This is a genomic window from Shewanella abyssi (genome assembly GCF_023284025.1).
In the GTDB taxonomy this organism is placed as follows: Bacteria; Pseudomonadota; Gammaproteobacteria; order Enterobacterales; family Shewanellaceae; genus Shewanella; species Shewanella abyssi.
Map to the genome: position 1 here is coordinate 57,672 of NZ_JAKIKR010000004.1, position 57,671 is coordinate 115,342.

At 45.4% G+C, this 57,671-nt stretch carries 55 protein-coding genes and 1 pseudogene (2 of these 56 cut by a window edge); 29 read left to right on the forward strand and 27 right to left on the reverse strand.

Translation table 11 applies throughout. The features are described 5' to 3' along the window. Positions 1-155, reverse strand: partial view of a hypothetical protein gene (locus L2755_RS03205; RefSeq protein WP_248979316.1) — the 5' end (the start) only. 469 nt of this gene lie to the left of the window's left edge; 155 of the gene's 624 nt are visible here — the first part of the coding sequence; the start codon lies at positions 153-155; its stop codon lies beyond the left edge, outside the window. A gap of 58 nt (positions 156-213) precedes the next feature. Continuing rightward, positions 214-1,269 carry a GGDEF domain-containing protein gene (locus tag L2755_RS03210; protein WP_248979317.1) on the reverse strand — a complete coding sequence of 352 codons (1,056 nt, stop codon included), beginning with the start codon at positions 1,267-1,269 and terminating at the stop codon, positions 214-216. Between the two features lie 691 nt (positions 1,270-1,960). Here L2755_RS03210 and L2755_RS03215 point away from each other — a divergent pair. Continuing rightward, the gene (locus L2755_RS03215) at positions 1,961-2,932 is read left to right on the forward strand and encodes a transposase (RefSeq protein ID WP_248979318.1); all 972 of its coding nucleotides are present in this window, start codon (positions 1,961-1,963) and stop codon (positions 2,930-2,932) included. A 221-nt stretch (positions 2,933-3,153) separates the two neighbouring features. Next, positions 3,154-3,279: pseudogene (locus tag L2755_RS03220) on the forward strand (transposase); the annotation flags it as partial. 452 nt (positions 3,280-3,731) lie between these two features. Here the strand turns inward: L2755_RS03220 and L2755_RS03225 are convergent. Together L2755_RS03225 and L2755_RS03230 are read right to left on the reverse strand one after the other, a co-directional pair. After that, positions 3,732-4,106, reverse strand: coding sequence for a DP-EP family protein (locus L2755_RS03225; protein WP_248979319.1), 375 nt, complete (start codon positions 4,104-4,106; stop codon positions 3,732-3,734). A 78-nt stretch (positions 4,107-4,184) separates the two neighbouring features. Next, entirely contained in the window at positions 4,185-7,448 is a 3,264-nt protein-coding gene (locus tag L2755_RS03230; RefSeq protein WP_248979320.1) for an nSTAND1 domain-containing NTPase, read from the reverse strand. A gap of 384 nt (positions 7,449-7,832) precedes the next feature. Here L2755_RS03230 and L2755_RS03235 point away from each other — a divergent pair, with 384 nt between their 5' ends. Beyond that, a complete protein-coding gene (locus L2755_RS03235) occupies positions 7,833-8,156 on the forward strand; it encodes a hypothetical protein (RefSeq protein WP_248979321.1) in 324 nt (107 codons plus the stop codon). A gap of 72 nt (positions 8,157-8,228) precedes the next feature. On the opposite strand, the gene L2755_RS03240 is transcribed toward L2755_RS03235, so the two are convergent. The 5 genes from L2755_RS03240 to L2755_RS03260 all read right to left on the reverse strand — a co-directional run bounded on the left by L2755_RS03240 (position 8,229) and on the right by L2755_RS03260 (position 15,968). Continuing rightward, the gene (locus L2755_RS03240; RefSeq protein WP_248979322.1) at positions 8,229-9,332 is read right to left on the reverse strand and encodes an FAD-dependent monooxygenase; all 1,104 of its coding nucleotides are present in this window, start codon (positions 9,330-9,332) and stop codon (positions 8,229-8,231) included. Positions 9,333-9,335: 3 nt separating this feature from the next. Then, positions 9,336-11,459 (reverse strand): LodA/GoxA family CTQ-dependent oxidase, encoded by a 2,124-nt coding sequence (locus tag L2755_RS03245; RefSeq protein ID WP_248979323.1) that lies wholly within the window; start codon positions 11,457-11,459, stop codon positions 9,336-9,338. A gap of 2 nt (positions 11,460-11,461) precedes the next feature. Beyond that, complete coding sequence (locus tag L2755_RS03250) at positions 11,462-12,607, reverse strand: ferritin-like protein (protein WP_248979324.1); 1,146 nt, start codon at positions 12,605-12,607, stop codon at positions 11,462-11,464. Positions 12,608-12,620: 13 nt separating this feature from the next. Next, positions 12,621-14,519, reverse strand: coding sequence for a di-heme oxidoredictase family protein (locus L2755_RS03255; RefSeq protein ID WP_248979325.1), 1,899 nt, complete (start codon positions 14,517-14,519; stop codon positions 12,621-12,623). 441 nt (positions 14,520-14,960) lie between these two features. Then, positions 14,961-15,968, reverse strand: a complete 1,008-nt coding sequence (locus tag L2755_RS03260; RefSeq protein ID WP_248979390.1) for a class I SAM-dependent rRNA methyltransferase — start codon at positions 15,966-15,968, stop codon at positions 14,961-14,963. Positions 15,969-16,252: 284 nt separating this feature from the next. Between L2755_RS03260 and L2755_RS03265 the strand changes: the two genes are divergently transcribed. Further along, positions 16,253-16,831 (forward strand): esterase/lipase family protein, encoded by a 579-nt coding sequence (locus L2755_RS03265; RefSeq protein ID WP_248979326.1) that lies wholly within the window; start codon positions 16,253-16,255, stop codon positions 16,829-16,831. 37 nt (positions 16,832-16,868) lie between these two features. On the opposite strand, the gene L2755_RS03270 is transcribed toward L2755_RS03265, so the two are convergent. The 3 genes from L2755_RS03270 to L2755_RS03280 form a co-directional block, all read right to left on the reverse strand. After that, positions 16,869-17,465, reverse strand: coding sequence for a GAF domain-containing protein (locus L2755_RS03270; protein ID WP_248979327.1), 597 nt, complete (start codon positions 17,463-17,465; stop codon positions 16,869-16,871). 167 nt (positions 17,466-17,632) lie between these two features. Next, positions 17,633-18,979, reverse strand: a complete 1,347-nt coding sequence (locus L2755_RS03275) for a sensor histidine kinase (protein WP_248979328.1) — start codon at positions 18,977-18,979, stop codon at positions 17,633-17,635. After that, positions 18,973-19,662, reverse strand: coding sequence for a response regulator transcription factor (locus L2755_RS03280; protein WP_248979391.1), 690 nt, complete (start codon positions 19,660-19,662; stop codon positions 18,973-18,975). The genes L2755_RS03275 and L2755_RS03280 overlap by 7 nt, the downstream gene beginning before the upstream one ends. Before the next feature lie 128 nt (positions 19,663-19,790). On the opposite strand from L2755_RS03280, the gene L2755_RS03285 reads away from it, so the two are divergent. From L2755_RS03285 to L2755_RS03310, 6 genes are all read left to right on the forward strand, one after another. After that, positions 19,791-20,843 (forward strand): glycosyltransferase family 2 protein, encoded by a 1,053-nt coding sequence (locus L2755_RS03285; RefSeq protein WP_248979329.1) that lies wholly within the window; start codon positions 19,791-19,793, stop codon positions 20,841-20,843. Beyond that, entirely contained in the window at positions 20,843-22,252 is a 1,410-nt protein-coding gene (locus tag L2755_RS03290; RefSeq protein WP_248979330.1) for an ArnT family glycosyltransferase, read from the forward strand. The genes L2755_RS03285 and L2755_RS03290 overlap by 1 nt, the downstream gene beginning before the upstream one ends. A gap of 5 nt (positions 22,253-22,257) precedes the next feature. Next, on the forward strand, positions 22,258-22,674 hold the full coding sequence (locus L2755_RS03295) for a GtrA family protein (protein WP_248979331.1): 417 nt from the start codon (positions 22,258-22,260) through the stop codon (positions 22,672-22,674). A 114-nt stretch (positions 22,675-22,788) separates the two neighbouring features. Then, positions 22,789-24,312, forward strand: a complete 1,524-nt coding sequence (locus L2755_RS03300) for an FG-GAP repeat domain-containing protein (RefSeq protein WP_248979332.1) — start codon at positions 22,789-22,791, stop codon at positions 24,310-24,312. A gap of 228 nt (positions 24,313-24,540) precedes the next feature. Next, positions 24,541-25,905, forward strand: a complete 1,365-nt coding sequence (locus tag L2755_RS03305) for a hypothetical protein (protein WP_248979333.1) — start codon at positions 24,541-24,543, stop codon at positions 25,903-25,905. Between the two features lie 356 nt (positions 25,906-26,261). Then, on the forward strand, positions 26,262-26,930 hold the full coding sequence (locus tag L2755_RS03310; protein ID WP_248979334.1) for a YiaD family glycine zipper/OmpA-like lipoprotein: 669 nt from the start codon (positions 26,262-26,264) through the stop codon (positions 26,928-26,930). Between the two features lie 67 nt (positions 26,931-26,997). On the opposite strand, the gene mgtE is transcribed toward L2755_RS03310, so the two are convergent. From mgtE to L2755_RS03370, 12 genes are all read right to left on the reverse strand, one after another. Beyond that, positions 26,998-28,362 (reverse strand): magnesium transporter, encoded by a 1,365-nt coding sequence (gene mgtE, locus L2755_RS03315; RefSeq protein WP_248979335.1) that lies wholly within the window; start codon positions 28,360-28,362, stop codon positions 26,998-27,000. A gap of 86 nt (positions 28,363-28,448) precedes the next feature. Continuing rightward, on the reverse strand, positions 28,449-28,724 hold the full coding sequence (locus L2755_RS03320) for an HPr family phosphocarrier protein (protein ID WP_248979336.1): 276 nt from the start codon (positions 28,722-28,724) through the stop codon (positions 28,449-28,451). Beyond that, positions 28,711-29,565 carry an RNase adapter RapZ gene (gene rapZ, locus L2755_RS03325; protein WP_248979337.1) on the reverse strand — a complete coding sequence of 285 codons (855 nt, stop codon included), beginning with the start codon at positions 29,563-29,565 and terminating at the stop codon, positions 28,711-28,713. Before rapZ ends, L2755_RS03320 begins: the two co-directional genes overlap by 14 nt. A gap of 197 nt (positions 29,566-29,762) precedes the next feature. Continuing rightward, a complete protein-coding gene (gene ptsN, locus L2755_RS03330) occupies positions 29,763-30,206 on the reverse strand; it encodes a PTS IIA-like nitrogen regulatory protein PtsN (RefSeq protein WP_202286501.1) in 444 nt (147 codons plus the stop codon). A 2-nt stretch (positions 30,207-30,208) separates the two neighbouring features. Continuing rightward, positions 30,209-30,496, reverse strand: coding sequence for a ribosome hibernation promoting factor (gene hpf / locus L2755_RS03335; protein WP_248979338.1), 288 nt, complete (start codon positions 30,494-30,496; stop codon positions 30,209-30,211). Positions 30,497-30,526: 30 nt separating this feature from the next. Further along, positions 30,527-32,038: an RNA polymerase factor sigma-54 gene (locus L2755_RS03340; RefSeq protein WP_248979339.1), complete on the reverse strand. Its 1,512-nt coding sequence runs from the start codon at positions 32,036-32,038 to the stop codon at positions 30,527-30,529. Positions 32,039-32,175: 137 nt separating this feature from the next. After that, positions 32,176-32,907, reverse strand: a complete 732-nt coding sequence (gene lptB, locus L2755_RS03345; RefSeq protein ID WP_248979340.1) for an LPS export ABC transporter ATP-binding protein — start codon at positions 32,905-32,907, stop codon at positions 32,176-32,178. Continuing rightward, positions 32,904-33,452 (reverse strand): lipopolysaccharide transport periplasmic protein LptA, encoded by a 549-nt coding sequence (gene lptA, locus L2755_RS03350; protein ID WP_248979341.1) that lies wholly within the window; start codon positions 33,450-33,452, stop codon positions 32,904-32,906. The genes lptB and lptA overlap by 4 nt, the downstream gene beginning before the upstream one ends. 58 nt (positions 33,453-33,510) lie before the next feature. Next, entirely contained in the window at positions 33,511-34,068 is a 558-nt protein-coding gene (gene lptC, locus L2755_RS03355) for an LPS export ABC transporter periplasmic protein LptC (RefSeq protein ID WP_248979342.1), read from the reverse strand. Next, on the reverse strand, positions 34,065-34,616 hold the full coding sequence (kdsC, locus tag L2755_RS03360; RefSeq protein ID WP_248979343.1) for a 3-deoxy-manno-octulosonate-8-phosphatase KdsC: 552 nt from the start codon (positions 34,614-34,616) through the stop codon (positions 34,065-34,067). The genes lptC and kdsC overlap by 4 nt, the downstream gene beginning before the upstream one ends. 1 nt (position 34,617) lies before the next feature. Continuing rightward, entirely contained in the window at positions 34,618-35,595 is a 978-nt protein-coding gene (locus L2755_RS03365) for a KpsF/GutQ family sugar-phosphate isomerase (protein WP_248979344.1), read from the reverse strand. A 44-nt stretch (positions 35,596-35,639) separates the two neighbouring features. Further along, positions 35,640-36,599 carry a calcium/sodium antiporter gene (locus tag L2755_RS03370; RefSeq protein WP_248979345.1) on the reverse strand — a complete coding sequence of 320 codons (960 nt, stop codon included), beginning with the start codon at positions 36,597-36,599 and terminating at the stop codon, positions 35,640-35,642. A 175-nt stretch (positions 36,600-36,774) separates the two neighbouring features. Here L2755_RS03370 and mlaF point away from each other — a divergent pair, with 175 nt between their 5' ends. From mlaF to L2755_RS03425, 11 genes are all read left to right on the forward strand, one after another. Continuing rightward, positions 36,775-37,587, forward strand: coding sequence for a phospholipid ABC transporter ATP-binding protein MlaF (gene mlaF / locus L2755_RS03375; RefSeq protein ID WP_248979346.1), 813 nt, complete (start codon positions 36,775-36,777; stop codon positions 37,585-37,587). After that, the gene (gene mlaE, locus L2755_RS03380; RefSeq protein WP_248979347.1) at positions 37,574-38,359 is read left to right on the forward strand and encodes a lipid asymmetry maintenance ABC transporter permease subunit MlaE; all 786 of its coding nucleotides are present in this window, start codon (positions 37,574-37,576) and stop codon (positions 38,357-38,359) included. Before mlaF ends, mlaE begins: the two co-directional genes overlap by 14 nt. A 71-nt stretch (positions 38,360-38,430) precedes the next feature. Further along, complete coding sequence (gene mlaD, locus L2755_RS03385) at positions 38,431-38,901, forward strand: outer membrane lipid asymmetry maintenance protein MlaD (RefSeq protein ID WP_248979348.1); 471 nt, start codon at positions 38,431-38,433, stop codon at positions 38,899-38,901. A gap of 17 nt (positions 38,902-38,918) precedes the next feature. Then, positions 38,919-39,596 (forward strand): MlaC/ttg2D family ABC transporter substrate-binding protein, encoded by a 678-nt coding sequence (locus L2755_RS03390; protein WP_248979349.1) that lies wholly within the window; start codon positions 38,919-38,921, stop codon positions 39,594-39,596. Beyond that, positions 39,596-39,889: an STAS domain-containing protein gene (locus L2755_RS03395; protein ID WP_248979392.1), complete on the forward strand. Its 294-nt coding sequence runs from the start codon at positions 39,596-39,598 to the stop codon at positions 39,887-39,889. Before L2755_RS03390 ends, L2755_RS03395 begins: the two co-directional genes overlap by 1 nt. A 13-nt stretch (positions 39,890-39,902) precedes the next feature. After that, the gene (locus L2755_RS03400; protein ID WP_202286488.1) at positions 39,903-40,154 is read left to right on the forward strand and encodes a BolA family protein; all 252 of its coding nucleotides are present in this window, start codon (positions 39,903-39,905) and stop codon (positions 40,152-40,154) included. Positions 40,155-40,175: 21 nt separating this feature from the next. After that, on the forward strand, positions 40,176-41,435 hold the full coding sequence (gene murA / locus L2755_RS03405; RefSeq protein ID WP_248979350.1) for a UDP-N-acetylglucosamine 1-carboxyvinyltransferase: 1,260 nt from the start codon (positions 40,176-40,178) through the stop codon (positions 41,433-41,435). A gap of 283 nt (positions 41,436-41,718) precedes the next feature. Then, a complete protein-coding gene (locus L2755_RS03410) occupies positions 41,719-42,981 on the forward strand; it encodes a sensor histidine kinase (protein ID WP_248979351.1) in 1,263 nt (420 codons plus the stop codon). Then, entirely contained in the window at positions 42,981-43,619 is a 639-nt protein-coding gene (locus L2755_RS03415) for a response regulator (RefSeq protein WP_248979352.1), read from the forward strand. Before L2755_RS03410 ends, L2755_RS03415 begins: the two co-directional genes overlap by 1 nt. A 192-nt stretch (positions 43,620-43,811) precedes the next feature. Further along, complete coding sequence (locus L2755_RS03420) at positions 43,812-45,434, forward strand: Ig-like domain-containing protein (RefSeq protein ID WP_248979353.1); 1,623 nt, start codon at positions 43,812-43,814, stop codon at positions 45,432-45,434. A gap of 226 nt (positions 45,435-45,660) precedes the next feature. After that, a complete protein-coding gene (locus L2755_RS03425) occupies positions 45,661-45,849 on the forward strand; it encodes a hypothetical protein (protein ID WP_248979354.1) in 189 nt (62 codons plus the stop codon). Positions 45,850-46,103: 254 nt separating this feature from the next. Here the strand turns inward: L2755_RS03425 and degS are convergent, their stop codons facing one another. From degS to L2755_RS03440, 3 genes are all read right to left on the reverse strand, one after another. Next, complete coding sequence (gene degS / locus L2755_RS03430; protein ID WP_248979355.1) at positions 46,104-47,186, reverse strand: outer membrane-stress sensor serine endopeptidase DegS; 1,083 nt, start codon at positions 47,184-47,186, stop codon at positions 46,104-46,106. A 126-nt stretch (positions 47,187-47,312) separates the two neighbouring features. Beyond that, positions 47,313-48,668, reverse strand: a complete 1,356-nt coding sequence (locus tag L2755_RS03435; protein ID WP_248979356.1) for a DegQ family serine endoprotease — start codon at positions 48,666-48,668, stop codon at positions 47,313-47,315. Between the two features lie 243 nt (positions 48,669-48,911). Beyond that, a complete protein-coding gene (locus L2755_RS03440) occupies positions 48,912-49,262 on the reverse strand; it encodes a ZapG family protein (RefSeq protein WP_248979357.1) in 351 nt (116 codons plus the stop codon). Positions 49,263-49,424: 162 nt separating this feature from the next. Between L2755_RS03440 and zapE the strand changes: the two genes are divergently transcribed. The 8 genes from zapE to rlmB form a co-directional block, all read left to right on the forward strand. Continuing rightward, complete coding sequence (gene zapE / locus L2755_RS03445; RefSeq protein ID WP_248979358.1) at positions 49,425-50,534, forward strand: cell division protein ZapE; 1,110 nt, start codon at positions 49,425-49,427, stop codon at positions 50,532-50,534. A gap of 326 nt (positions 50,535-50,860) precedes the next feature. Then, entirely contained in the window at positions 50,861-51,292 is a 432-nt protein-coding gene (rplM, locus tag L2755_RS03450) for a 50S ribosomal protein L13 (RefSeq protein WP_101092593.1), read from the forward strand. A gap of 14 nt (positions 51,293-51,306) precedes the next feature. Then, positions 51,307-51,699, forward strand: coding sequence for a 30S ribosomal protein S9 (gene rpsI, locus L2755_RS03455; RefSeq protein ID WP_248979359.1), 393 nt, complete (start codon positions 51,307-51,309; stop codon positions 51,697-51,699). A gap of 479 nt (positions 51,700-52,178) precedes the next feature. Then, positions 52,179-52,367 (forward strand): DUF2065 domain-containing protein, encoded by a 189-nt coding sequence (locus tag L2755_RS03460; RefSeq protein ID WP_202286476.1) that lies wholly within the window; start codon positions 52,179-52,181, stop codon positions 52,365-52,367. Between the two features lie 66 nt (positions 52,368-52,433). Beyond that, complete coding sequence (locus tag L2755_RS03465; protein WP_248979360.1) at positions 52,434-53,729, forward strand: adenylosuccinate synthase; 1,296 nt, start codon at positions 52,434-52,436, stop codon at positions 53,727-53,729. A gap of 199 nt (positions 53,730-53,928) precedes the next feature. Further along, a complete protein-coding gene (locus L2755_RS03470; protein WP_248979361.1) occupies positions 53,929-54,552 on the forward strand; it encodes a tetratricopeptide repeat protein in 624 nt (207 codons plus the stop codon). Between the two features lie 40 nt (positions 54,553-54,592). Next, positions 54,593-57,016: a ribonuclease R gene (gene rnr / locus L2755_RS03475; protein ID WP_248979362.1), complete on the forward strand. Its 2,424-nt coding sequence runs from the start codon at positions 54,593-54,595 to the stop codon at positions 57,014-57,016. After that, on the forward strand, positions 57,017-57,671 hold the 5' portion of the coding sequence (gene rlmB, locus L2755_RS03480) for a 23S rRNA (guanosine(2251)-2'-O)-methyltransferase RlmB (RefSeq protein ID WP_248979363.1). Its footprint extends 89 nt past the window's final position; 655 of the gene's 744 nt are visible here — the first part of the coding sequence; it begins with the start codon at positions 57,017-57,019; the stop codon falls past the right edge of the window.

Here is a 57,671-nt window from a genome sequence, read left to right on the forward strand (position 1 = left end):
AGTGGTTCCTTGCTATCTTTTTCGATGAGAGTGACTTTAGGAAGTCGCTGACCCAATATTAATTCATTAATCGCCAACATGGGGTTAATGGTTCGAAATAGCAATAATGGGCTCGGAAGCTGTAGGATCTGATACTTACTTTTGTCATATTGCATCTAAACTCCCTGTCAATCTGAGTTATCAGGATCTCGTTATCGGTCTCGCGTGCATTTATTACACACAAGCATTAATACGGTTACGACCATCGGCTTTGGCGCGATAAAGTGCGGTATCTGCAGCGCATAGTAAGGCAGTACTGGTTCTGAACTGACCATTAATTTCACTAGCGTGTCCTTGGCTCACACTGACCGAAACAGACGCATCTAAACCTATATCCATATAGCTTAAGTCGTTAATGTTCTTTTGGATCAGTCGTGCAGTTTGCGCTACCTGGCTAGCATTGCTGTTAGGCAGAATAATGGCAAACTCTTCACCACCATAACGCGCGGCAGTACAATCAAGATCAGGCAGCGAACTTTCGATAGCTTTGGCAATTTTTTGTAAACAGTAGTCACCAAGAATATGGCCGTATTTGTCGTTAAAAGATTTAAAGTGGTCAATATCGATGATCAATACGCTGACGGGGCGATTTTTATCGGTACAGCTTTGCCAATGGTTTTGTAGCTCAGCATCAAACACGCGACGGTTGGCCAATTTGGTTAAGCAGTCGGTGGATGCCCATTGATGCAGTTGCTTATATTCGGCGCGATATTTAGTCAAATCTCTAATCACAATGGCAAATAGCGGCGTGCTCAAGGCAAAATGTGTTATCGATACCTCGACATCTTTGCTGGCATCGTTTGCTAGTCGCAGTGTGGTCTCTGCGGGGGCGTGGTTTAACGGACGGGCGCCGGTACGTGATTCAATAATCATTTTTTGGTAAAGGGTTTTTTGTGGTTCCATTAAATAGGTTTGCCACTGCTGGCCAATCAATGTCGGTGACGTTGTTGGCTCATCAGCTTCCAGAGCATCAGCGAGTAAGAGATCGATAGCATGTTCGTTGATGAGTTGAATCGTACCGTGTTCATCAACGACCACTACCGCTTCCATTAATAAGCTAACTAACATCTTAAGCGGTTGCAGCTCAGCGCTCGGCAGTTGATGAGTGGTTTTTAGCGGACTAGAAGACACTGTTTTGCTAGCTGTCTTACTGGTGGTATTAATAGCATTAGCAGATGATGCTGAGTTTAAAGCCCTATTAGAAACAGTATCAGTTGGAGTCAGCAACATAGCAAATATCCCTTTAATGAATTTAACGCTAAGCTCGCGTTTATTATGGAGTTACTTTAGCTAAAGGGATTAAATTTAACCTTTCGGTAATCTTCTTGTTTAAGTTGTTGTTACTATTTGCTTTTATTTTTATTGGTGATAGATCCAAGTCATTCGAAAGTACTGGTAATGGTCGCCATCATGTACAAAGGTATTAGTTTGTCGCTAGTTGGGATGATTGGTTAGGCGTTAAATGCTAGGTGCTAGGTGCTAGGTGCTAGGTGCTAGGTGTTAGATGCTAGGTGTTAGATGCTAGGTGCTAGGTGCTAGGTGCTAGGTGCTAGGTGCTAGGTGTTAGGTGCGGTAAAAATATGGCGGAGGAAATAGACTAAGAAATATAGCCTGCCAATGTTAATCAGCACCGAGTTCGGACTGCTTTCTCATGCTCCCGTTGGCACATTAGCAAGAGCTAAGCCTTTACTGTGAACACCTGCGACGCACTTTTCGATGAGTTGCCAGCACTTTAAAAACTAGTTAATGGAATTTCTGGGCTAGGGGTGTAATGCATGGCTATAGGATTTCCCCTTACACCACTTGCCGCCTTGATGCTGCCTTTTAAACTCACAGGCCAAAAATATGGCCAGCCATTGTTAATCGCACATTTTCAGACAACCGACTAAACTTGAGTCATGAGTTTATGTAAGAGGTAGGTATGGCACGTCCACGAAGTACGCAAGTTAGCCTTGAAGACACCCCTTTTTACCACTGTTGTAGCCGGGTGGTTCGGCAAGCATTTCTCTGTGGTGACGATAAATACACTGGTAAAAACTATGACCACCGACGCGGCTGGGTTGAAACGCAAATACTCAAGCTGACAGAGGTATTTGCCATCGATGTAGCGGCTTACGCAGTGATGAGTAATCACCTTCATGTTGTGCTCTATATTGATATTGAAACGGTTAATAGATGGTCAGATAGAGAAGTCGTAGAGCAGTGGCATAAATGCTTTAATGGAACACCGTTGACGCAAAAATTTGTTAAAGGAGAGGTGATTGACGACTACTTAGTTGCTCAACTAAAACACTCTATCGCAACTTATCGCTCAAGGCTTTGTGATATCAGCTGGTTTATGCGTTGCCTCAATGAGCCAATCGCACGTCAAGCTAACTTTGAAGACAACTGCACTGGGCATTTTTGGGAAGGGCGATTCAAAAGCCAAGCGCTACTAGATGAAGCCGCGGTACTGGCCTGCATGACCTATGTAGAGCTCAATCCCATTAGGGCCAAAATGGCGACCACGCCTGAAGAGTCAGATTATACCAGTCTGCAACTGCGTGTTAAGGCGGCATTAAACGGTGAGCAACCAACAAACTTACTGCCATTTATTGGTAACGAGCATAAACATCAACCTAAAGGTGTCGCATTCAGCCTGAATGATTATCTTGAATTGGTTGACGAAACAGGGCGAATTATTCGCGCTGATAAGAGAGGGGCAATATCAGCTAATGCACAAAAAATATTGCATCGACTGAATATTCCTACTGCCAACTGGCTGAAAATAACCACCGAGTTTGGGAGTCTTTTTCACGGTCCCGTTGGAACATTGCAGGAGTTAAGCACATACTGCGAACACTTAAATAAAAGGCGACGGCACTTTTCGAGTAGTTGTCAGTACCTTCAATAAGGTTAGGTTCTACCTCAATACTCCAAGGCAACTTTCTCTGTAAATAAACAGAGCTGAAATCCCGCATCTGTAAATCAACATTTTCCCAGTAAATCAATCATTTCTTACTCTTAGCGCAAGTTATAGCCGCCTTCAAAGCCTCAACATCATAGTTGAAAGATTCAGAGTCTTAGTATTTTGCCATTCGCTTCGTATGTTATTGATTAACAATGGGTGGCTATATTTATTCCGAGTTTGGGAGTCTTTTTCACGGTCCCGTTGGAACATTGCAGGAGTTAAGCACATACTGCGAACACTTAAATAAAAGGCGACGGCACTTTTCGAGTAGTTGTCAGTACCTTCAATAAGGTTAGGTTCTACCTCAATACTCCAAGGCCACTTTCTCTGTAAATAAACAGAGCTGAAATCCCGCATCTGTAAATCAACATTTTCCCGGTAAATCAATCATTTCTTACCCTTAGCGCAAGTTATAGCCGCCTTCAAAGCCTCAACATCATAGTTGAAATATTCAGAGTCTTAGTATTTTGCTATTCGCTTCGTATGTTATTGATTAACAGTGGGTGGCTATATTTATTTTTTGTTGCTATTCGCTTCGTATGTTATTGATTAACAGTGGGTGGCTATATTTATTTTGATGTAAAGTCCTTTTTAAACGGATCTGGGTAATTTATCAATGCAAAAAAGATGAGGCAGAGGTGCCTCATCTTTTGGGGTTAACTATGGGGGCCATGGTTATTGTTTTGCCATGGTTAATTGGTTATTTAAAGATATGGCTGTCCCATCTTTTAGTTAATCTTGCTTAAGTCTGTCCACGGCTAATTATTACTGGATCAGGGCTTAATAGCATTAGACTATTTTGGCTGTTTGATAATACGAAGCGAAAACTCGCCTTGCCGACAATCTTATCTAGATCGAGCAGGTTTATCTGCTGGCCATTACCTTGAAGCCAAACATCATCAATGACCTTATTGAACGGTCTTTCAAAGGCGGCGCCGACAAATTTCAATCCTCTATCGGTATTATCTATTAGCTTATATGTGATGGTTTGCTCTTGCGTAACAATAAAATCACCAGTAACTGGTTGATTGTTTATATCAGTGTAATTAAATTCCGGTACGTTGTTGGCCAAGGTTACTATCAGGTTAAACTCTACGATGTTGGATGTATCAGACATTTCATCTTCCTTTGATTTAGTGGGGGAGTTGGTTATTCAAAAACATGTTTCGATTTAATTGATCCTATCGGCTAGTCATCAAAATTTATCAACTTTAATACCATTACTTTTTAGTCTACTACTTAATTCTGATTGACTGTCTAATTCACCAAGGCAGGCTAAAGCCCTTGCGTAGACGATAGCAAATCTAGGACTTTGGTTTATTTTTACGATATTCTTCATTCGTTGTTTTGCTTGATAGCATTTCTGCATACTTATGGGAGAGATGATTGTGTTTTTAGCGATCTGAACTTGCAACAGTTCACTGGCGGATAACTTATTAAGGTAAAGCCTATTCGCTGGTTGCCTTTCCACAATAATTTCAAAAAAGTGCGTCGACTTCGCTGCGTGTAATGCGCTTTGTTTATAATCCTTATTTTTAAGGTAAAAAGTCGCTGCAGCAAAATGATATTTTGCCCAAACAATGTCAACTTGTATAGATTTTTTAAATGATTGATCAGCTTCGAGCATTGCAGCAATCTGTATTGGTCGATACTCTTTAGGCAAGCTTTGAGAGTCATCGATAAATATTTGCATAATAAAAAAGGTGTTATATTGCTGTAGCCGCCAGAGTTTATTTTCAGGGTCATGTTTTAATGCCTCTGTTATAGCTTGATAGCTCAATTGAGCCTGATTATAAGCATCTTTATCACGGCCAAGATAATGAAATAAAGTTGCAAGTAGGTGATGACTTCCTGCTAATCTTTCTAAGGTATAAGGGTCATTAATATTACTAGTGTTTAATTGCTGTTGGATTTTCCGGTGTATTTTTATAGCTGCATGAATATCGCCCTGTGCCAGCACTGCTCGAGCCAGCCACGAACGTGTATTGGCAACATCTGCAATTAGTTGAGAGTTGGTTGTATCTTTAGTTAGCGCTTGTAGATTTAATTCTAACGAAGCCTCAAATCCCTTACGCGCATTAGCAAAGTCCTGTAGCTCCATCGACACCGACCCTAGCGTACTCTGCGCATAGGACAACTCCATCAAGGCATCATTATCCTCTGGCGCGATATCAAACATGCTCTGGCTGTAGGCGAGATATTTTTCAAACCACACTCTTGCCGCGTCCCAGTCGCTTTTATCGTAATCGAGCTGGCCTATCCAAAAGGCATTGGCGCCTAAGGTTTTAAGCAGCTCTAAATTGTGTGGCTGCTGATTTAATAACGCGGTTAACTTGCTGCGGGCGGCATGAAAGGCGCTGCTGGCCTCATCGAGTTTATTACGTGAATAGGCTACTTCGCCCATGGCCTCTAAGGTTTGCGCATGTTGGAAGTTAGCGTCAAAGCCAAGGTTGTTATCGTAGCTTTTTTTACCGGCGAGGTTGGCGTCGGTAAAGTATTCTAACGCTTTATTGCTGATGCCATCGAGCAGATCCATACGGCCGATGCCGCGCATCTTGTCGGCGAAATCCCCCACCATAAAGCCGAGCAGGTTCTCTGCCGCCAAGCGCTTTTGCTGGGCGACCTTTTCCGCTTGGTTACTCTTGATACTCATCATTAGCGACAGCACAGACAAAATGCACAGCGTTGCTATGGTGAGGCGTTTACGCCAGCGCTTTAGCTGCTGTTGTTGGGCTGAGGCGGCAATGAGCTCGCGCTCTTGGGGCTCGATGGCAAACAGGGGGTTTTGCTGCAGGGTTTGCGCCTCTTTGAGCGGTTTGCCGCCCGCGAGCAGATAGGCACTGTTTTTGTGCTCTTTGCGCCAGCGTTTGGCAAGGTGATATAAACGGCTTTTTATCTGCAAGTCACTGAGATGCGCCTCTATCCAGCTGGTGGCACGGGGCCAGCGGCGTAATAGCGCTTCGTGGGCGATGCTAAAGCAGGGTTCTCCATTTTGCAGGTGGGAGACAAACAGTCGGCTGTCGACCATGGCTTGCACCAGGGCATGTGCTGACTCGGTCTGTAGCTGTGACCAGCGGGCGGTGCGGCTGGTGATGGATATTTCGTCTTCCCTTAAGGTGATCAGCAGGGACAGTACCTGTGGCAGGCAGGCTTTTTGCTCAGCGGTTAAGCTATTAACCGCGTCTTCGGCGTTTTTACCGATGGCGCCCTCGATGCCGCCGAGCTCTTTATAGACTGACACTTGCAGTTGATTATCGGCGCTGCGCTTTAGATATAATGCCTGCAACATATATTGCAGCATCGGCAGCGCATCTGGGTTGCTGGCGGCCTCGCTGCAAAGCAGTTGGTCTAGCGGCATGGCAGTGTCGGGGTCGTTGTCCCAGCTTAGGTTGGCGGCAATGGCAGGCAGACGGATCATCTGCAACAGCTCGCTGCGAGAGGGCGGCGCTAAATCGAAATGAGCGCCGCGGCTTTTGCCCGCCATTAAGGTGGGGAAGTTCACCAGCAGCGGGTAAAACTCATTGCGGCAAGCACTGAGTATCAATACGGTGCCCGAGGTGGCCAAGTGCTCGATAAGCTCGACAAATTGATGGCGTTCATCATCGTTAAACAAGGGGGACGACAGTAAAATTTCTAGTCTGTCGATAAACAGCGAGAAATGGGTAAAGCCCTCGGTTTGTGCTTTTAGTGCTTGCTGGCATAGCTTAATGACGGCATTGGGCTTATTGATCAAGCTGGTGGCCAGTGTGTCGGCACTATAACCATCAAACACCGGCAGCTCGTTTATCTCCCAGTCGAGCATGGCACTGGCCAGCTCAATAAACAGCTGTGAACCGCTAACATCGGCAAAATCGAGCTCGCTATAGGAGGCGACTTTGACACTGTTGTAACCGGCGGTGGTCATTAAATTAGGCATTACGCCGGCATTGATGAGCGATGACTTACCGCTGCCGCTAGGGCCAAGGGTCAGGCAAAAGGCTCTGCCGTATTTAATTTGCTGGCTTATTCTATCCAGCAAGACGCTGATCTGTTTACCGCGGCCAAAGAAGACGTCGGCATAGTCGGCACCATAGGCTTGTAGGCCGGGAAAGGGTGAACCACTTTGCCAACTCTGATGGTCGGCGACTTTTTCTTGGCCAATGGGAAAGCGTACTTCAGCTAAGGTGCGATAACCGCGTTTACGAATGGTTTCAATGAATATGGGGGAGGTTGCGCTGTCGCCGAGTGCGCGGCGTATTTGATTGATGATTTTATGTAGCGGGTTGTCACCCACATCGGTGTTGGGCCAGCAATGGTTAACAATGTCATCGCTACTTAATACTTCACCTGCGCGTTGGCACAGTAGTGTTAGCACATCCATGGCTTTGGGTTCTAGCTGCTTGACCTGTTTACCGGCGCGCAAGCTATTAGCGCTGGGATCAATTTGCCATTCACCGAAGAAAAAAGTGGTATCACTCATAGTTTCATTCCATTGGTTCTATAGGGCGATGCATAACCGCTTAGCACTCAATCAGTCCTATTGGGTTTAGCCTGAAGCTAATAAAAATGAATTCTGAAATCAGGCATTTAAAGACTAAAGCGTCAATGATTATGTCACCGTTTAGGATGTAATAGAAGAGTGTGGCTTGTTATTTTAATGTTTATTTTGTCGGCGTTATTAAGATGTGTTGAAGATGACTTTTATAGGGCGTTAAATCGATCCTACGGCTACAAAATTAACGCGTATTTTTATTGAGGAGCTAGCACTAACAGGGCTTTTGAAGTTAGTGGGTCTTTACTTTTATCTCGAAGTGTTCGATATTTAAAGCGCTATAGAATTAATCCGTCGTCAATGGAGGACGTTATGTCAGTATTAACAATCGGTTTTTTGCTGCTGCTTTTAGGGATCGCCTTTATGGGAATGCCCGATCTTAACCGTACGCTTAAGCAACACGACAGGGAGCAGTGGAATACTTTGCTAGGTTATCAAGGCGCATTTATGGCGCCTTTCGATAGGTTGACATTGTTTAGCTGGACCTTGAGTCGTCGCTTTGAGGGATCTGACAATATCGATATTCAGTACGCTGGTTACCAAGCTTTTAAGCAGGCGACTCGGGTTAAATACACCCTGTTAGTTGGCATTTCGCTGATTATTATTGGGTCTATTACCTCTTTGTTAGGCTATTAATCGGCAGCATTAACGACGCTAGGCAACACCTTGCGCTGCTTAGTCTTATTGGTTTGATTTAATTTGCCGCTGCTATGGTGGCGGCTGTTGTCTTTTTTGCCAAAATGCACTCTGTGGCCAGCGTTGCTCCTCATTATAGAAATAGGCTTTCTGGCCTAAGTATTGGATGAAGTTACTGGCCACGCTATTGCGATATTGATTGATGGTTTGCGCATCATCATTGAGCCAATCGGTAATCGCGGCGGCGGCATCAATGCCATTGTTAAGCGCTTTATAAATTCCTTGTGAACTGATGGGGTCAAAGCTAGATGCGGCATCGCCCACGGCGAGCCAATGTTCGGCTGCCGGTGGATCCATAATGGCGGATTGAGCGACCCAGGTATGCAGGCGACTTGGTGCAGCTTGATTGATAATCGGCTTGATGTGTAGCGTCTGCTGCATTGCTTGTTGCCAGTGAACACTACTTTTGAGCTGTTTCTGTTGAATCGTTGCGGGATCGGTGGCGACGGTAACGATCACCTGTTTGTTGGGCAGGTGGGCTAGATACCACCAGCCATAATCGACCGCTTCAAGCAGTGTCATTTGCCGATAACTGTTGGCCGAACTAATGTTGCTGGCGTCAAAGTATGCACTGACCGCCACTAGCTGATCTTCAATATTTGCTTTGGCGTCAAACTGGCGTGCCACTTTGGCACTGCGGCCGCTGGCATCAACAATGAAGCGGCACCTTAGCTCAGCATTGTTACGCAATGTAACCTTTATCGGGTAGGCGTGCTTATCACGGATCAGGCTTGCAAAATGGGTGTTTTTCAGCAGTGCCCCGCCTCTTTTTTGCAGTTGCAGCGCTAAAAACTTATCGAAAGAGGCTCGGTTTAAATGCCAGCCATGGCCCTGTGGATTAAAGAGGTAGTCGTTAAACCCTAACTGATCACTACCCCAACTTGAATAACTGCCTAAACAGGGAGCATGTTTTTGCGCAGTGAATGCGTCCCAGATCCCTAGTTTTTCTAACAGTTGACGGCTATCGGGTGGAATGCTCTCGCCAATACGCGGCGCAGTGTAATCACTGGCCTCGATGACAAGAGTATTGCTAACCCCTAGGTTGTGCAACGCAATTGCCGTTGCACAACCTGCGGGCCCCCCTCCGACGATAATGACGTCATAGAGTGGTTGCATCGATTACCTCGTCTTTTTGATGGCAGTCTTGTCTCCTGCCACCATTGGCCATGGCGCTGGCGCTTTTAGATTTGGCGTAGCCCCGGAGAGTCGACTCTCAACCTCCAGATAGACGTTGTCGGGGTAGCTTGCGCCGTCATCGATGGTGGTGGCTTGCACTATCACGCCGATGTCGTTCCACTTTTCTAGCATTTCACGGTACTCCCAGAATCGCCCGGCGTTAGCCAGATTGCCGCTATCCTCTGGGCTATTTTCTCTTGGAACTGTGCCGCTGCCTCTGACGGAGTAGCGTTGTGGTGGCAGGCCGTGGCGGTCTTTCTCTATCTGTTGATCTTGATAGTCTTGCGCTGTGTAGACGGTGACCGGGCGCTGTGCAGGCCAAGACCAATACAGGGTTTGCGAATCTTGGGTGTTAGGTGATGTTTGGTGAATGGCACAGGAGTTATAGTCTGCATGCCAGGGCAGCGCCATAAATTTGGTGGCATCGCCGGGTTCTAGCCCTAAATATTCGACATCTTCATGACGGGGGATCCAGCCAAGCGTGAGTAACGGGGTGCCATAACTGAGGCTGTTATCGATTACCGAGGTGTAGTCGAGGCTTTTGTGGTGGATCCTGAAGGGACCCGCACCCTGCTGCCAGTTGCTGACATACATGCTCGGCTCGCGGATCACCCAAGTCATGTCGATACCTGGGCTAAAGCGGCCGCCTAGGCAGTTTTGCAGTGTGGCACGATCAAGGTATTCGCCTGCGCCTAGCGGGTTATCGTTGGTCTTTTTGTATTGATGATTCGACCAGCAGTGCAGGGCGTGATATTGGGTGACAGTTGGGCTGAGGAAGGGCTTGCCGCCAGCGGGGCTAGAATCGCCTAATGATAATGGCATTAGCGGCGCGCCGACATCGATAGACTGCGAGCGCCAGCTTGCTTGCTTACCTGCATTAGGTTGGCGAATATAAGCCAGACCCGCCAAGATGGTTTCATCGGGGTTATCGTCGGCGGTAATGCTGTCGACACTGTTGTGGGCGTCAATAGCAAAGCCGGGGAGGTAGGCGTTCCACAGTTGCTGGGCGGTGGCTCTGAATATCGGCTTGATATGATCGTCAAAAGCGGGTTGGTAGTCGGGGTTAAACTTGCCCTGATGATATACCGCGGGCTCTAGCGCCAACTCTCGCAGGAAGAGGTCGTAGGCTTCGTCGAAAAGTGACACCACATTGAGGGTTTGCGGGGCATAGCTTGGATCGGTTACCACGACCCAGCCGCCAAATACCGCTTCTGTGGTGCCGTCGTCAAACAACACCGTCGCATTCACTGGGCCGTCGGAGGTGTCGTCAAACCATTGATCGTTGTTGACGGGGTTATTGATTTTAACCTTGTCCTCTGCGTCGAGCTTCCACGCATTACTCTTGCCATATCCGCCGGCGACAATGAGGCGACCACTGCTGTCGGTTTCCATTTCACCTAAGCTGTCGATGCGACCCTGAGGGGTGTCGAGTTGCTCAAAATGCATATAGGGAAATGATTGCGGGTAGTCAGGCAGACTGATGATCTCGCCATCTTTCTCTATGCTCGCCTGCTCGGCTGGACAGAAGCTGGCTTTGCTGTCGCAGCCCTTTAGTGCACGAGGTCCGGCGTCAATGATCAGTTTTTTCAGTCTCGCGCTATTGTATGGATCTAGCCCTTCGCGCAGATTCCTTAACGTCGGGGTGCCGCCATTGTCGTAGGCGACGGCGCCGTGGTCATCGTCATTGGCAAACCAACTGCATTTCTTATTGGCTAGATGCACGCTCCATACAATATCGACCACTTTCTTGCCGTTGATACTACTGCCAATTTTTATCTCGGCGCCGTTGTTGGCGGGGTACTGGTCAACATCTTCTGTGGGGTAGGCAAAAATACGAAAGCGTGCCGCTTGGCGTTTAAAGGCGCCACAACTGTCGCGAAATTCAGAGCTGCTGATGATGGTGTCTTCTGTGCCGGGGCGGATCGGTAGCCCGCCTGTCGTTGGGTCGCCAGGTTTACCGGGTTGTGGCATCGCTGCAATGGACTCTGGTGCGAGGTAGTACTCACTGCTGTTGCCGACACGAGCAATACCAATGGCGGGATGAATTTTAAAAATAGACTGAGTCATGATTATTGCTCCTGTTGGCTTGCTGAAGTAGAGAATGCGGGGACAACGCCGTTTTCCCAGCAGGCGGCAATGGCTGCACCTACCTTGTACATGGTGTTACCAAACTCGGCGCCAGCCATTTGTTGCACTGCCGCAACGCTAATGTCGTTACTATTGGCCAGTTGCTGTTGGTAGATTGGGTTAAACACGATATTCATTAGCTGCAGGAAATGGCCAAAATGGTTGATGAGGATCTGCTGGTTTTTACGCCCTCGTGGACTGCCGAAGCCTAAGGGGAAGGTTTCTGGCAGCGTCTGCTTGCGTAAGTAGGTAAACTTTTGGAAGTGATCCCAATAGGGCTGAATATCATCGACATGATTTTGATATTCAGGCGGTAGCTGCTCCTGTTGGTAATCTTCATAGCGTTGCTCAATGGTGGCATCTGGGGAGATATTGTCATTGGGCCAAGCTGCGCCTTCACCCTGATCGACAATCAGATCTATCAGGCCATTAACTTGCACCAGCCCTTCACAGCAGTCTTCACTGATTATTAGCGAGCTTACATCTGGGTAGGTGGAGGTAAAATGGGCGACCTGATTATTATTGGGGATGATACATTCACTGAGCATGGCAGCTCCTTCGCGAATAGCTTGATAGATCTCGCCGATGGAACTGTACTCTGCGGTATTGGGGTCTAAAGTTGCACTGCTAAACTCACCAGGGCACTCAATAATGCACATGGCGTTGATACGCAGCACATCCATCGGACCTATTTGTGTGCTGTAAGGACTGAAGATCTTGGTGGGTTGATTTGGATTAGCTTCAAAGTCTAGATGGGGTACCTCGCCGCCATAGTGGGGGGCGGTGATGTGTAGATCGCAGCCATAGGCGTTGGCAATATTGGCCGCACATTGCATATGCAGCATCTCTTGGTTGACTACCGAGCGTACTAGGCGCCTGGCTTCTGACGCTTGGTCAATGACCGAATACATGGCCGACATGTAAAACGGAATAGTATAGAGCTCTACGTCGACCGCCCATTGCAGGTGCTCTCTAAGGGCTTCAATGGTCCAAGGGTTTTGGCTGGTTATCTTTTTAGGGTGCTTTAATGTACGGCTGTTTAGTAAGTCTTGCTGCGTTCTCGTCCCGAGAAATTGAGAAATGCTCATCAGGTAATTCCTTTTAGTTCGCTGCATATTCTGGTGCGGTGACACCATCTGCTATAGGGAGTTTTTGGCTGTGTAAAAACTGTAATATTTGCTGCTGCTCTGTAGGGGTTAACTTTTCAAACTCGTTAGCGGCAGGCGCGGCCTCACTGCCATCAGCGCCATGTAGTAGCACCGCCTCTTTGATCGTTCTTGCGCGGCCATCATGCATATAGGGTGCGGTGTTGCTGACGCCCCAAAGTGCACGTGTTACATAGACACCAGGTTGTGCGGCGTAACCTGGGGCATCGGTTGGTTGAGGGTAATTGTCGGCTAACGCATCTCCCATAAAGTGCAGTTTTAGGTCGCTATAGAGTGGCACTTTGACGCTGCGGTTGCTGCTCTCTAATCGTGGCCAGACATAGGCGGGTACCGTGGACTTAGTTTCGTCACTTAGGTTTAAATCAATCTGATAATTGTCCTTTGCAAGGAGTGCCACTGCACCTTTGTTGAGCCAAGGTTGCATCGCCTGATAGATTTTTTCAGGGGTCATAGTGGGTTCTGCTGCAAGCTTATTGGTCATGGCACTGGCTGTGAAGGCATGGTTAATGGCGAGGCCGGCTTCTGTGGCACTGTCATTTGAAGTGGTGCTGTTGGAGAGGTTCGCCACCTCTTGTGGACAATCTTCATCGGGGATTGCTGGTGTCATAATCGTCAACGTTGCTTCATCTATTGTGAGGCTTGAGGAGTGACAGTTAACACAGCCAACCTTATTAAAGAGTTGTTCTCCTGTTTGTAGCGCAGATTGATTGTTGTCGATGACTTGCTGCGGCGGCCTAAACATAGTGACATATGCCGTTAGTGCTGAGACGTTACCGATAGTGATCTCGTCGGTGAGACCATCGAGATCGCAATCTTTATGACCCACTTTTTCGACGGCTTGTACGCTAAAGTGAAAATCGAGTGCATCTTTGGCGAAGTGTCTAACGCTAGACGCTATGCCGCCCCATTGAAAAGGACGAACAATGAGGTCGCCCTGTACCCCGGTGACTAAGCTGGTGTCGGCAGTACAGTTATCTTTTGACTGGCAGACCACTGAGTAGCTACCAAAGTCGCTGCCTTTACTCAGCAAGGCGATGGTTTGTGTGCTATTTAGCGCTGCTCTGGCGGCTGTTTTAGCCGCAAAAGCTTGTGCGAGCAGGTCGGTGGTCATTTCTGTTGCCAGTCGTTGCGTGTAGCCAGCACCAAACACATGGGGCGGGTTACGCACAAACTTGGTCATTACCGCCTTGGTATCTGGGTTGGGGTCTAACAGCTGGCTTAAATGCTCTGGGAATTGATCATTGATAAATGCTGAACTAGCTGCAGGCGCTGAGCCCCCTTGGGCACTGGGTTTACGCACTTTTGCCACTGTCTTTGCATCAGCTGGGGTATATTCACCTATGGTGTTATGGCATTCGAAACAGCTTTGTGAATCTATGCCGTTGACACGAAGAAAAGGCCAAGCCTCAGGATCTCTGGTGGTGCCACCGCGATTGTTCCAAACCTCACGCTGTAGACTGCGGGGGCCATTTTCACCTTCTCCATGACCATTCTCAGGTAAGAAAGGGTTATTAAATTGATTTTGTCCCGCTTCTAAAACGTGCCCTAGCGAATATTTGTTTGCGAGTAACTCATCTTGAATGATATTGGGCTCTCGCTGTGGGGTGGGGACTCCGCCTTTGGGGTCGGCGACGTAAAGCTGTTTTGAGACGAGGCGAACGCCCGCTTTTGAAAATGCAAATGACTCCACCGCAGCCTCTGCTTTCGATGGACTCTGCGCTGTTGCAGCGTAGGCGCTGGCCATTGCTGTGGCTGCAGAGATAAAGATGACTGCTTTTTGTTTTAAACGGTATTTTTTTATCGAACCGTATAATCGCGTTTGCTTAATATGCATGACAGGTGCTCCATTTTGTGTCAGTTGAACATCCGCTGTTAACTGGATTGCTTTTCACTCGCTTTCTCTTTTAATTACTCACTTAGTTTCATTGTTTAGCGGTAGCGAATACTTGTTTCGATAGCGCGATAGAAGCTATTAACTGGAGTTTAGAATAAATCTTGAATAGCAACCTTTCGGTAATCTTCCTTTTAGTTAAGTTTTTATAATCAATGGCTTGCAGATTGATCTTTGATGGTTTTTTATTACTGCAAGGTATATTTATAAGGAGAGAATGCTAGGTTTAGCTGTGCTTTTGAATGGGTTGTTAGTGTGTTTATATCTGTATTTGCGTGGTCTTTTGTTGTTTCTTGGTATTAGGCATTATTTATGATTGTAATGACAATAATGGCGAGTATTAACTCGCCATTATTCAATTGTTACTATGACTAAAAGCACTCACTAGCTTAATGTTAACGCCACCATTTTTAACGGATGATTACCATCAAATGAGGGGAAGTCTTCATGGCAATCTAGCCATGTGTGGCTATTGACCTGACGTCCTTGCTTTTCGACGCAGCGGACTAAACTATCGAACCATGCTTGGCGATCAACTTTAGCGACATTGTTACAGCATACGATGGTGCCCTCGGGCTTAGTCGTTAGCATTGCTGGCTTAAACAAACTCTGGTAATCGTTGATGAGATCGACAATACCAAAGGCGCTTTTGGCGTATCTTGGTGGGTCTAAAAAGACCAGATCAAATTGTGTGGCAGCAAGTTTTGGATAGGCGGGCAGTTTTTGATTTCTTCGTCCGCCCACTTTCAAGCCTGCTAGCTGTCTTAATGCAGGGAATGCATCGCTTTGAATAAATTCACAGACATTTTCAACCTGGTTGAGCTGCGCATTTATCTTACCTGCTGCCAGTGCAAATGAGGAAAAATCGATATTTACCACACGTGTTGCACCGCCAACGGCTGCCGCTGTGCCAATACCACAAGTATAAGAGAATAGGTTGAGGACTGTACGGCCTTGGCTGTGTGATTTGACATATTCACGGCCTACGCGCATATCTAAAAACAGTAGTGGATCTTGGCCTTCATGACGCAATTTACTGCTGAACAAAATGCCATTCTCTTGCATCTGCTGTTCACTGGTCGCGAAGGCTTGATTGTCGGCAGTTAAGGTGTTCAGCACACGGGAGTTCTTGTTGGAGCGGTCATTATAAATAACCGGTAACATCGACTCTTGAGTCAGCAGAGCTGTTATTTGGCTGAGCTCGTCTTCTGTTAAGGCTTGATGAAAACTCTGGATCAGCCAAGCGTTGCCATAGCGGTCAATATTGAGCCCATTGATGCCCTCTACGGTACCGTGAAATATTCGATAGCAGTCGGTTTTATTTTGCTTTGCATGTGCTAAAAAGTGAGTACGTTTGCTAATGGCGGCACTCAAAGCTTGTGTTACTGACAGCGAAGTTGGGTTCGATTGGCTTATCGACATAGATATTGGGCTCATTAAAATAGTGGCAGTTGCGACGGCGCTAATAATAGCAAAATTGTAGCGATAAATATCCCTCGGGCGGCTGGACTTAGATATTGCTGGGCATTTTTAGGGGAGGAGGCTACATTGCTATTGAAATCATCTGGTTTGCCCACATGTAGTGTAAGAGAGGGTTATTTTACTTTAGAGACTGGTATTGGGCCGCAAGCACATTACAGCAAGTCGCATAGCCAAAAAAATGCAAGGAAGAGATAATGAAAATAGTACTGGTACATGGAATCTTTAATACTGGGCATGTGATGCACTGGATGAAGCGCCAGCTAGAACTGGCTGGGCATGAGTGTTTTGCACCGACACTGGCTTCATTTGATGGTCGCTTAGGCATTGAACATGCGGCTAAAGACTTACAAGAGCAAATAAATCAGGCTTTTGGCTTTGCAGATGAGGTAGTGATCATTGGTTTTAGTATGGGGGGCATAGTTGGCCGCTACTATCTGCAATGTTTAGATGGCGCACGTAGAGTAAGCCAGTTTTTTAGTTTGTCAGCGCCCCATGCTGGAAGTTGGTGGGCCTATCTACCCTATCCTTCAAAGGGCATTAAGCAATTACGGCCTAAGAGTGAGTTGTTGCTTAAGCTTGCTGCAACTGAGAATACGCTCGATAACGTACAAGTATACTCCTACCGTACACCGATGGATTTCTCCATTGTGCCCAGTTCGAGTTCTATTTGGGCGCGAGCCGAGAATAAATCCTTCTTTATCATTTTGCATTTGTCGGTGATATTTAGTCGAAAAATTGTGGCAGAGATCAGCGCTAATTTAGCAACTGAGTAGTGAGATGGTTATGGTGCCGCCAGCGACAGTGTTCAGTTTAAGATCCAGCATTGTAGGTTCGCTCAAACGCCTCTAGCTGCTCTTTCCTTTGCAGTTGCTCAAATTCAAAAGATTTTTGATGCAACTGTTTACTGAGACGTTGATTCTCTTGCGCTAATAATGTCTGTTGATAAACGCGTTTGAGGTCGGTCTCGACGACGGTTTTAAATCGAGTCAGCAGTTGCTTGGTGGGATTATCAAACTGGTTAGGTTGGGAGTCAAGCATACAGATGGTGCCAAAGATATCACCATTGGGCCAGCTCAGCGGTAAGCCTAAATAAGCAATCATACCGAGTTTTATATCGGGGTTATTAGCCCAGAGGGGATCTTTGCTGGCATCGCTTACCAATAACAGTTTTTTCCCAGTGATCACTGATTCACAATATAAACCAATGCCTAAGCGCTCGCGTTCTCTTGCTTTGTAGGGATTATGGGGAGAGTTGCTACTAATAAAAACTTCAATCTCTTTGGGGTAGGTTCGCATGATGAGTGTGGCGGGAATTTGAGATATTTCAGAGATTAAATTAACCATCTCTTGCCAGCTTTGGCTTATGTCTTCGTGGATGTTTATATCCTGAGTGTCGAAAGCAGCCATATCCATTTTCCCTTTGCCCTTTGCTTAAGCCTTACTTGCTAACCGTAAGATCTTTTCCATGTAGTCCTAATACTATTTAAGTTGGTTTCTAGCTAAAATCAACTTGGTGCACTAAAAATATTCACTTAAGCTTTTGCGCTAATGGCATGTCAATTAGCGCTAAAGTATTACAATGTTAATTGTGGAAAGGTTAATCGTGCACAACAGCCAGTGGGTTGGGTATTGGCTAGACTAAATTGCCAGTGGTACCGCTGACACAGACTATCGACGATCAATAAACCAAGCCCATGACCATGTTCATTTTCTTGCTCAGACTCGGTAAGCCCGCGACCTTTATCGCTGATAACAATTTCATGACTATTGATTGATATGCTGATCTCTCCAGAGTCACTGGCATTAATGGCGTTACTGATGACATTATTCAGCAGCATGCGCAGTACTGCTGATGCGGGCTTGATGATGGGGGCTTGCTCAAAGTTAATACAGACGCTAATACTTTTGCTACTCGCGAGCCCTTGCAGTGGTAAAACGATTTGTTGCACTTCGGCTAAAGTGAGCGATCTTGGCGGATGACTTCCGGTTGCTCTTTCTTGTTTTACCAAATTAAGTAGGGCATCAATAGTGTGCTGCATATCAAGGGCTGCACGTTGAATACGGTCACGTTGACGCGCTTGAAACTCAAGCGCATTGTTCTGCTCTTGCAGTTTTGCAGCGCCGCTAATCACGGTTAATGGCGTTCTCAGTTCATGACTGGCATAACGGGCAAAGGCTTGCTCCTGCTTAATCATCATCTCATTTTGTTGTCGATAATGGTTCAGACTATCGGCCAGCTCACGAAATTCAGTGGCTGACTGGTCTGAAACACCGAAGGTTACATTGGGCTCTGTTGATTTTAATTGCCGACTTAGCTGTGCTACAGGTTCAACTAAACGGCGGCTAAGTTTGTGGATAGCAAAACCAAATAACATAAAAAGTACGCCGATAAAGCACAGCACAAATAGATTAATGGCGTTCCATTCAGTGTCGCTCAGTTCAACGTTTTCGGTTGGCATAATCAGAAACAAAGGTTCTAATTGGCCATCGAGTAGGAACTCTCCTCGATAGAAAAAAATCTCTTGTCGGCTTGGTGCCGTATGATCGCTAAAGGGGTTCATCGTGATGAGCTCATTCCAAAAGCCCACAGGATGGTTATTTAACACTTCACCATTAAATCCGACCGGAAAATGGCTTAAATTGCCGTACTTCTGCGGAATGAGCTCCGGCGAATAGTAGACTTGTATATGTAGCCCAATTTCTAATGGCTGCTTAGCGCCCTGTTGAAACTGGCTGATGGCATAAGGCGCACTGCTTTCAAGTTCGTGTTGGTTAACCTCATCTTCAATCCATTGCATCATACCTAGCATCGACAGGTAAATTGTTATCCCTATCAATATGGCGACAGCACTGAAATACCACATTAACTTATGTGGCAAGCTTGAAGCTGATGGGACCTTGTTTAGCAGCTTGTTTAGCAATGCTCCTCTCCGAGTTGTAGCCGGAAGCCGACTTTAGGCACTGTGGCGAGCATTGGCTGTTTAAAGGGTTTGTCGAGTTGATTGCGCAGCTGATACATATGGCTGCGTAAAATATCGTTGTTGGGAGGCGATAATCCCCAGATATCTTCGATGATCTGCTCACGTTTAACCACATTGGGAGCATGCTTCATTAGCAATAACAGTATTTGATAGGTGGTTGGGGTGAGTGCTAGCCGCATCTGTTGGCGATACGCTTGATGTTTAGCAATATTAAGCTCGATATCGCCGAATTTAAGACTGGCTTGAGCTACTTGGCCGCGGTGACGTTTTATCAAAGCCTTAACTCGGGCATCGACAACATCGAGATCGAAAGGTTTACCCAGGTAGTCATCGGCACCACAGCCAAAACCGCTGAGTAGATCTGCCTTGTTATCAAGTGCGGTTAACATCAAAATCGGGGTACAGCAGCCAAGCGAACGCAATGCTTTACATAAACTTAAACCATCGAGTTTTGGCAGCATTAAATCTAATATAATGGCATCAAAGTCAAATGCTTGTGCCAGCGATAAGCCCAGCTCGCCATTATCTGCGAAATCCAGTTCAGCCCCTTGAGCCTCAAAGTAGTCTCCAAGAATGCCCGCAACGTCGATGTTGTCTTCAATAATGAGTAGTTTTAGTGTCATCGTTAAGCGATTAGTGATTCTGCTGATAGTATTTACTTTACCACTTTTTTGTCGAAGAAATGTCAATGACATTTTCTTCACCTTAATACAGGCATGCTACTGGAAAAATAAATCCACTAGGATGCCTCATGTCATATTCTCCTGCCAACCAAAGTGCTCATAACGCTGAAATATGTTTGTCAGTAATTGTGCCGCTGTTTAATGAATCACAAATGATAGTCCCCCTCATTTCGCGGCTTACCGCGGTGTTATCTGAACTGGATGAAAGCTCTGAAATTGTTTTCATTGATGATGGTAGTAGCGATGATTCCTGGCTGCAGGTTAGCCAATTACCTTTGGCCGATAATGAATATCAATGTATCAAATTGAGCCGCAACTTTGGTAAAGAGGCGGCAATGTCGGCAGGCATTGAGCATGCGCGAGGATTGGCCGTCATTATGCTTGATGCTGACTTACAAGATCCTCCGGAGCAAATCCCTTTAATGCTCGCCCAGTGGCGTGCTGGCTACGAAATCGTCAATATGAAACGACGTAAACGTCTTGGTGAAACCTGGTTTAAGCGTTTTTCAGCCGCGTGTTTTTATCGATTAATGAACTGGGTATCTGATTCTCCAGTGCCTGAGAATGTGGGCGATTTTCGCTTAATGAGTCGCCAAGTGGTCGACAGTATAAAAGCATTGCCAGAGCGCAATCGATTTATGAAAGGCTTATTTAGTTGGCCTGGTTTTTCGCAAAAAACATTGGAGTTTGATCGTGATCCCCGCTTTGTCGGTGAGACTAAATGGAATTACAGCAAGCTGTTTGGCTTAGCAATGGATGGCATCACCTCTTTCAGTTTTAAGCCGCTGCGTATTGCGACCTGGTGTGGGGTTATTACCGCGTTTAGTGCTTTTGCTTATGGAGGCTGGGTGGTGACTAAAACGCTAATTTACGGCGAAACCGTTGCTGGTTACGCTTCAATGATGGTGGTGCAATTAGGTTTGGCGGGTATTCAGTTATTAGCGTTAGGGCTTATTGGCGAGTATCTGGGGAGGGTATTTGTTGAGGTTAAACAGCGACCACTCTACTTGATTGAAGAGGTTGCTTATCGCCAGTCTATTTCACAAGTCAAGCCGAGTCCTCTGCAGCCAGAACGTGACGTTGTCGCACAAAGTAATGTTAGTTATCTGGAGGCTAATTGATGCAAACGTTGAGTTCTGGGCAAAAAAGTCTAGCGGTACTGTTGCTGGTGGTTTTAACTCGATTACTGCTACTGCCTTGGTATCCGTTGATGGATACCACTGAGGCAAGATATGGCGAAATGGCGCGTTTGATGGTGGAGACTGGCAATTGGATCACGCCACTATTTGATTACGATGTGCCGTTTTGGGGCAAACCGCCGCTGCATACTTGGATGAGTGCAGTCTCTATTGTAGGTTTTGGCATATCAGAATTTGCCGTGCGTTTCCCCCACTGGATAGCCGCCATGTTGACCTTGGGCGTAGTGGCACTGTTTGCTAAAAAGTTACGCTTACCTGTGTTGCCTATGTTGATTATTTTAGCTTCAACGGGGGTGTTTATTGTCAGCGCTGGCGCAGTGATGACCGACATGGCATTGACCTTAGGTTTGACGATGGCAATGGTGGGCTTTTATCTGTGCTGGCAAGGTGAAGTGCGCTGGGGCTATTTGGGCTTTGTCGGTCTTGCTATCGGCTTACTGGCAAAAGGGCCTGTTACGCTGGTTGTTTTCGCTATTGGCACTGGATTATGGTTGCTGTGGCAGTATGGTTTGATCCGCCCGTGGCAGCATTTGTGGCAGCGAATGCCTTTGTTCAAAGGGGCTGGACTCATGCTGATGATTGCCCTGCCTTGGTATGTTATTGCTGAAAATGCCACACCCGGCTTTTTAAATTATTTTATTGTTGGCGAGCATTGGTCAAGGTTTGTCGATAGTGGTTGGCAGGGTGATTTATATGGAACCGCACACGATCAAACTCGTGGCACTATTTGGCTGTACTTTATTGGTGCAGCGCTGCCTTGGTCACTATTTTTACCACAAGCACTTTATAAAGTGATCATTGCAGCGCCAAAAAGAAGTGATGAAGATAAAGCGCTACAGGGCGCTGCATTACCGAGTTACCTTATTTGCTGGATGATAGCACCAATGGTGTTATTTACCTTTGCAGGTAATATCTTACCGGCTTACGTTTTGCCTGGGATCCCTGCATTGGCAATATTGATTGCTTTTGCTTGGCGACATACCCAAGTACCTATGTTACATCGAATCGCATTGGTCATTCCTGCATTGTTAATGATCGCTGTTGGAGTGATCTATTTTGATGCGGGTAAGGATAAAAGTGAGCGTTGGTTGCTGGACCAACGGCAAGAGTCGTTAGCGACATACTATTGGGGAAAGATGCCATTTTCGGCTCGTTTTTATAGCGCTGGCAAGACTGAATTGATCACGTCTTTAACGGATGTAAACCCTAGCGAAAAGCCATTTTATCTGGCTGTCAAACGCTCAAAAATAGATGATACTCTTTTTTCAAATTGCGATGAGATTGCCAGCAATAAAGATCGAGGCTTACTGCTTTGTCGTCCCAGCAAATAGGCTTATTGAGCCAACTTTGGCGTAAACATCAGCAAGAAGCGCGCTTCTTGCTGGTGGGGGCAAGCGTCTTTGTTGCTGATGCAGTGCTATTTTTCCTACTGTTTGAACAATTTGCTTTACCGCTAATGCTGGCGAGAGTGGCGGCATTTTCTGTGGCGGTAGTGCTGTCATGGTTTGCCAATCGATGCTGGACCTTTAGCTCACGAGAACAAGTGGCTAAAGGTCGACAGTTGCTAATGTCAGCTTTAGTCTCGAGCACAGCTGCTATCGCCAATATATCGGCTTTCTATCTGATCTCACTGCTGCTTGGGCAATCTCTCCTCGATATGGCTTTTGCTTTTAGCGTTGGTGTATTAGCGGGCTTAGTTTTTAATTGGTTTGGTGCCAACTTTTGGACTTTTAGAGCGCTAAATATCGATTAATCCCAGTTAAAGAGAGTGATATGTTACAAACTGTTAAATTAGCTTTTACTCAGAGCGTAAAACCGATAGCTTGAATCATCATACTTTTGTGATTGTTGATGGAGTAAATCAAACATGGAATCGGTTTTCAAAGGCTTGGCTATTGGATTAGTGGTATTAGGGGGCATTGTTGCTCACTCTGCGGAAGCCAAGTCAACGTCTAAATTGACACTGACAGAAACAACATTGAACGCGCCTTTTAATTTGACGCACCCTATAGTGTCGGCCGATCTACTGCCGACTGCAGGTAAAGAGTTAATCGCCTTTGGAGTTGATGATTTAAGCCAACGTTGGATGGCAGTTTACGCGTTAGAAAGTAGTCAGTATCGGCTGGCGATTAAATTTGAATTGCCCCAAGCGCTGCACTCGTTCGATATTACTGAGTATCAAGCAGGTAAACGGCAACAATTGTACTTTTTATCCCAAGACGAACTGCTGCTTTTCCAGCCTCAAAAAGAGACCGTGACTGCCGAGTTAATCACCTTAGCTGCTATCAACTCCTTATTCTTTAAATCTCGTCCAGATTATTTAAGCCGCGGCGAATTTATCGCTGATTTAAACGGTGACAAACAAGATGATATCTTGATCCATGACTTTAATCAGGTGCAGCTGTTTATTGCTAATGATGGCGAATTTAAACACCAAGTATTGCCGATTAAACCCCAGTCTCGATTGTTTGACGATGGCGCTACGTATATCCAGTCAAAACTCTATATTAGTGATATCAATCTTGATGGGTTAGTCGACATTGTTAAAATCGGTGAGGGTGAGCTTGAGCTTTATCGGCAAACTGAGGCTGGGATGTTTGACCCTATTACGGAGTATGTGTCAGTGCGCCAACCCATAAGTGGCATTGATTGGTGGAACAAGCGCGATGCATTTGGTGAGCAGCTAGACCAAAGCGAGTTGCTATACCGTAAAGTGGAGGAGCTGAAAGACATTAATAACGACGGTATCACCGATATGGTGGTGCGTTATACCAAAAGCTCTGGTGTATTTGATAGAGCCAATGATTATGAGGTGTACCTTGGTGAGAACCAAAAAGGAAAGTTAGTGTTTCCAAAGGTGCCTAGCAGCGTTATTAAAGCGGAAGGCACATTAACGGGCTTACAGTTTATTGATATTGATAGCGACGATAAAGTCGAGGTGATGGTGGCTGGATTTGATATCGGGGTTGCACAGATCATCGGCGCACTGCTTTCTGGCAGTATAGATCAAGATGTTCATCTATTTAAAATGGATGCACAGGGGCGCTTTGCGCAAGAGTCGAATGTCAGTAAAGAGGTTGAGCTCAACTTTAGCTTAAGTTCAGGTCAAAGTGGCAGTCCTGTGGTTAAATTGGCCGATCTTAACGGTGATGGTTTGAAAGATTTAATGCTATCAGATGATGAAGACACCTTAAGGATCTATTTTGGCCAGTCTGGCTCACGCTTATTTAGTCGCCAGGCTGAAAAACACGATTTAAAGCTGCCTGTTGATGGCAACATGTTACAAAGCGATGACTTAAATGGCGACGGTAAAGAGGACATATTCATTAAATATGGTAAGCAAGATGATAAAGTATTAGCCAATCAATTTAGAGTGCTATTCGCCAGCTAAATGAGTATTTAACGGGGCAGTAAATTACTGCTCCGGTCATTCTAAATATACCGTTTGTTAACATGCCTCCCTTCCGTAAAAGTCACTTTTTATTCAATCTATATCGATAATAAGCATACTTTACAAAGCTATTCATAGACTTTCGTTACATTGCAGTTGTTGACAGTTCTTGACGTGAAACATTGGTCATAGGTAGTGAATTTGTCATTAATTAGTTAAGGAAAGTAAATGAAGTTCACACCTCGGGGAATTACCTGTCTCTTTTTTGCATTGGCTACAACGGTCGGTTGTAGCTCTGGTGATGCGAGTGACTCAAGCAGTGAAGCTTACGTACAGTATTACAATGCGTCACCTAATAGCACGGCAACAGCCCTGGTTTTAGATGGCTATCAATACACGGCGGTGAGTTACGCAGATTCTCAACCTCGCTATGTTTACAGCACGGGCAGTGCAGAGATGGAAATCGTTGGTACTGATGAGCAGGGCGAGGAGTTATCGCTCTATACCGCGACACTGTCACTGGCAAATGAAGATGATCACTTTTTTGTTTTACTGGGTGATTATGGAGCAACAGAGTTACTCGACATTCAGTACGATCGCAGTGAGATGGATGAATTGAACAGTGATGAAAGTGATGACTACAGTAAGATGCAGATGTTAGTTACCCATGCTGCCATGAATGAGCCGACTTATGATATTTACTTTGGTATAGATGGTGAAGGTTTTAGCGCCGCAACCATGCTGGATTCGCTGAGTTATAAAGGTTTTTCAACTGAGCTGATGTTTGATACTGGCGAATACGTGCTGTATTTGACTGAGGCCGGAGAGACTACGCCAATCTACACCACTACGGCATTGGACTTGAGTGATAATACGGTTTACAAATTTGTTATCCGCAATAGCTTTGGCCCAGGAACACCTAAGATAACCATTGATGCGGTTGATTCGACGGGGAGTCCAACCCAATATGCCAATATTGACGCCAACGCCGAATATCGCGTTTTTAACGCACTAAATAACGTTGATAATATTGATATCGCGATCGCAAGTAATCAGGAGACACAGTACCTTTATGAGTTGGGTAAGCATAGTTTAAGTGATTTCAAGACGATAGGTTATAACGACTACGGCGTAACGATTACCAATAATGATTCAAGTGAGGTATTAGCCAATAACTTACTGGTGACCTTTAATCAGGATGAGAGTAAATCGATACTGGTTTATGACGATGAACTTGGAGTGACCAAGGGGATGACGCTAACTCATGATCACCGTCCGCGCGCTTTTACCCATCTAATTGACTTAGCAAACTTGGTTTTTGACTATGAAACCTTGGCTATCTACTTCGTGAAACCCACGGAAACGATTGAATCAGCGGAGTATAAAATCACTGGTTTGGAGTTTACTGAGTTAGAATCCATTAGCCTTGCATCTGGAGAGTACGAGATTAACGTGGTCTTCGAAGATGAAAACGAAACGCTCACTTTACTCTATCAATCTGACCCTCTGGTATTTGATAGTGCAGGTAACTACACCATGGTGCTGAGTAAAGATGATTCACAGCCCTTGGGTTATCGACTGACCACTTTTTAATTGAGCTAAAGTATAAGTCACGCAGACCGTGGTTTATTGCGCGGTCTGTTAATTAGTACATTACTGCTTCTCTAGGCTTTTAAGGGCATAGGTGTCGATGCCCTTAATTACTTCACTTCTTGTTCGAGTACGTACTGCTGGCTTATGTCGTTGGCTTTTTTCTGTTATTGCAAACGCTGTTGCTCGATAGCATCCTCGTTTGACAATTTTCAGCGGTTTATTATAGGTAATTTGTACGTTTTTAACTCGCTTGAACCTGTAACCATTGTCTATTAATTACCTGCTTATATACTGCTAACAAAATAACTCGATATGTTGTCGTCTTCACTAGAGTGAAGACAGTTAGGAGTAAGTTTATGAGTGTTAAGCACGGCGGTATTATCGCTAGCTGTTTGGTTGCAGCAGTGTTCGTTTCAGGTTGTCAGACAACCAATCCATACAGTAATGAATCTCAAAATGCTAAAGCCACTAATGGTGCCTTGATTGGCGCACTTACTGGTGCGGTAATTGGCATCGCCTCTTCAAGTAAAAGTGATAGAGGTAAAGGCGCTTTGATTGGCGCAGCATCGGGCGCCGCGCTTGGTGGTGGTATTGGTTACTATATGGATGTGCAGGAAGCAGAGTTGCGCCAACAACTGCAGTCATCTGGTGTCAGCGTTACCCGCAGTGGCGATGATATTATTTTGAACATGCCAAATGATGTGACTTTTGGCGTAGATCAAACCGAACTTAGCCAACGTGCACAGCAGGTGTTAAACAGTGTGGCTTTGGTCGCCTTAGAATATGATGAGACCAAGCTAAATGTGATGGGCCATACCGATAGCTCAGGTGCAGCATCTTATAACATGCGACTATCTCAAGTGCGAGCAAGTGAAGTTGCCAGTTACTTGATGAGCCGCCAGGTTCCATCTGCACGAGTGGCCTCTCACGGCGTTGGTGAAGAGAGACCTGTGGCAACCAATGAGACTAAAGCAGGCCGAGCAGATAACCGCCGAGTCGAGATTATTCTTAGCCCACTAAGCTAAACATGGTATCTGTTTTAGTTTAAAAACCACCGAATCGGTGGTTTTTTTTGACTTGAATATGATTAAGCTAGTTTATCAAGAACACGGTCGCCAGCCCTAAGAAAGCAAATAAGCCGATAACGTCAGTCACCGTGGTTAATACCATACCGCCAGCGAGTGCCGGATCGATATTCATCTTTTTGAGGATAAGTGGAATACTTGCGCCAGCAAGGCCTGCGACGGTCATATTAATCAGCATAGCCCCGCCAATCGTTGCTCCCAGCGTAATATCGCCTTTCCAAGCCCACACAGCGGCAAACACTAGAACGGACCATAGTAAGCCGTTTAGAAAGCCAATGGCGAGCTCTTTGCCGATAAGCCATCTCGAGTTACTTTGACCAATTTGGCCTAAGGCGATACCACGAATCACCAGCGCTAAGGTTTGATTACCGGCGACACCGCCCATGCTGGGGACTATGGTCATCAAAATGGCAATCGTGGCGAACTGCTCTAATGTGCCTTCGAACATATTACTGACCGATGCGGCCAGTAGCGCAGCAAACAAGTTGACGGTTAACCAGAGTGAACGACGAAAGGTACTTTTAAGCACTGGGCCGAAGGTATCGGTATCATCGTCCATACCCGCCATCCCCATCATCGAATGTTCGGCGTCTTCTCGAATAACATCGACCACATCATCAATGGTAATACGGCCAAGCAGTTTGTTGTCATCATCAACAACAGGCGCTGAAACCCAGTCATGACGTTCAAACAGTTGGGCTACCTCACTGTCGGACATACCCACTGGGATAGGTTCAACATCGGCGGCCATGATGTCTCGAACCGACGAATCTGGATTACAGGTGAGTAGATCGGCAATGCGCATACCGCCGAGTACCCGGTCATGTTTATCGACCACATACAGCATATCGGTTGCCGGGGGGAGTTCGCCGCGAATTCTCAAGTAACGCAATATCACATCGATATTGACGTCAGGTCTTAAGGTGACGGTATCGGTGTTCATGATACTGCCAGCAGTATCATCGGGATAAGACAGTGCTTGTTCTACCCTAACGCGATCTTGGGTACTCATCGACTGCAGCACTTCATTAAAGACGCTGTCTGGCAAACTCCTAAGAATATAAGCTAGGTCATCTGTGTCCATGCTTTCGGCCGCTTTTGCGACGCGCTCAGGGCTCATTTGGCGAATAAGGCTGTCTTTGAGCTCTTCGCCTAACTCATCGAGAATTTCACCGGTGTGCTCTTGGTCGATCAACTGCCAGAGGACTTGACGAGTACGGGGCGGTGAAGATTCGAGAATAAAGGCGATATCGGTGGCAGCCATGTCCTGCAACATATTGCGGACATGAACAAACATGCCGCTACCTAATGCTTTATTTAGCTGATTGAGGCGCAGGTCTGATGTTTCGTTGTCTAAGACTTCAATCGGCATGGATCCCTCACAGGGTCGTTTAAAAGGCGCTTATCATAACGTAAGTAAAGGGGGATAAAGAACAAATATTATATAGAATTTATGGACTAACTGTCTTCGTCGAATTTGGTATTGATCAAATGACATATGGCATCTAACGCTGCCTCTGCATCGGGGCCGTTGGCGAGAAGCTGTATCGATTTACCGATCCCAGTTTCTAACATTAGTAAGCCTAGTACACTTACCGCTGAAGCTTGTTTTTCACCTTGAATAATAGTGATTTTAGCATCAAATTCTGACGCCAGAACCACCAACTTTGTCGCCGCTCTAGCATGCAGTCCGAGTTTATTGCAAATGGTAACTTGCCGTTCAATCGTTGGCATTTTTTAACTCGCGGTGGCTGGCGGTGACTTTGTGACGGCCTTTTTTGAAGTGTTCTGCGAGCCTTTCGGTGACATAAACGGAGCGATGTTGACCACCGGTACAGCCAATGGCAATGGTGAGGTAACTACGGTTGTTACGCTCTAAATCAGGTAACCAAGTTTCGAGTAAGTTCTCAATTTGCCAGATAAACTTATTCACCAAAGGGTGTAGATTTAAAAAGTCTTGTACTGGCTTATCAAGCCCGGTCATGGGCCTGAGATCGGGTTCCCAATGTGGATTTGGCAAAAATCGAACATCAAACATAAAGTCGGCTTCCGTTGGCATACCATGTTTAAAGCCAAAAGATTCAAACTTAATCATCAGTTCTTTATTGATACTGCCTAATAAAATTTCACGAACTTGGTCGTTAAGATCATAGATATTTAGATCTGAGGTATCAATATAGTGGTCAACTATTTTCGCCAGAGGTTCAAGCTGGCGGCCTTCAAGCTCAATAGCTTCTTTCAACGAAATGTTGGCATGAGACAAAGGGTGTAGGCGACGGGTTTCGTTATAGCGCTTGAGGAGCACCTTATCACTAGAGTTTAAAAAGAAACTGAGTAACTCCACCCCTTTTGGCAAGTGGGTTAAATGTTTTGTCAGTTCATTCTCTTTCTCAGGCATGTTGCGGATATCAACACTAATGGCGACTAACTCTGAGTTCCCCGAAAGTTGTTCAAGCAGGGTTCCCATCATTGGCAAGGGTAGATTATCGACACAATAATAGCCGAGATCTTCTAACATCCTTAGCAGTACTGATTTTCCTGAGCCTGAGCGACCAGAGACTAGAACGAGTTTCATCTTTTGACTACCTGATAAAAGTTACAATGTGTGTGTTATAGATGTATACGAGATGTACAAGAGTATAGGTTAACTTTTTTCTGGCTTAAAGCAAGAGCTTAGGCTAGTGGGAAAGAACATTTCATATTGTTGTAATAAATACTTAGGTCTTTAAATAACCCTGTTATATATCGATTATTTAAGGACCTAAATATTAGCTATTGAGTGATTAAGTCATATAGTTCCGATTCACTATTGCTTTTTCTTAGCTGCTTAACGATCGCTTTGTCGTTGAGCTTTTCTGCCATTGAAGACAGTGTTGCTAGGTGTTGCTTACATTGCTCCGCAGGCACTAACAGGGCAAATAATATATCGACCGGCTGTTTATCTATCGAATCAAAAGAGATCGGTGTTTCACATTTGATTAATATGCCCAACGGATGGTCGATATTAGCCAATCTCCCGTGAGGGATTGCAATACCGTTGCCTATACCTGTGCTACCCATTTTTTCGCGCGCCAACAGGCTCTCGAAAATCTCTTGTGAGGAAAGGGTCGGGTACTGGACAGCGGCAATATCGCTGATTAATTCCAGTACCTTTTTCTTACTGCCCGGTGTGGCACAGGTAGTGCATTCCGGCTGCAGGATGGTGCGTAATTCCATCGTTAGTGTTTGGTCAGCTTCTCTTTGTGTTTAATAACCTGACGATCTAATTTGTCGATCAGGGAGTCTATTGCGGCGTACATGTCCGCATGTTCCGAAGTGGCAAATACTTCACCTTTTTTAAGGTGAATTCGAGCTTCGGCTATCTGTTGCAATTTTTCAACGTTCAATATGACGTGCACATTATTGATCTGATCGAAATGACGTTCAAGCTTTGTAAATTTCTCTTCAACATAACTACGTAGTGATGCAGTGATTTCAACGTGATGTCCAGTAAGGTTAATTTGCATAGAAGTGTTCCTCCAAGTGCCTAATTTTAATCATAAACTTTTGCGTTGATTTGAGGGCGGGATCATCATTGCTTCGCGATATTTCGCGATAGTACGTCGAGCAACTTTAATCCCTTGCTCTGCCAAAAGCTGCGCCATTTTGCTATCGCTTAATGGTTTCTTTTGGTTTTCAGCTGCGACTAACTTCTTAATAAACGCTCTAATTGCTGTTGATGAGCACTCTCCACCGTCATCCGTTCCAACATGACTTGAGAAGAAATACTTTAATTCGAAAATACCTCTAGGGGTATGCATATACTTTTGTGTGGTCACCCTTGAAATCGTAGATTCATGCATCTCTACGGCTTCGGCAATGTCGTTGAGTACCATAGGCTTCATGGCTTCTTCACCATATTCAAAAAAGCCTTGTTGGAACTTAACAATACAGTTAGAGACTTTAAGCAAGGTTTCATTGCGACTTTCAATGCTTTTAATAAACCATTTAGCTTCTTGCAGGTGACCGCGAATAAATTGGCCGTCAGCTTGGCTTTTAGTGCTACGAGCCATCGAGGCGTAATGCTGGTTGACATTGATTTTTGGCATGTAGTCGGGGTTAAGTTCAACGACCCAGCGGCCTTTCTTTTTCGCCACTGAAACGTCGGGGATCACATATTCGTCTTTACTACGGGTCACTGCTAGACCGGGTCTTGGGTTCAAGGTTTGAATAAGGCTAATAGCGTCGCGCAGATCATCCTCTTTGAGCCTAGTCTTACGCATCAATTGCCTAAAGTCGCGTCCGGCAATCAAATCTAGGTAGTCTTTAATCAGCAGACGAGCATTATCGATGTGGGGGGTTGTTGCGGCATATTGAGCCAATTGGATCAGTAGACATTCACTTAGATCTCTTGCTGCAACACCGATAGGGTCGAAATGTTGCACCCGTTTGAGCACGGCTTCCACTTCATCTAGCTCGATCTCTGGATCGCCCATCGCTTCAAGAATGTCGTCACAATTCTGAGTCAGGTAGCCACGTTCGTCGACGGCATCAATAATGGCGGTGGCAATCGCCAGGTCATTGTCAGAGAAGGGCGTTAAATTTTTCTGCCATTCAAGGTGTTCGTACAAACCTTCGGTGGTTTCCCCTTGAAACGGCATGTCATCATCACGCATTCCACCTGAGCTGGAATTGGAAGAAACGGTATAGACTTCATCCCAAGTGGTGTCCATTGGCAGTTCATCTGGCATCGAATCTTGCGTCAATGCATCTGAGGTATCCACCGCGGCACTATCTTGTTGTGGGTCAATATCAGTGCTGGCACTGTATTCATTGTCGGCATCAGACTCTGAATAACTGTCAGAATCGGTCGTGGTTCTATCTTCGTTACTGACAGGTTCACCGTCGGATTGTTCTTCATCTAATTCAAGCAGCGGATTAGATTCTAATGCTTGCTGGATCTCTTGTTGCAGCTCTAAAGAGGACAGTTGTAGCAGGCGAATAGCCTGCTGTAACTGTGGAGTCATGGTGAGCTGCTGACCCATTCTGAGCTGGAGTGACGCTTTCATCTTACCGCTATTCCCTACACTGTAATTAAACGTTGAAGCTCGTTGACTTGAAGAAGAGAGTTTAAAGGCTCAACACTTTGATTGTATTAACGTACTTGATCAGTGCTACACAATTCAATGTTTATACTATGGATTAACTATAGCCTGAATTGCTCACCTAAGTACACAGCTCGAACTTGCTGGTTGTCTAAGATTTCGGCAGGCGTGCCTTCTGCAATTAGATTTCCGTGACTTACGATATAAGCATGCTCACAAACGTCCAATGTTTCACGCACATTATGGTCAGTGATCAACACGCCTAGTCCACGACTTTTTAACTGCTCAATAATCTTTTTAATATCGATAACCGATATAGGATCCACTCCGGCAAAAGGTTCATCGAGTAGAATAAACTGTGGGTTGGCCGCTAGCGCTCGTGCAATTTCAACTCTGCGTCGTTCACCCCCTGATAACGCCATGCCTTGGCTATCGCGGATATGGGTGATATGAAACTCTTCGAGAAGGTTTTCAAGCTGCTCTTCACGTTGCTCATTATCAATATCACTGCGAGTCTGCAGGACCGCCATGATGTTGTCACGCACTGAAAGCTTCCTAAAAATACTGGCCTCTTGTGGCAAGTAGCCAATGCCTTTACGTGCTCGAAGGTGCATTGGGTCTAAGGTTAAATCATCGTCATCGATAAAGATTTGCCCCTTGTCACTCTGTACCAATCCAACAACCATATAAAAAGTTGTGGTTTTACCGGCGCCATTTGGGCCTAGTAGTCCAATGATTTGGCCTGTTTTGACCGTTAAACTCACATCTTGTACCACGGCACGATTCTTATAACTTTTCGCTAAATTGCGTGCGGTCAGCGTTTTTTGGATCATTGCTGCTCCTGCTTTTCAATGGGTTCAATTGGCGTTGCAGGCGTCTCTTCTTGATAAGCTTCTGGCTGGATGATAGTGATGACGCGATCATCACCTTTTCCGGTGCTTTCAGCGACTAATTGCTGTAGTCCAATATTATATTCGATGCGATTGCCGGTGACTTGGCTACCCTCTTGCTCAAGAGTTGCATTACCTAATAAGGTTAGGGTTCTGGTTGCCAGCTCATAACGGATCTCTTTGGCACTTGCCGTCGCAGGCCGGCCATCTTCCATTATTTGAGTATAAGTAGCAGGGTTACCTGTTGCCACGAGTGTTTTACCTGAGCCCGCTTCTTTGGAGAATACCCGTAATTCATCAGCGTTCATTTTAATTGAACCTTGAGTGACTTCTACCGGACCAAAAAAGATCACCTGATTGTTTTTGATATCAGCTTCTTGGCGAGCAGCGGCAATTTCGACCTTCTGCTTTAAGTCATCGATTGCAGCATAGCTACTCACGCTGAGTAGGCACAATAGGCCTGTAAGTATTGTTCGATTGTATTTCATAACGTCCTTCTACTCCGCTATTGGGTTGCTAGCATGAGTGAGTATGTTTTTTAAGTGCTTATTTAGCATCATAGATCCCTTCGACTTCACTGAGTAACATTACACTTTGGGCATTAAGATCAGCGTAAAGGCCTGTTCCCTGGATCACAAACTCGTTGCCAGTAACGTGAATGATTTCATCAGAGGTCATGATCATCGTATTGAGATCAAGCTCTAAATAGGAGGTCGACAATGTTTGGATCGGCTCCTTTGGGCTAATAGAATCGATAATAACATTGTTTTCCAGTGAGACCTTACCGGTTAAATTATTATGACTTCCCTTGCTCGCCCGTAACCGCCATTGAGCTTGACCATTATCAGGGTAGATCAAGTAAACAGGGTCAGTGAAGTAAGTCATACTGGCGTCTTCAAAGTGTTCCATGTGCTTAGCGGTGACCTTGCTATTAACTAGGCCCGCTTCATTGTATTCAGTGCTGCGCAGATCGTTGATGATGTAGTTAGGGCGTTTGCTTATATCAATGTCTAACGTTGGGTCGCTTTTCTTAGATTGCACCTGCCAATAAAGAATAAGGGCCGTGCCAAATAAAGCGATAATCGCTAGCGTGACGCGATTCATATGCTCATCCCGTGAGCCGACTCAAACTTACCTTGGCTAAGCAACAGCAAGTCAGTGAGCTCTCTTAGGGCGCCGTGCCCCCCTTTAATGTGGGTTGTCATCAAAGCATGCTGCTTAACATAAGGGTGACCATCGGCGACACAAACCGATAAACCAACTTCTTTCATCACAGGAAGATCAACCATATCATCACCAATATAGGCAACTTCGCTTGGGCTGACATTGTAAAGTGCTAATAGCTCATTATAGGGGCTCAACTTATTATCTACGCCTTGGTAGATATGGGTCACGCCGAGCGCTGTCATTCTGTCTTCGACAATTTGCGATCTGCGGCCGGTAATGATGGCCACATTGATGCCGCTCGAAAGCACAGAACGCACGCCGTAACCATCGCGTGTGTGGAATGTTTTGAGCTCTTCGCCTGAGTTGCTCATATAAACTAGGCCATCGGAAAATACGCCGTCGACATCACAAATAAGTAGTTTTATTTTGCTGGCTGCTTGCCAAACATCATCGCTAATTGGGCCATATAATCCCTGTTTAGACATGTTAAATGACTCCTGCTTTAACCATGTCGAGCATGTTAAGTGCGCCGACGGGTTGTTGCTGTGAATTGATGACAATCAAACCATTTATGTTTTTCTCTTCCATCACTTTTAATGCTTCTGCAGCGAGTACATTATCGGTAATGGTGACACATCCTTTAGTCATTACATCGGCAATTGATGTGGTGCGCAGGTTAACTTCTGCATCAATCACTCTGCGCAGGTCGCCATCGGTAAAAATGCCGACTAAGGTGCTTGCCGTATCGACAATGGCGGTCATGCCTAAGCCTTTCTTAGAGATCACGTAAAGCGCATCGGTAATACAGATATCATCTTTTACCAGTGGCAGCTCATTGCCTTTATGCATGACGTCACTGACTTTTAATAATAGCTTACGCCCTAAGCTTCCACCGGGGTGAGATAGTGCAAAGTCATCTTTAGTAAACCCGCGAGCTTGCAGTAAAGCAACCGCTAATGCATCACCCATAACCAAGGTGGCTGTTGTACTTGATGTTGGCGCGAGCCCGAGTGGACAGGCCTCTTCAGGTACTTCAATACAAAGATGCAGCTGAGCTAACTTAGCCATATTTGATTCAGGCTTGCTTGTTACCGATATCATCGGTAACCCCATGCGTTTGATGACAGGCATCAAGGTCAAAATTTCGCTCGATTCACCGGAGTTGGAGATCGCCAGTACGATATCATTTTCGCTTAACACGCCTAAGTCACCGTGACTAGCTTCACCTGGGTGGACAAAAAATGCCGGTGTGCCAGTGCTGGCTAGTGTGGCAGAGATTTTATTACCGATATGGCCAGATTTACCCATTCCCATCACGATAACCTTGCCGGTGCACTGCATTATTAATTGGCAGGCTTGGGCAAACTCGCTCGAGTCTACATATTGGTAAAGGTTATCGAGTGCTTTTTTCTCGACATCAATGACCTTGGTGCCCCACTGGCGTAATTGCTGTTCATCTACCATGTCTTGCTCTCTCTAATTTGTTGCTTTATGTGTCGCATCCATATTTAAGATAGGAAAAGTATTGCTTGGTATGCGACAAATGTAATTAGTAGGACGACGCCATGCCAAGGCTTTAGCTGCCTAGCGCGTCCGCTCAATAAGATCAGTATTGCAAGTGCACTGCTCGTTGCAAGCACCATGTAGAAATCTCTCGTGCTGGCTGCCGCATCGACGGCACCTGGCGCAATAATGCCGGGTATTGCCAGCACTGCTAAAATATTAAACAAGTTTGAACCGACAATATTGCCGATGGCTAAATCATCTTCTTTTTTCAATACGCCTGCAACACAGGCTGCAAGTTCTGGGAGGCTGGTGCCCACGGCAATAATCGTTAGCCCGATGACCAGATCAGAAAGGTGGTAAGCCTTAGCAATACCTACCGCGCCTTGAACCATCCAATCGGCTGAAAGTGGTAAGAGTATCATTCCAATGACAAGCCAAAGAATCGCCTTCTTGGTCGGGACATTTACAGGGATCTCATTATCCGCATCAATGGCTAGTGTATCTCGATTCTTATTCGTCAGACCATGCCAGATGAGGTAGCCCATCAATGCAAAAAAGAGCACTAATAGATAAATACCTTCCATTCGGGTTAAAAAACCGTCATGTAAGAAGTAACCCACAATGACGGTGGCGGCTAGCATCAATGGAATTTCACGTTTCAGTGTTTGTGAACTGACAGAAATGGCACCGAGCAGTACGGTAATACCCAAGATAAGTGTGATGTTCGCAATATTGGAACCGAGTACATTACCAATGGCGGTATCTGTCATACCATTCATTGACGCGGTGGCGGCAACAAACATTTCTGGCGCTGAGCTGCCCATAGCAACAATGGTCAAACCGATTAACATTGGCGGAAGGCCTAAGTTGCGCGCAAAAGCTGCCGCACCGTAGACAAACTTATCTGCACTCCAGACTAAAGCACCTAAGCCAGCCACTAACAAAAATATATTAAATAACATCAATTCTAAGTATTTGGGGATATAGCCGCGTATTTTCGCTGTAATTGAAGAAAAATGAAAGTATTGAGGTGAGATAGTGTTGATTTGGTTGTACCTGATGAGTCTATTACGTACAATTTCTACCTATCCGCTAAGGAAAAATGGATGTTTCTTAATTTGAATGCAGGGCTCATGCATGACTCAAAATCCTAACTCATTGGTCGAAATCCACAATATGGCCTTTAGCCGCGGCTCCCATGTTATTTATGAAAATATCAGCCTATCAATCCCTAAAGGCAAGGTGACGGCGATAATGGGCCCAAGCGGTATCGGTAAAACTACCTTACTTAAATTGATCGCGGGTCAGCTCACGCCAGATCAAGGCAAAGTGCTGTTTGATGGTACCGATGTGCATCAATGTAGCCGCAGCCAATTGTTTGCGCTGCGTAAGCGTATGAGCATGCTTTTTCAAAGTGGCGCGCTATTTACCGACATCAATGTGTTTGATAATGTTGCGTTTGCGCTCAGAGAACACTCAGGTTTGCCTGAAGACATTATACGCCACATAGTATTGATGAAACTCGAAGCGGTTGGGCTGCGGGGCGCGGCGAAGTTGATGCCGAGCGAGCTTTCGGGGGGGATGCAGCGCAGAGCCGCCTTGGCACGTGCCATTGCGTTGGAACCGGAAATCATCCTTTATGATGAACCGTTTGCGGGACAAGATCCTATTTCAATGGGGGTGTTGGTTAAATTAATTCGTGAGCTGTCCGACACTCTTAATCTAACGTCAGTGGTGGTATCTCATGATGTGGAAGAGGTGCTAGGTATTGCTGATTATGTTTATGTACTCGCCGATAAAAGAATTATTGCCCATGGCACCCCTGAAGAGCTGCGCGCGGCTGACAATCCGCAACTGAAACAATTTATTGGTGGTGAACCCGACGGGCCGGTGCCATTTCATTATCCTGCAGCGGACTATAAGAAGGAGCTGCTAAGTGGGCTTGATTAATCAAATCGCTAAGTTGGGTCGGGGCGCTATTGATTTAGTTGTTGGCCTTGGACAAGCGGGAATGATGCTTTGGGGCGCAATAGCACATCGCCCGAGATTTAGAAAAGGCACGCCGTTGCTTATTAGACAATTGTATGTGATCGGCGTGCAATCTATGGTGATTATTTTAGTCTCAGGCTTGTTTATTGGCATGGTGCTAGCGCTACAAGGCTATAATATTCTTGTGGGCTTTGGCACTGAAGAGAGCTTGGGGCCCATGGTCGCCTTGAGTTTATTACGTGAATTAGGCCCTGTTGTTAGCGCACTATTATTTGCAGGGCGCGCGGGTTCAGCATTAACCGCTGAGCTTGGTTTAATGAAAAGCACTGAGCAGCTGTCAAGCCTAGAGATGATGGCAATTGACCCACTACGACAAATTATTGCCCCGCGTTTTTGGGCGGGGGTGATTAGCTTACCTTTGCTAGCATTGATGTTTACTGCCATTGGTATTTACGGTGGCCATATTGTTGGCGTTGAATGGAAGGGGATTGATAGTGGCGCCTTTTGGTCAATTCTGCAGTCTTCAGTAGAATGGCGTCAGGATATTGTTAACTGTATTATTAAGAGTTCATTGTTTGCGGTTGTGGTGACCTGGATAGCACTTTATCGCGGTTATCATGTCGTACCTAACCCTGAGGGTATAAGCCGAGCAACGACTCAAACCGTCGTGCAGTCTAGCCTCGCAGTATTGACGTTGGATTTTCTGCTGACAGCGATGATGTTTGGTAGCTAGCGTAAGATAGCTAACATGTTAATTGTGGTTAATTATTGTTTAGATTTATTGAATAGAGTGGTAAATGAGTTATGTTGACACGGAAGATTGAGATTTTAGTCGGTCTATTTTTATTGTCAGGATTGGCAGCGTTTTTAATATTGGTTTTCAATGTTGCTAATGTAGAAGTTAAAACCGGTGACAGTAGTTATACTCTGCACGCTAAATTCAGTAATATTGGTGGTTTGAAAGTGCGCTCACCCGTGAAAGTCGGTGGTGTTGTGGTTGGCCGTGTTAGTGCCATCAGGTTAGATCCTGAAAGATTGGAACCGATAGTAACGCTGTCTATGGATAAGCAATACAAGTACTTTCCTGACACTAGCAGCTTGTCTATTTTGACGTCTGGTCTGTTAGGAGAGCAGTTTTTAGGATTATCGCCAGGTTTTATGGATGACGATGTTGAGATGTTGGTTGATGGTGACAGTATTGACGATACTCATTCAGCATTAGTATTAGAGGAGTTGATTGGTCAGTTCCTCTATAGTGTCGGTTCAAAGGGTTAGTGGTTGGAGCAAAGGGTATGTTTAACAGGTTTTATCGCGTTTTCATGCTGGCTACAGTGGCTTTTACAAGCCTCTGTGCCCATGCAGTTGAGGTCAGCAATAGCATTGATATAGAGATAGATAGAACTAATCCTTATACAATGGTGGCAGCGGTATCTCAAAAAACGTTTGCGCGATTTAAGCAAGACAAGCAGTTGATTGCAGATAACCCAGACCATTTGAAAGTGATTGTTACTGAAGAGTTGATGCCCTATGTCGATTACAAATACGCATCATATAAAGTATTGGGGCAGTACTTACGTGACACCAGCAAAGATGAACGCACTCGTTTTGTAGAGGCTTTTCGAGGTTATTTAATCTCAACCTATGCACAAGCGTTTACTGAATATACCGATCAAACGGTGAAATTCAGCCCTGCAGAAGATTTTGCCGACGAGAAAATGGTCAGAGTTAATGTTAGGATCATCGAGAAAGGGCGCCCTGAAATCAAGTTACAGTTTAGAGCTAGACGTTTAAAAGATAATACTTGGAAAGCATTTGATCTGGTTGCTGAAGGGGTGAGCTTGTTATCCTCCAAGCAATCTGAGATCACTAACTTGGTGCGCCAGAAAGGCATTGAACCGGTGATCGAGATGTTAATTGAGCGCACCGCGACTCATATCGATTTAAATGCCAACGAACAGGCCAATGAGTGATGGCAAGCTTTGAGCAGCAAGGTATCATTTGTGCCATTAGCGGCCGCTTAGATCAGGAAGCCGTCATCAGTCTATGGAATGACAGACGTTGCTTATTGGATGCTGATACTGCGTTTTTACAGTTAGCAAACATTGAATATTGTGACAGTGCCGGAGTGGCATTTTTACTCGAATTAGTCAGTATTTTTGCTGAAAAAGGTGCTAGTTTGAAGCTGATCTCCGCTTCAGAGCAACTTAAGAAATTTATTGTATTATATGATTTAAACGACTTCTTTTATGAAGAAGCACAGTAAGGTGAATAGTTCCATGGAATGTAAAGATATAGAAGCTATCCTGTTAGAAGCATTATCCCTAGAAGAGGTCAAAGTGACCCAAGAAGGGACTCATTACAAGATTGTCGCTGTCGGTGAGTGTTTTGACGGTATGGGGCGCGTTAAGCAGCAACAGACTATTTATGGCCCATTAATGGCTCACATTACTAGCGGTGAGTTACACGCTATTACGATTAATGCATTCACGCCAACACAATGGAAGCGTGAAAAAGTCTTTAATATGTAATTGCAGATTTAGAGAGTTAACGTGGATAAATTAAAAATTGAAGCAAGCAATGCGCTTGCAGGTGAAGTCGTTATATCGGGTGCCAAAAATGCCGCTCTGCCAATATTGATGGCGGGTGTGTTAGCCGAGACTGACTTTAATGTATCTAACGTTCCTAGCCTTAGGGATGTTAATACCAGTTGTGAATTATTGCGCTGTTTGGGTGCTGAAGTTACCCGTTCAGACGGCGATAAAGTGTGTATCTCAACCACTAACCTCAATGAGTTTTGTGCCCCTTATGAATTGGTCAAAACGATGCGTGCATCGATACTGATTTTAGGGCCCTTACTGGCTCGATATGGTAAGGCTGATGTGTCGCTGCCCGGTGGCTGCGCTATTGGTGCTCGCCCGGTTAACTTGCATTTGCAAGGCCTAGAGCAGATGGGTGCCAAGATTGAGGTCAAAGAGGGCTATATTAAAGCTCGCGTTGATGGTCGTCTTAAAGGTGCTCATATCTTTATGGATATGGTCAGTGTTGGTGCGACCGAGAACTTGTTGATGGCCGCGGCATTAGCCGATGGCGAAACCGTTATCGAGAATGCGGCGCGTGAGCCTGAAATTGTCGATTTAGCCAATTGTTTGATTGCAATGGGCGCTAACATTGACGGTGCGGGTAGCGATACTATCCGTATTCAAGGTGTCGAATCACTGCAAGGTTGTGATTACCGAGTGATGCCTGACCGTATCGAAACCGGTAGCTTTCTTGTGGCTGCAGCGGTTACTCGCGGAAAAATCCGTTGCACTAAAGCTGAACCCAAATCGCTGGAAGCGGTGCTGGCTAAGCTTGAAGATGCTGGCGCAACAATCACTACGGGTGATGACTGGATTGAACTTGATATGCAGGGGCAACGCCCAAAAGCTGTCAATATCAAGACGGCCGCTTACCCAGGTTTCCCTACTGATATGCAAGCGCAGTTTTGTGTGCTTAACGCGTTAGCAGAAGGCACAGCAACCATTACTGAAACCATTTTTGAGAACCGCTTTATGCACGTTCCTGAGTTGAGCCGTATGGGTGCAACAATGGAGCTAGAGGGTAACACCTGTATTATTCACGGTATTGAAAAGCTTAATGGTGCACAAGTGATGGCAACCGATTTGCGGGCGTCAGCCAGTTTAGTGATAGCTGGCCTTGTTGCTGATGGGACAACGATTGTTGATCGCATCTACCATTTAGATCGCGGTTACGAACATATAGAGCAAAAGTTTAAAGGACTTGGCGGACACGTTGAGCGAGTAAAATAATAGCCTAATTACGCTATTATTTGCTAAATAAGAACCATTTAGGCGTTATTGCTTAAATGGTTTTTTGTTTTATGAACTAGCGCAAATAAACGAGCCGCTAAATCAGCACAAGATCAACACATCGCTATCTTTACAATGTTATGTTCTCGCCATGCCTATTTTTGTCACTTTTAATATTTATCTATTCTACGGCCTAGTCTTTTTCTCTATAGGTTGCGCTGTGGTATTCCGAAATTTTAGGTATAGCCAGCTCAAAGTTGCTCCTACCTTGTGGGCGCTGGCCATGTTTGGTTTTTCTCATGCTTTCCATGAGTGGTCTGAACTGTATATTATTATTTTTTCAGACCAAATAGGACAGCAGTATCAACAACTGATCCAGTGGCTCAGTCTGACTAAGTTACTTTTATCCTATATAGCGTTAATGGTGTTTGCTTGGCAAATACTGAGTATCACCACCAAGCGGGTTGCTATGGTCGGGCATGGGATCATTCTGACGATAATAATCAGCTATCTATGGCTGCTTATTCCAGATCTACATGATTTAGCCATTAACAACACTGGTTTTGCCGAAGCGAGCCAATACACCCGTATATTAATCGGTTTTGGTAGCGCCTTTTTAGCGGGTATTGGCATGGCTGTTTATGGCAATAGTTTACGGCAAGAGAAGCATCATTATGGGTTGTACTTTGTGATCAGTGGGTTTGGCCTACTGATATACGGCGTGCTCTCTGGACTGGTGCCGACCGAGTCTCACCACAGTGTGCCCGTGTTGCGAACCCTAGCGGGGGGGTTGATTTTAGTTGCACTGTTTAAGGCGTTAAAAGTGTTTGATTTGGAAAAAGAGCAAGCAACCGCGGCCAAGCTCAAACGTGCTATTGAAGCTGATAAATATAAAGCGATAGGTCAGTTGGCAATGGGGGTGGCGCACGAAATCAATAATCCATTGGCCTCTTCAACACTCGCGTTAGATCTCTGGGAGCGGAAGAACCCTGAACACTTTAGTTCCCAAGAGGACTACTTGAATCGAGCTAGACTGGGTATTGAGCGCGCTTCATCTATCAGTAAAGAGTTGTTGAGCTATGCTCGTCCCTCCACAGGTAGGCGCGGTAATGTCGCGATTGAAGAGGTATTAAATGGCGCTGTAAAGTTGTTGGCTCACCGCCGTAAGCGCAATAAGATCCAGTTGAATTGTGCTGCTCATATTTGCCTCTATGGTGAAAAAATTAAATTGGAAGAGTTAATCATCAACTTACTCTGTAACGCGCTAGATGCATCTTTGCCTCGGCAAACAATAACGGTTGATGTTACCGAGGATGATACTCGAGTCATTATCACTGTCAAAGATGTCGGCTGTGGTATGAGTAAAGAGGCATTAGCTCGCGCTACAGAGCTGTTTTACTCCAGTAAACCTGTCGGTAAAGGCACTGGGTTAGGTTTGGCTATTTGTGAGCAAATTACATCATTACATCATGGGAAAATGAATATCGTGAGTGAGTTAGATAAAGGTACCACTGTAGAGTTAGTCTTTTATCGGGAGCGCTGCTAATGATCTCTATTCTATTGGCCGAAGATGATATCGAGCTTAAGCGTAACATGGTTGAAGTGCTTGAGCTTGAAGGTTACCGGGTAACGGCTGTCGTGAGCGCAGAAGACGCTATCGCTGCAAGTGAGCAGCAACACTTTGATATAGCGCTGTTAGATCTACTGATGTCGGGAATGACTGGGGTCGAAGCAATATCGAATTTACGTCATCATCAGCCTTTTATCGCTATTGTGATTATTACCGCTTACGCAACCGTAGACACCGCCGTAGATGCGATGAAAAAGGGGGCTGACAGTGTAATGACCAAACCCTTTAAGAGTGAAGAACTCATCGTCACCATTAAACGTAGCTTGGCGGAAAAGGAGATGCTTAAAAGTCGCTCCGACCTAGATCCTGATTTAGTTTACAGCGCCCTTGCGAACCCTTATCGACGTAAGGCGCTAAAAATACTGGCGGCACATCAAGCCTTGAAATTCATGGATTTATGTCGTTTAGTCGAAATGGGTGATCATACTAAGTTTAACTTCCATCTGCGGCAGTTAAAAAAGGCGGGCCTAGTCATGCAAAATGAGAAGAAGATCTACATTCTGACAAATACCGGTCAGTTCGTTTTACAACATCATAACTTATCGCAAGATTAAATATGCTTAATAAACAGGTTGTTGGCTGTTAGTTGATAACAATAGTTCACAAGTTATCAATTTTAGTGAACTCTGGTTATCTATCTCTTTAGTAGTAGTTCTTCAATACTTGCTCCATGTCCATAGAGGCTATCAATCGCCAAACTGATTTATCTCGGCGATATGAAAATGAGTAATGTTGAGGATGAATGTATGAACGCACAAATTCCATGTAAAAAGCTACTGCTAGCCAGTATGATCACCATGTTGGTTGCCTGTGGCAGCGATAATGATGATACCACCCCACCGGTTGAGAATACGCCACCTGTCGCCGTTGCTGATGCCATAAATGTGCTTGCATCAGCCGTCGTGACTATCGATGTATTGGCAAACGATACTGATAGCGACGGCGATACACTATCGATTGTCTCTGTTGATTCAGACAGTGCCGTTATCAATGATGGCAAGATTGACTTTACCGCAGGCAGCGATGCCGGTGAGGTGAAGTTTAACTACACTATCACCGATGGTACTGATGAAGCGTCTGCTGAAGTGACAGTCACCGTTGAAGCGCTACCTGAGCCTGAGGTTCTAGCTTATGTGGGTTCGGCATCTTGTGCTGGTTGTCACAGTGGTAAGCATGAGTCTTTTGTTAAGACGGGTCATAACTTTAAGTTAACTAAGATTGAAGATGGTGGCATTCCAGAATTTCCATTTACCGATGTTACTGGTGCGATTGATTTCATTACCGGAGCCGACAACACATTAGGTGCTCCAACCAGTTATGACGAGGCTAGCTACGTCGTTGGTGGCTATCACTGGAAGATGCGTTGGTTAGATGCCGATGGCTACATCGTTACGGGTTCAGGGGTGCAGTACAACCTTGAGGCTAACGACGGAGTATTGGGCGCTGAGTCAATGGGTGGATATCACGCGGGTGATGTCGATAAGAAGTATAACTGCGGTAACTGCCATACCACTGGCTGGAAACGTAATACTACGGAAGATGGCGATGACCGCAATAAAGATGGTCATCAAGATGGCTTAATCGGTATGGATGGAACCTTTGCCCAGGCTGGTGTGCAGTGTGAATCTTGTCATGGAGCGGGTAGCTTCCATGCTAAGGCACCTTCAAAGGACAATATTGTTAAGGTGGCTACTGCACGTACAACAGAAGATTTCTTAGCCGATGATATGGCCTATGGTAAAGCGGTAACCTGCGCCGAGTGTCATACTCGTGATGGCGAGAAGGACTATCCTTCATTTGTGACTCCATACAACACTGCCTTCCCTGAAGGATCTAAAGTGGGTGGTCGTATCGTTGCCAACGGTAGTGGTTTAAGTAAGCATCACCAAACCGCCGATGAAATACTAGGTGTTAATCCTACTACAGGAGAGGAGACGCGAAGCGATGCCTTCATGTCGACTAAGATGAACTGTAGCACCTGTCATGATGCTCACATGTCTACTGTCAATAGTGATAAACCAGGACATGAAGCTGCATTAGTTAAAGAGTGTAGCGATTGTCACACTAAAGAGTTTGCAGAAAATGGTTGGGCGGCTGCACCACATGCTGCGACAGAGTGTACTACTTGTCATATGCCAGAGATGGCTAAGAGTGCTTCGAGTCGTACCTCGAAAGGTGGCGTAACATTTGGTGATGTGAAGTCGCATCTATTTACTATGGATATCTCTGCCGATGCTGAGCAGTTTATTACCAACGACGATGGTAAAGACACCTTCCAGAACCCTTGGGTTACAGCCAAGTTCTCTTGTGGTGAATGTCACGATGACTATGATGCAAGAGCATTGGCACTGCCTAAAATCCATAAATAGTCACTAAGCTTTAATCTCACTTTATCCCTGCAACAGAGCCGCTCTATTTCATCATTAGAGCGGCTTTTTTATGTGTTGAACATCCTGCATTACCAGATCCCTGCTTACCAGAACAAGATAAACAAAGCTTAATATAGCGGAGCTTACTTTAGTTACTGGGTTTTGCTATGGTTAACATGGCGCTGCAATGAGCTCTACATTGGACTGATTAAAAGGGACTTGATAGATGAAACTATGGCAAAGGATGGGCTTATTACTACTGCTGATACTCAGCGCATTAACCTGCTACACCGTTGGATTTTCATCGGGGGCCAAAGGGCTACTGATCTCAGGTGCCGTGTTGGAGATAGCGTTTTGGTTTGGCTTGTTGCAAACAAAACCGCAGTCGTTACCGAAATCTACAACAGCCAATTGAACATACTTGCACTTACGTTTACTTAAGTTAATACCCTTCTGATCCAATATCAGTTCGGCTTTGTATTGGTTTTTTTGGAGGTGGAAGGGGGGATGGTTATCTTATCAATACGCTTCCACTTGTGAATCGAATTACCTCTTACGTCAATGCGTCTAGAACTGATAACCTGAATTGAAAAGATATCTAATGAGATTGTAGACAGTAAAAAGCCCGCATTTAGCAGGCTTTTAATTGGCAAATGAGGCTAGCAATTTCTAGTTGTAGTGCACTGGCTTCTCATCCATTATCACAGATACATCGTAAGACTTACCTTCGCGTATAATAGTAATCTTAACTTCCTTACCTGGGGTCGTTTCAGCAATTCTATCCATCAACATTGATACGCCCGGTATCGCTTCAGCTTCATAGTGAGTTATCACGTCACGTTTTTGCAGTTGTGCTCTTGCTGCTGGACCATCAGGATCAACACTGGTTATAAGTACACCGGCTAAATCTGGAATGTTGAGAATTTGCGCCATTACAGGGCCAACGGCTTCACCACCAATGCCCAAAGCACCACGAATAACGCGGCCATCCTTAACTAATTTGCCCATAATGCTGTGGGCTAGTTTGATTGGAATAGCGAAGCTAATACCGTGAGTACCGCTCTCAGTGCCAATCTGAAAAGCAGCAGTGTTAATACCAACTAATTGACCAGTAGTATCGATGAGCGCCCCCCCCGAGTTACCCGCGTTAATAGCGGCATCCGTTTGAAGAAAGTCCAAATAGCCAGAGCTCAGGCCATTACGGCCGGTTGCACTGATAATACCTTGAGTAATTGTTTGGCCCAAATTGTAAGGGTTACCAATGGCTAAAACGACATCGCCAACTCTGGCGGGAACGTCGAGACCCAGGGGCACGATAGGGAGGTTATCGCCCTCAACTTTTAATACTGCTAAATCGGTTTCGGGATCGCTGCCAACCACTTCAGAGGTGAATTTTCGACCATCTTGTAGCGCGACGACAATCTCATCGGCTTGTTTGATGACATGGTAGTTGGTAAGAATATAACCCTCTTTACTCATGATCACGCCAGAGCCCAATCCTTGCAGTGAACTGGGTTTAAGGGGGTTTCTTCGATCAATACTGAGGCTATAAATATTCACAACGGCAGGCGCGGCCCGGCGTACTGCGGTTGCAAAAGATAATTCGTTACTGCTGGTTACCCCACGGCTCATTAAGCCATTAGTGAGGCTTTGCCCGGTAATTAAAGGCATCACAATAATGATAACCGCAGCCATGATAAGGCCAAATGCTATGGCTTTACCGACATATATAAGAGTGTCTTTAATCATCATGTCTGGGAGTAAATACGGAAAAGATGAGCTAGATTAACATGTTTGTATTAAACACGCATAAGAAAGCACTTTGACTCGAAAAATAGCCGAGGGTATTACTCGGCTAGTTAACTTGAGCTGATGTGTTTAGCGAAGGACCAAATATATGCTGGTGTTGTCTCGCTGTATTTTTAACGCGACAGAGTCTTTTTGATCTCCAAGCACAGACTTAAGTGATGTTAAGTTTTTCACTTTAGTGCGGTTCACACCGATAATCACATCTCCCTTTATCAAGCCGCTTGCTGCGGCTGGTGAGCCTTGGGCTATATCGGTAATAGTCACACCTGAATCACTAGCATTTTCAAGTTTTGCCCCTTGTAGCATTGGGTGAACAGCTCCCGCCGCGGCTGTTGCTGTTGGTGTTGATCCACCCAGTATTGCGGTAACTGACTCCTCATCACCATCACGGATTAGCCCAAATTCAACTTTGCTGCCTGCGCCCATCGTAGCGACTTTCGCGCGTAGCTCTTGGAAGCTCTTAATCTTGCGGCCATTAACACTGACAATAATGTCGCCCACTTTAATGCCTGCCTTATCTGCGGCACTGTCTGGCATGACTTCATTAATAAAACCACCGTGCTGGGTTTCAATGCCAAAGGCCTTTGCCAGTTCGCTGGTAAGATCTTGGCCTAATACGCCCAGTACGCCGCGACGCACTTCACCATGTTCAATAATTTGCTCAACGAGGTTGTTGACCATGTTTGATGGAATCGCAAAACCAATACCGACATTTCCGCCACCGGGTGCCACAATGGCCGTGTTGATCCCGATGAGATCGCCGTTCAAGTTAACTAATGCCCCGCCTGAGTTACCACTATTAATCGCGGCATCAGTTTGAATAAAGTTCTCTAACATCTCAATGCCAAGGCCGCTTCGCCCCATCGCACTGACAATCCCTGACGTCACGGTTTGCCCGAGGCCAAAGGGGTTACCAATAGCGACAGCAAAGTCACCCACTCGCAGCTTGTCAGAGTCAGCCCGCTTTAGAGCCGTTAGATTTTTAGCGTCGATTTGCAATAGGGCGATATCAGATTCGGCGTCAGTACCAATGAGCTTGGCTTCAATTTCACGGCCATCGGATAATCCAATAAGAATTTCATCAGCGCCTTCAATAACATGGTTGTTGGTAACAATATATCCCTCTTCGGCGTCGATGATGACGCCCGAACCTAGCCCTTTAAACGGACGCTCCTGCACCTGCTCCCTTGGCGCGTTAGGGCCAAAGAAATAGCGAAATGCGTCAGGGACTTTTTGCTTTGAGATGTGTGTGCCTGAAACGGCTACAGCGACGACGGCTGGAGTCGTTTTTTGTAGCATCGGCGCTAAGCTAGGTAAGGTTTCACCGCCGACCGAAAGAGGAATGGCCGCCTGAGATACAACGGGAGCTAGCGTCAAGGTTGCGCCCAAAAGGGCTGCTGAAAGTAAGGATAATTTAGTCTTCATTTATACGTTGCTCCAATATCGTCAATACTAATGCATGGCTGTTCAATGTTTGCCTTGAAGAAAGGCGATTGCCATGCAGATCATATAATCTGTTGTATACCCATCCTACTGAATCCTACTGAATCCTGCATCTGCAGGTAGGATGGGTATATATCATTCGTTATTGAGTCGGACTCAAGCGAGTATCAATAAGTTCATCATTATTAACAAAGGTTAATTTATCGATACATTACCTTTATTGATTCATATTGATGCAGCCTTTTTAGTATAGGTGCTATCGGTCACCGCGCTGGGGTTATCTAGCGGCGCTATATCGGCTAGATGATTCTCAGTCGTTGGGGAGGTTAATAAGCTCGCTGAGGTATGCCATTGCTGGTTAACCTTATTGACTAGGTTGGTGAGTTCAGTCAGCTGTTTATGATGTTCGTCAAAGTGATCAACAACCTCCTGCTTATATTGGCTCAGTTCAAGTTGTGTTTGCTCTAACTGTTGTTTTTGATTTTTATCTTGGTGTCTTCTCGTTAAAACACTATGCCCAACGTACCCAAAAACGCCACCTATAACAAAGGCTGCAAAGGTTAATGCCCATTCCATATTGACTCCAATAACGACTTTAATAAGAGAGATGCAGCCAAATATACATTGCGACATTCGGCCGTGGTACTATTTACTGCAATAGTTTAATTATAATTAATCGCCAAACAGCTCAAAGTGGCTGATTTGTGTTTGTCCCCTACCTATTAGAGAATGATTTACGTGTCGCATTTAACTCCTTGGCAGCATTATCAACAAGATTTAACTCGAGATGACTTTTCCTATGACGTTGCACAAGAGGAAGCGGTAAAGCAACTACAACGAGTGTTTGATGACCTGAACGCACTCAACAGCCAGGGGCGTAGCACCAGCAAGCTGTTTTCTCTCTTTGGGAAAAAAACAAAGCGAAGCGTGCAAGGGCTTTATTTATGGGGCGGTGTTGGTCGCGGTAAGACGTATTTAATGGATACCTTCTTTGATTCTCTTCCTAGTGAAAAAAAGCTGCGGGCGCATTTTCATCGATTTATGCACCAGTTGCATATTGATTTGGCGCAGCTACAAGGGCAACGCGATCCGCTGGTTATTATCGCTAAAAAAATGGCGACGCAGTATCAAGTGATCTGCTTTGACGAGTTCTTTGTCTCTGACATTACTGATGCCATGTTGTTAGGTTCCTTGTTTGAATCCTTGTTTGCGGAAGGGGTCGCGCTAGTGGCGACGTCTAACATCATTCCTGATGAGCTGTATCGTAATGGTTTGCAGCGGGCGAGATTTCTACCCGCTATCGCGGCAATCAATCAGTATTGTGACATTTTAAATGTCGACTCAGGTGTCGATTACCGATTAAGAACACTTGAACAGGCTGAGATCTACCACTCACCGTTAGATGATAAAGCAGAGCAAAACCTACAAGAGTATTTTGCTAAATTAGCGCCGGAATCTGAAGTCTCAAAAGAGGGCGTGGTCATCGATGGCCGGGTTATTGAGATCCGTCAACAGGCCCAAGGTGTGTTATTAATTGATTTTAGAGCGTTATGCGATGGTCCGCGCAGCCAACGAGATTACATGGAGGTGGCGAGACTCTATCATACGGTGCTGCTGAGTCAGGTCGAGCAGATGGGTGAGCATTTAACCGGTGACGACATCGCGCGTCGATTCTTAGCCATGGTGGACGAGTTTTATGAGCGTAACGTTAAATTAATTATTTCGTCAGCTGTCTCTCTAGCGGATATCTATACTGAAGGCTTACTGAATTTTGAGTTTAGACGTTGTCGTTCGAGATTGACCGAAATGCAGTCCCACGATTATTTAGCGTTAGAGCATTTACCTTAAGGTAAAAGCCAAGCTCTCACTGCTTTTTTGCAAGTTTGTTTGGCTCTCTAGCGGCCTGATTGCCTCTGTCGTGAGGCAATCAGAGGGTAAACGATAGCGTTGATATCGCAAATGTTTAAAAAGAGATAGAAATTTATCTAAAAATTAGGTGATTTTTAACCCATCTTTGTCTATAATCCGCCACCTGCCCTCGTTATCCACCACTCTAGGTGGAAGTTGTAAAGCCTAATTCTTTGCTCGAAGGGGCGGGGAAAGGCATTTTTTGTGTTTTTGCCAATAATGGCATTAGCATGTGAGACAGAATTTTAACATTGGGTTTTTGTAAAATGAAGACTACTTTTACTGCTACACCAGAAACAGTCACTCGTGATTGGTTCGTCGTTGACGCCGAAGGTAAAACTTTGGGTCGTATCGCTACTGAAATAGCTTCTCGCCTACGCGGAAAGCATAAGCCAGAGTATACGCCTCATGTTGATACTGGTGACTACATCATCGTTATTAACGCTGAGAAAGTTACCGTGACTGGAAACAAAGCCAAAGGCAAAGTTTACTATTCACACTCTGGTTTCATCGGTGGCATTAAGCAGATTACTTTTGAGAAGCTGCAAGCTCATAAGCCTGAAATGATTATCGAAAAGGCTGTTAAGGGTATGCTACCTAAAGGTCCTTTGGGCCGTGCCATGTTCCGTAAGCTTAAAGTTTACGCTGGTACAGAGCATAACCACGCTGCACAACAACCTCAAGTACTTGATATCTAAACGGGATTATAGCAATGGCTGCAACTCAATACTACGGCACTGGCCGTCGCAAAACTTCTACTGCTCGTGTATTCGTTAAAGTAGGTACTGGTAACATCACTGTTAACAAACTACCTCTAGACGAATATTTCGGTCGTGAAACTTCTCGCATGGTTGTTCGTCAGCCTCTAGAGCTAGTTGCAATGACTGATAAGTTAGACATCATGGTAACTGTTAAGGGTGGTGGTAACACTGGCCAAGCAGGTGCTATTCGTCACGGTATTACCCGTGCGTTGATGGAAATTGACGAGACTCTACGTCCTTCTCTACGTGCTGCTGGTTTCGTTACCCGTGATGCTCGTCAAGTTGAGCGTAAGAAAGTTGGCCTACGTAAAGCACGTAAGAAGCCACAATTCTCAAAGCGTTAATTTTCGCTTTCAGAATTCAAAAAACCCAGCTATATGCTGGGTTTTTTATTGCCTGAAAATAGTCAGCTTGCTCAACGACTACCCCATCAACTTCACCTGCATTTTGAGCGACAGCGCATCTCTTTGTTTATCTAAGCTGTTTTCGACCGTACTGGTTAAACCTACTCATTACTATTAAGGCTCGTTATGCAGTGTGCAGGTAGCGCACAGGAGCGTATATGCACTTAGTATGTTGTTCTAGCTCTCTGGTTTGGGTTATGTTGGATTTTTCTCTTAGTGGACTGCAGAGCGTATAAAAGCGCTATGAGTTGAAGTTTCGCTGAGGAGTTAGACATATCTCCGACATTTATCGTCGCTTATGCTTACTATATGATGACTAGGCAGCGACTCGAAAACTTCAGCGGTTGAAATAGACTGTTATTGTGAGGTGGTAAAGTGCTTTTACATTGTTCACTGTTCGGTATAGGAGATACTTTGTTATGTCTTTTGAGTTAATCATGCTTTCGTTGGGTTTGGTGTTAATAATTGAAGGAATTGGTCCTCTTTTGTTTCCAAATCGTTGGCGAGCGTATTTAAAAGAAATTTCCAATCAAAATCAGCAGCTTTTGCAACGTTTAGGTGGTTCTTTAGTCACCGTCGGTGTCGTTATATTGATTATTTTTTCATAAAATACTTGCCTACCGCCCCTATAGATCTGCTAAAATCCCGTTTTAACCACTACCGTGCAGCAAATAATGGGCAAAAACGTTGTAGTTCTCGGCACCCAATGGGGTGACGAAGGCAAGGGTAAGATAGTTGATCTTCTTACCGAACAGGCTAAATATGTCGTTCGTTACCAAGGTGGCCACAATGCGGGTCATACTCTTGTTATCGATGGCGACAAGACCGTTCTTCATCTTATTCCATCAGGGATCTTACGCGATAATGTAAAATGCATTATTGGTAACGGCGTGGTGCTTGCACCCGACGCTCTGATGACTGAAATTAACATGCTTAAAGAGCGTGGCGTACCTGTAGAGGAACGTTTATTAATTTCTGAAGCATGTCCTCTAATTCTTCCATTCCATTGTGCATTAGATATGGCCCGCGAAAAAGCGCGTGGCAATAAAGCTATTGGCACAACGGGTCGTGGAATTGGTCCAGCATATGAAGATAAAGTATCACGCCGCGGCTTACGTGTAGGCGATCTGTTTAATGCAGAATTGTTTGCCGAGAAGTTGAAGGAAGTGATGTCTTATCACAACTTTATGTTGACCGAGTACTACAAGTGCGAAGCAGTTGATTACGAAAAGACATTGAAAGATGCTCTTGGGATTGCTGATTACTTGAAGAGTATGTGCACTGACGTTTCTGAGCTTCTTGATCAGGCACGTAAAGCGGGTGAGCCAATTCTATTTGAAGGTGCTCAAGGCACGTTACTCGATATTGACCATGGTACTTATCCATTTGTAACCTCTTCTAACACTACCGCAGGTGGCGTTGCAACAGGTTCAGGATTTGGTCCTCGTCATCTTGATTACGTTTTGGGGATCATGAAGGCATACACCACGCGTGTTGGTGCCGGTCCTTTCCCAACGGAATTGAAAAACGAAATTGGTGACTACTTAGGAACTAAGGGTCATGAGTTTGGTGCGACTACCGGTCGTAAGCGTCGTCCAGGTTGGTTAGATATTGTCGCGATGAAGCGTGCAGTTCAAATCAACAGTGTTAGCGGCTTCTGCTTGACTAAACTAGATGTTCTAGATGGTCTTGAAGAGGTGAAGATTTGTGTCGGCTACCAGTATCCTGATGGAACTGTCGCGACTACAACTCCGCTAGCAGCAGAAGGCTATGAGCTGGTCACTCCTGTTTTAGAAACCTTGCCAGGTTGGAGCGAAACAACATTTGGCGCGACATCTGTAGAGCAACTGCCTCCAGCAGCAATCAACTACATTAAGCGTTTAGAAGAGTTGTTAGAAACGCCGATTGATATTATCTCAACGGGTCCCGATAGAAACGAGACCATGATTCTGGTGAATCCGTTTAGTTAATAAGAAGAGGCCGCGATTAGCGGCCTTTTTATTGGAAGCTAATTTATAAAACCACTGTAATCAGAAATGGTTAATGTGCAGGTAGTGCTCAAGAAATGCGTTATACTGCCGATGACAAAAGACAGAACATGCTCAGGGTTCGCTGTTAGCGGCCTCGATATTTAGCGCTTGAATTAACCCACTGTCATTGAGAGAATTTATGCTGCGTTATGTATTAATTATTGTAATATCGATAATTTCTGTACCTAGTTGGGCGACGCCCAAAGCGGTAGACGTCTATACTCAAGAGCAACTTGTTGAGTTAATTCGCAGCAAAAGCTATTTAACTCAAGTTAAAGGCGATGACTGTCAAATTGTAGAAGATATTGAAGCAAGAGCTGAGGTGTTAAAGCAGCCTTTGTATCAGTACCTTTGGGCTGAAATGCTGAATTTCGGGATCTGCGTAAAGGCCAATCCGCCGCGCGGGATCTCGATGTTAAAAACCTCAGCACAGCAAGGCAGTGCTGAAGCCATGGTAAGAATGGCAGAGTATTACCATGACGGAAAATTCGTTATGGAAGATAAAGAACGTGCTGTGCACTATGTGCTACCAGCAGCCGCGACAGGTGATCTGCCGGCGAGAATAATGTTGGTTCGGTTATTTGGTGAAGGCTATGGTAGCCCCCGCGATTATGAAACTGGCTTTCATTGGCTATACAACGAAGTGTTTAGCGATGAAACAACTCAGACTGAAGCAATTAATTTGTTAAAGGTGTTAGAGGCAAAAATGCCGCCCAGCGCAGTTGCTAGGGCAAAGAAAGAACACCTGACAACGCAACAATAAGCATAGCTGACAGCAGTTATGCCAATAATTTGGAACATGAATGATACAAGATCCACATATTAAGCGAGAGCAAGAAAAGTACGACAATCCTATCCCAAGTCGTGAGTATATTTTGGAATACTTACGCTCTCAAACGTCCCCGTTAACCCGTGAACATATTGCAAACGCGCTCAACATCGAAGGTGAAGAGCAGCTAGAGGCGATACGTCGTCGTTTGCGAGCTATGGAGCGTGACGGTGAATTGGTGTTTACTCGCGGTAAAGCCTATGGCTTACCAGAAAGAATGGATTTGCTGACTGGCACCGTCATAGGCCATCGTGATGGCTTTGGGTTCTTAAAGTTAGCAGAGGGCGGTGACGACCTCTATATACACAACCGTGATATGGCGATGTACTTTCATGGTGATAAAGTGCTGGCGCAAAAAGCAGGCGTTGACCGTAAAGGCCGCCGTGAAGCTAGAATCGTGCGTTTAGTTGAGCAGCGAAGCGCTGCACTTGTTGGCCGCTTCCACCTTGATGCCGGTATGGGCTTCGTTATCGCTGATGACCGCCGCGTCACTCAAGAGATACTGATCCCTGAAGAGGATCGTTTAGGCGCAAGACAGGGCGATATCGTTGTTTTAGAGCTAACCCGTCGACCTGGGCGCTATGTCAAAGCGGCCGCGAAAGTCACTGAAGTACTGGGCCAGCAAATGGCGCCGGGTATGGAAATTGAAATTGCACTGCGCAATTATGACTTACCACATGAGTGGTCAGGGCTGATTGAGAAAAAGCTACGTAAAATCCCAGATGAAGTTACCGAAGCAGACAAAGAGGGTCGAGTCGACCTGCGTCATTTGCCGCTAGTGACCATTGATGGCGAAGATGCACGTGATTTTGATGATGCAGTCTATGCAGAAAAGAAGAAGTCAGGTGGTTGGCGTTTATGGGTCGCCATTGCTGATGTAAGCCATTATGTGCGTACAGAGTCAGCATTAGACAGGGAAGCACGTTCACGGGGCAACTCGGTTTACTTCCCATCGCAAGTGATCCCTATGTTGCCAGAGAAGATCTCTAACGGGCTCTGCTCTTTGATGCCTGAGGTTGACCGTCTTTGTATGGTCGCTGAGATGACGATCTCTGCTGCGGGTAAGCTATCAGGCTATAAGTTTTATCCTGCGGTAATGCACTCGCATGCACGTCTAACCTATACCCAGGTTGCAGACATGCTTGAAGGCGGTGAGGTGAGTGATAAGCTTAAACCTATATTCCCGCATCTGCAGACCTTGCAATCCTTGTATCTGACTCTTGATGGTATTCGTGCAGATCGTGGTGCCATTGCTTTTGAAACCACAGAGACGCAGTTTGTATTTAATGAACAGCGTAAAATCGAAAAGATCGTACCGAGTAATCGTAATCAAGCCCATAAGATCATTGAAGAGTGCATGATCTTGGCAAACGTTGCCTCGGCTAAGTTTGTTAGAAAGCATAAAGGTGAAGTCTTGTACCGGGTACATGAATCGCCATCGGAGCAAAAGCTCACTAACTTTAAGGACTTCCTTAAAGAGCGTGGTTTGACGATGGAGGGCGGACTAGCGCCAACGCCAAAAGATTACCAAGCGGTGATGGAGCAAATTGCAGACAGACCCGATGCTGAACTCATTCAAATAATGTTGCTGCGTTCAATGAAACAAGCAACATATACACCTGATAATGAAGGTCATTTTGGCTTAGCATTAGAGGAGTACTCGCACTTCACCTCGCCAATTCGTCGCTATCCTGACTTGATATTGCACCGAGTGATCCGTTACTTGTTAGAAAAACAAGAGGGTGATCAGCCCGAGCAGTGGACTGCTGACGGCGGTTACTGCTACAAGATTGAAGAGCTTGATCAGCTTGGTGTCGAGTGTTCAACCACAGAGCGACGCGCAGATGAAGCGACGCGTGATGTCAGTGATTGGCTTAAATGTGAGTTCATGCAGGACCATGTGGGTGATACGTTTGAAGCTGTTGTCGCATCAGTGACTCACTTCGGTATGTTTGTTCGTCTCAATGACCTGTTCATCGATGGCTTGGTGCATATCTCAAGCCTAGGCAGTGATTATTATCAGTACGATAATATGCGCCAGCGTTTAGTTGGTGAGGCTTCTGGGCAAGTGTATCAAATCGGCGATACGGTCACGGTAAAAGTGGCTGCCGTTAATCTCGATGACCGTCAAATAGATCTTATGATGGAAGGCGACTCGGCAGGCGGTAAGCGTCGTAAGCCGAGCAAGCCGATGACCGCCAGAGAGCGGGTTAATCGCGAAGGCGCCAAACTTGCTGATAAAGAGAAGAGCGCTGCTAAAGGCAAGCGCTCACGATCTGGCAGTAAAAATAAATCAAGCAGTGGTGCTAAAGCCACCACGACTAAGACAAAAGCTTCAGCAACAAAGTCTTCGGCTAAAAATGCCAAGCCAGCGAAGCGTAAAACGAGTAAGAAATAGATGAAAAAGCAAGATGTTACCTTTGGTTTACATGCCGTTGAAGCTGTATTTAAAAATAGTCCTGAGCGCGTTATCGAAATGTGGGTGCTACAAGGTCGCGATGATAAACGACTGACGCCAATATTAGAGATTGCAGCGCAGTGGGGCGTAACCGTTCAGTATGCTTCACGCAAAGCATTAGACGATAAGTCTGATGGCGGTCAACACCAAGGCGTAGTGGCTAAAGTGAAACCAGCCAAAATTCTTAATGACAATGATCTAAATGCGATGCTGGAAACAACTGAAACACCTTTCTTATTGATTTTGGATGGGGTGACAGATCCACACAACTTGGGTGCTTGTTTACGTAACGCCGATGCGGCTGGCGTGCAGGGTGTTATTGTACCGAAAGACAACTCTGTCGGTTTAACGCCAGTTGTCAGTAAAGTCGCTTGCGGCGCAGCTGAGATAGTTCCTTTATACCAGGTGACTAACCTTGCGCGAACAATGCGTAGCTTACAAGATAAAGGCATCTGGATTATTGGCGCGGCAGGAGAGGCTGATTGTGAGCTTTATCAAGCTAGCCTTACAGGCCCACTTGCTATTGCGATGGGGGCAGAAGATAAAGGCCTGCGCCGTTTAACACGCGAGAGCTGCGATACACTGGTATCTATTC

What these genes read in the sequence shown, in the direction of transcription:
- L2755_RS03210 (WP_248979317.1), bottom strand. Translation starts at nt 1,269, where the DNA reads ATGTTGCTGACTCCAACTGATACTGTTTCTAATAGGGCTTTAAACTCA.
- L2755_RS03215 (WP_248979318.1), top strand. Translation starts at nt 1,961, where the DNA reads ATGGCACGTCCACGAAGTACGCAAGTTAGCCTTGAAGACACCCCTTTT.
- L2755_RS03225 (WP_248979319.1), bottom strand. Translation starts at nt 4,106, where the DNA reads ATGTCTGATACATCCAACATCGTAGAGTTTAACCTGATAGTAACCTTG.
- L2755_RS03230 (WP_248979320.1), bottom strand. Translation starts at nt 7,448, where the DNA reads ATGAGTGATACCACTTTTTTCTTCGGTGAATGGCAAATTGATCCCAGC.
- L2755_RS03235 (WP_248979321.1), top strand. Translation starts at nt 7,833, where the DNA reads ATGTCAGTATTAACAATCGGTTTTTTGCTGCTGCTTTTAGGGATCGCC.
- L2755_RS03240 (WP_248979322.1), bottom strand. Translation starts at nt 9,332, where the DNA reads ATGCAACCACTCTATGACGTCATTATCGTCGGAGGGGGGCCCGCAGGT.
- L2755_RS03245 (WP_248979323.1), bottom strand. Translation starts at nt 11,459, where the DNA reads ATGACTCAGTCTATTTTTAAAATTCATCCCGCCATTGGTATTGCTCGT.
- L2755_RS03250 (WP_248979324.1), bottom strand. Translation starts at nt 12,607, where the DNA reads ATGAGCATTTCTCAATTTCTCGGGACGAGAACGCAGCAAGACTTACTA.
- L2755_RS03255 (WP_248979325.1), bottom strand. Translation starts at nt 14,519, where the DNA reads ATGCATATTAAGCAAACGCGATTATACGGTTCGATAAAAAAATACCGT.
- L2755_RS03265 (WP_248979326.1), top strand. Translation starts at nt 16,253, where the DNA reads ATGAAAATAGTACTGGTACATGGAATCTTTAATACTGGGCATGTGATG.
- L2755_RS03270 (WP_248979327.1), bottom strand. Translation starts at nt 17,465, where the DNA reads ATGGCTGCTTTCGACACTCAGGATATAAACATCCACGAAGACATAAGC.
- L2755_RS03280 (WP_248979391.1), bottom strand. Translation starts at nt 19,662, where the DNA reads ATGACACTAAAACTACTCATTATTGAAGACAACATCGACGTTGCGGGC.
- L2755_RS03285 (WP_248979329.1), top strand. Translation starts at nt 19,791, where the DNA reads ATGTCATATTCTCCTGCCAACCAAAGTGCTCATAACGCTGAAATATGT.
- L2755_RS03290 (WP_248979330.1), top strand. Translation starts at nt 20,843, where the DNA reads ATGCAAACGTTGAGTTCTGGGCAAAAAAGTCTAGCGGTACTGTTGCTG.
- L2755_RS03300 (WP_248979332.1), top strand. Translation starts at nt 22,789, where the DNA reads ATGGAATCGGTTTTCAAAGGCTTGGCTATTGGATTAGTGGTATTAGGG.
- L2755_RS03305 (WP_248979333.1), top strand. Translation starts at nt 24,541, where the DNA reads ATGAAGTTCACACCTCGGGGAATTACCTGTCTCTTTTTTGCATTGGCT.
- L2755_RS03310 (WP_248979334.1), top strand. Translation starts at nt 26,262, where the DNA reads ATGAGTGTTAAGCACGGCGGTATTATCGCTAGCTGTTTGGTTGCAGCA.
- mgtE (WP_248979335.1), bottom strand. Translation starts at nt 28,362, where the DNA reads ATGCCGATTGAAGTCTTAGACAACGAAACATCAGACCTGCGCCTCAAT.
- L2755_RS03320 (WP_248979336.1), bottom strand. Translation starts at nt 28,724, where the DNA reads ATGCCAACGATTGAACGGCAAGTTACCATTTGCAATAAACTCGGACTG.
- rapZ (WP_248979337.1), bottom strand. Translation starts at nt 29,565, where the DNA reads ATGAAACTCGTTCTAGTCTCTGGTCGCTCAGGCTCAGGAAAATCAGTA.
- ptsN (WP_202286501.1), bottom strand. Translation starts at nt 30,206, where the DNA reads ATGGAATTACGCACCATCCTGCAGCCGGAATGCACTACCTGTGCCACA.
- hpf (WP_248979338.1), bottom strand. Translation starts at nt 30,496, where the DNA reads ATGCAAATTAACCTTACTGGACATCACGTTGAAATCACTGCATCACTA.
- L2755_RS03340 (WP_248979339.1), bottom strand. Translation starts at nt 32,038, where the DNA reads ATGAAAGCGTCACTCCAGCTCAGAATGGGTCAGCAGCTCACCATGACT.
- lptB (WP_248979340.1), bottom strand. Translation starts at nt 32,907, where the DNA reads ATGATCCAAAAAACGCTGACCGCACGCAATTTAGCGAAAAGTTATAAG.
- lptA (WP_248979341.1), bottom strand. Translation starts at nt 33,452, where the DNA reads ATGAAATACAATCGAACAATACTTACAGGCCTATTGTGCCTACTCAGC.
- lptC (WP_248979342.1), bottom strand. Translation starts at nt 34,068, where the DNA reads ATGAATCGCGTCACGCTAGCGATTATCGCTTTATTTGGCACGGCCCTT.
- kdsC (WP_248979343.1), bottom strand. Translation starts at nt 34,616, where the DNA reads ATGTCTAAACAGGGATTATATGGCCCAATTAGCGATGATGTTTGGCAA.
- L2755_RS03365 (WP_248979344.1), bottom strand. Translation starts at nt 35,595, where the DNA reads ATGGTAGATGAACAGCAATTACGCCAGTGGGGCACCAAGGTCATTGAT.
- L2755_RS03370 (WP_248979345.1), bottom strand. Translation starts at nt 36,599, where the DNA reads ATGTTATTTAATATATTTTTGTTAGTGGCTGGCTTAGGTGCTTTAGTC.
- mlaF (WP_248979346.1), top strand. Translation starts at nt 36,775, where the DNA reads ATGACTCAAAATCCTAACTCATTGGTCGAAATCCACAATATGGCCTTT.
- mlaD (WP_248979348.1), top strand. Translation starts at nt 38,431, where the DNA reads ATGTTGACACGGAAGATTGAGATTTTAGTCGGTCTATTTTTATTGTCA.
- L2755_RS03390 (WP_248979349.1), top strand. Translation starts at nt 38,919, where the DNA reads ATGTTTAACAGGTTTTATCGCGTTTTCATGCTGGCTACAGTGGCTTTT.
- L2755_RS03395 (WP_248979392.1), top strand. Translation starts at nt 39,596, where the DNA reads ATGGCAAGCTTTGAGCAGCAAGGTATCATTTGTGCCATTAGCGGCCGC.
- L2755_RS03400 (WP_202286488.1), top strand. Translation starts at nt 39,903, where the DNA reads ATGGAATGTAAAGATATAGAAGCTATCCTGTTAGAAGCATTATCCCTA.
- L2755_RS03410 (WP_248979351.1), top strand. Translation starts at nt 41,719, where the DNA reads ATGTTTGGTTTTTCTCATGCTTTCCATGAGTGGTCTGAACTGTATATT.
- L2755_RS03415 (WP_248979352.1), top strand. Translation starts at nt 42,981, where the DNA reads ATGATCTCTATTCTATTGGCCGAAGATGATATCGAGCTTAAGCGTAAC.
- L2755_RS03420 (WP_248979353.1), top strand. Translation starts at nt 43,812, where the DNA reads ATGAACGCACAAATTCCATGTAAAAAGCTACTGCTAGCCAGTATGATC.
- L2755_RS03425 (WP_248979354.1), top strand. Translation starts at nt 45,661, where the DNA reads ATGAAACTATGGCAAAGGATGGGCTTATTACTACTGCTGATACTCAGC.
- degS (WP_248979355.1), bottom strand. Translation starts at nt 47,186, where the DNA reads ATGATGATTAAAGACACTCTTATATATGTCGGTAAAGCCATAGCATTT.
- L2755_RS03435 (WP_248979356.1), bottom strand. Translation starts at nt 48,668, where the DNA reads ATGAAGACTAAATTATCCTTACTTTCAGCAGCCCTTTTGGGCGCAACC.
- L2755_RS03440 (WP_248979357.1), bottom strand. Translation starts at nt 49,262, where the DNA reads ATGGAATGGGCATTAACCTTTGCAGCCTTTGTTATAGGTGGCGTTTTT.
- rplM (WP_101092593.1), top strand. Translation starts at nt 50,861, where the DNA reads ATGAAGACTACTTTTACTGCTACACCAGAAACAGTCACTCGTGATTGG.
- rpsI (WP_248979359.1), top strand. Translation starts at nt 51,307, where the DNA reads ATGGCTGCAACTCAATACTACGGCACTGGCCGTCGCAAAACTTCTACT.
- L2755_RS03460 (WP_202286476.1), top strand. Translation starts at nt 52,179, where the DNA reads ATGTCTTTTGAGTTAATCATGCTTTCGTTGGGTTTGGTGTTAATAATT.
- L2755_RS03465 (WP_248979360.1), top strand. Translation starts at nt 52,434, where the DNA reads ATGGGCAAAAACGTTGTAGTTCTCGGCACCCAATGGGGTGACGAAGGC.
- L2755_RS03470 (WP_248979361.1), top strand. Translation starts at nt 53,929, where the DNA reads ATGCTGCGTTATGTATTAATTATTGTAATATCGATAATTTCTGTACCT.
- rnr (WP_248979362.1), top strand. Translation starts at nt 54,593, where the DNA reads ATGATACAAGATCCACATATTAAGCGAGAGCAAGAAAAGTACGACAAT.